Raw genomic sequence first — 56,880 nt, forward strand, 5'->3', positions numbered from 1 at the left:
ATCCCCAGCAGGCCGGTCAGTAACAACATCATGGCGCCAGGGCCACACCCCGTTGGCATCCCCCGCATAACCGAGCCACCAGACCCCGACCGCCAGCAGCGGCAACAGCCACCACATCCATTTGTTCGTCATAACATGCTCCCTGGTTCCATCGCGGCAGGGCCTCATCTCCCTGCTCATGGAGCCATTACACACCCGTCTGGTCACAAGACTTTGCCAGAGGGGGAAGCTTGTGTGGCAATGTGTGACAAACGGAAACAAAATAGGTGCCGAATGCCCCCTTATGATCACGTTTGTTGGCTCGCCCCTCTTCATAGGAGATGGCGCACAATCCACCTCCGCTGTGATTGACGACCTGCCAGAAAAAGGAATCAAATGGGGACGTTACATATCTGCGGCGGAAAACCTGCTGCCCACTCTTCTGCACAAGGAGTCCCCCCTTGCTTTCATCCACTGAACAACGCGTCAGCCCGAGTTGTCAGCGCGAGACCAACCATGTCGTGGTGCTGGTCGACAAATCCTTTGGCAAACAGCCGACACCGGAGCAAAAACGAACAGCATTTATCAAAGACTTCATTACCGGCTGGGCCGCAGGCCCCTTTCTGGCCAACATGGATCGCTTTGAACGACATGCCATCTGTGAAAATTGCGGAAATAAAGTTATTGATGAATGAAAAATTAGGGGCAAAACGACTGGTTTTGGGAGTGTCGGCGACATCGCTATGGCAAACCGGCCCGAAAAAAACGCTCCGGGTACCCCGCCCACTTCGCAGTGTTTGATCGGTGATAAAAAGTGAGGGGCCGACCGGCCCCTCATGATTACGGCGCTTTTGAGTCCGTTCATTTGCCCACCAAGCGGTGCAGCAGCCTGTTGTATTTTGCCCAGGAGTGGATCAGCAGGAAGATGCCGAACAGCAGGGCAAGAAACAGTTGTCCCACTTCGATGGCATCCAGCGAGCCGATAAAGCTCTCATCCTCCTCCGCCTCCAGATAGTTGAGCCAGGGTTGCAGGGCCAGAAAAATCCAGCCGACCCAGGTCACCAGCAGGATCAGCAGATCCCGCAGCCGATACTTCCAGCTGCGCCGGGTACCGTTGCTGATGATCATCTCCTTCGCCAGCTTATGTTTTGTCACGGAACGACTCCCCCCTGTCAGGACTCTCCCACACCGCCAGCTGGCCACGACGACGCAGGATCGCCTTGGGCACCGCCACCACCACGGTCACCAGATTGAGCAGCCAGTAGATGAGCGGATACCAGACGCACCAGATAAAGCTGCGGGCCATGCTCTTGTCGTAGTGGTTGTCGATAAAGATGCTGACCCCGAACTGCACCAGACAAATCGCGGTCATCATCACCCCGGTCCACTGGAACAGATGACCCACTGCCAGTCCGCTCACGTCAGGCTCAATCAGCCAGATCAGCGCCAGCAGCAACATGCTGTAGCACCAGGCCACGCTGGAGAGATACTCCAGCAGCAGCAGCCAGAAGCGGCGGTTGCGCCAGCGCATCGCCAGCAAGCCGTAGCGCAGAAACACCTCGGCGCCCCCCTGTGCCCAGCGCAACCGCTGCTTGTAGAGACCGCGTACCGTCTCCGGCATCAGCACCCAGCAGAGCGCCTGGGGCTGATAGTGGATGAGCCAGCCGGCCAGCTGCAGCTTCCAGCTGATGTCGATATCCTCAGTCACCATGTCATTGCTCCAGCCACCGACCGCCTCGACCGCCTGCTTGCGAAAGGCCACCACCACCCCGGAGACGGTAAAGACAGTGCCGTAGATCCGCTGGGCCCGCTTGATGAGGCCGATGATGGAGCTGAACTCGCCGGTCTGAATCTTGCCGATGATGGTGGAGCGGGTGCGTACCCGCGGATTGCCGGTGACCGCTCCGACCCTCGGGCTCTCGATGAAGTGCTTCACCATCCAGCGCACCGCGTCATAGTCGAGCACCGCATCGCCGTCGATGCCGACCAGGATCTCCCCGCTGGCCACAGCCAGCCCGTTGTTGAGCGCCATCGCCTTGCCCTGATTGTGCTGGTGGAGCACGGTCAGGCGCGGATCCTGCTGTGCCAGCCGATCCAGCCGCGCGCCTGTGTCGTCCTTGCTGCCGTCGTTGATGGCCAGCACCTCGAAATCGGGATAGCGCTGGCGCAGCAGGTGGCCGATGGTCTCCTCGACGTTGGCCCCCTCGTTGTAGCAGGGCACCATCAAGGTCACTCTGGGGTAATAGGGGAGCTCCAGCCCCCGCTTGGCCAGCGCGATATCCCTTCGCTCCCACTGGAAGTAGTAATAGAGACCACCACAAACCCACACCATGGCCATCAGACTGGGATAGGCCAACGTAAAGATGGCTATCCCTTCCAGAAGATCCTTCACCGCATCGCCTCCCCTTGGGTGGCTTTAGCGGCACTGACTGCGACCGGTGTCACCGGCAGCTGGGTCGGCTGAGGCTGGGTCTGCACCGAGAAGACTGGCTTGAGCACGGCCGGATCCGGCTGGTTGTTGTGAAAATCATCCGGGTAGTAGCCAAAGTTGGTCACCCCCTTGCGCTGGATGATCTGCATCCAGCGCACCAGCTCGGCATCGGGGATAGGCTGGTCGGTGCGCCAGTTGCGGCTCTGCAGTTCGAACACCAGCCGATTGGCCGGCACCTGTGCCAGTGAATCCTCCGCCAGCCTGGCCAGCCACTCATCGGGGTTTTCTGCCTGCTCCATATAGGGCATCGCCATCACGGCGGTGTAGTCATAGGCCTTGGCAAACGCCGCCATGCTCTGGGCAAACCACTGCTGGGATTGCGGCTCTGTCACCAACGCCGCATAGATGTTGCGGGCAGTCTTGAGACCGTCGGCGCCCCCTTGCCGGTAGCGGGCGGCGGCATCGCGCAGCGCCATGGTGAAGTCGATCAGCAAATCGGTCTTCTGCTCCCCCTGCGCCTGCAGCGCATTCGGGGTGCGAGCCAGCGACATCGGCCCCTCGTAGTCGCTGAGGAACGCATCGTCATGGAACAGCAGGCCATCGAACTTGGTGTAAAAACCGAGATCCTCATAGATATCCAGCAGCAGCTGACGGCTGGCAGGATCCCAGGGCGAAAGGCGTAGATACTGCCCCTTGGCGGGGGCGCCGGTACGACTGTCGGTGACATAGGCGTGGTTCGGCCCCATGTCGTAGGCCATCACCGGCATCCAGGCGAACACCTTGACCCCGGCACGGGTCTTGAGCTGCCAGGACACCCGGTTGAAGAGATCCGCCTTGACCGGCATATGACGGTTGGGGAAATAGAGCGCCTCCGCCACCCCGTCGCCGTTGTCATCGGCATAGGCCTGCAGATAGACGGTGGTGATGCCGTAACCCTTGATCCGATCCAGCAGCATGTCGATGTTCTTGTTCATCTGCTGCGGATCCTTGTCGTAGACATAGTCCAGATCCACGTGCACCAAGCGCTCCACCTGCCGCTCCCAGGTATTGCCCCCCATGATCTCGTCCAGAGTTTCGAGGCTGGTGTCCTCCTCCAGCAGATAGCGGCGCACCGTGCTGCCCGAGTCACTCAGCTTGTTGAGCCCTTCCGCTAGGGTGAAGGTGTAGGGCATCCCCGCCGCACTGGCCAGCTCCAGCGCCGTCTGGTTGAAGGCGCCGTAGGGCCAGACCAGGATCCGTGGTGCCCGACCGGTCTGCTCCCTGAGCTGGCTGGCCGATGCGTCGAAGTCCGCTTTTATACGGGCCCGATAGTCGGCCATGCTCTCGTAGCCATTCTGGCTCCAGCCTGCGGTGGTGACCGCCGGCTGCACGTTGCCCTGCGGATTGGCGAGCAGCCCGTAGTGGGAGGTGAAAGTGTGGGAAGCCAGCTCCACCAGTCCGGAGTCCTGCATCTCGCGGATCTGCGGCCAGCCGACGAAGTAGCTGCGCGGCAGTTTGTCATTGCCGTAGGGGACCATCTTGTCATTGGCCACATCCAGCCAGCTGCCCACCAGCGCAAAGACCGCCGGATAGTTGTAGAGCTTGAGCAGCGGATAGACCAGCCGGTAGAAGCTCTCGTAGCCGTCATCGAAGCTGAGCAGGATCGCCTTCTCCGGCAGCGGTGCCTTGCCCGCTTTGGCATCCAGGATCTGCTGGAAGCTGACCGGGTGATAGCCCTGCTGTTTGATCCAGTTGAAGTGGCGGATCAGGGTGTCGCGCCGGATGGTCTGGGGATAGAGCTTGAGGTTGGGGGTCAATTTCAGATCGACGATATCGTGGTAGCAGAGCACCACATAGTCATCGGGTTGCCGGGCCGCCTGCGTCAGCGAAGGCAGCAGTGCAAGCAGCAAAACGAAAGGAGCAAGCCAGCGTTTCATCACATGAAACTCCATTGCAGATTGGCGAAGATGAAATTTCCGAACTCGGGGTTACCGTCATAGATGGCCTGACGGCGGCCCAAGCCATAGCCCAGGCTGAGAGCGGGAGAGAGGATCCAGTCATGGCGATAGCTGAGCTGCCACCCCTGATCGCTGCCATAGCCCTGCTGCCAGTAGTTGTTACCACTCATGGTCAGGCTCTGCAGCAAAGAGCGACGCCCGTCCAGCGGCAGCCGGTAGCGCCCCGCCAGCTCCAGCTCCAGATTGCGATCCTGCAGGGGGTTGAAGTAGTCGACCTCCACCGCCTCGTTGCGGGAGGTGGCACCGCGCAAGGTGGTATCGAACCACCAGCGATCCCGGCGCCAGAGATCCTGACGCAGCCAACCGGAGGCCGTCAGCCGCCGGTTGCCATCGCTGATATCCATCTGCTCCAGTCGCAGTGACCCCTCGCGGGTCTCATCCTGACGCCAGCCCAGATCGAGCTGGTATTGATCGGCGTAGTTGCCGCGCGCCAATGCCCGCAGCGGGGTGTCGGCACTGTTGAGGTTGATGGCCGTGCCCAGCGTCCAGTGATCATCCAGCCGCCAATCGAGGCGACTCCAGAGATAGCCTTTGTGGTTGAGCTCGCTGCCGGTGCCCCCCTCCAGCGTCAGTTGCAGCGGGTAGAAAAAGATCTCGGCCCCCAGCCCGGTATAGGCCGCGCGCTCGGGCTGCTGGTCGAACTCGCCAAAGCTGCCCTGACGGCGGACAAACAGCCGATCGCCGCCATCGCTGCGAGCGCTGTAGAGGCGGCTGTCGTAGCTCCAGTCACGACTAGCCTGCACCGAGCCCCCTTCGTTGCGACCATGAGTCAGGTCAGTGACAAATTGCGGGGCCTGCTCCAGAGTCAGCCGCTGCTGCAGTTCCTGACGATCCCGGGTCAGGTTGCCAAGGGTGCGCACGGCCTGCGGCGTGCCCTGCCAGTCGCCCTTGTCGAGCCGGGCATTGAGGCGACCCGGCTCGGCCAGCACGGTGCGTCCTGCTGGCAGCCAGCGCACAGCCTGCTGATAGGCCTGCTCGGCTTCATCGGGATGACCCCGCCAGCGGCGGATATCCCCCAGTTGCAGCCAGAGCCAGGGATTGGCAGGCGCGGTTTTCAGCCATCCTTCCAGCTGCCGCTCTGCCGCGCCCGCCTCACCACGCCAGGCCTGCAGCAAGGTTTTAAGCTGCAACACCTTCTCGTAGTCGTCGTTGGCCATCCGCATGTTGCCGGTGAAATCCCAGCGAGTCGGCGGCTCCTGCCAACCGGCCAGCAGCCCCTGCGCCGCGCCATAGCGCTCTCCATCCGAATAGGCATAGAAGCGCTTCTCCAGCAGGCGTTTGTCTTTGGCCCGTGCAGGGGTCGCCAGTTGCTGGTAAATCACGGAGGCCTCATCCACCCGCCCCAGCCCGGCCAGTGCATCGGCGCGCGCCTCCAGCACATAGTCAGGCAATGGCCCCTCGGCCTGCAGCGTAGCGGACTCCCGTTCGGCTCGGGCAAACTCGCCAAGGGCCACCAGCGTCACCACGACATCTCGGCGGGCACTGATATAGAGCACATGATCGTGGGGGGCGCGGGCCAGGATCCGTTCTTGCAGCACAAGAGTGCGGGTCAGGGAGCGGCGGGCCAGCGCCGGATCTTCGGTCTGGGCCGAGATCCGCAGCAGATTGACCGCCTGGTAGTAGTCGAGCCAGAGCCGGTCGACCGGTTTGAACAGCTTGGGGTAACGGCCCATCAGGTCTGCTGCCGCAGGCCCCGCCCCCAGGCTCACGGCTACCCGATAGAGTGCCAGCACCTGTTCGTGGTTATCCGGCTCCAGCTCCAGCCACTGCTGGCGGGCCAGCAGCTCGCCCATGGGATCTTCACCCTGGCGGGCGGCATAGATGCGGGCTTCGAGGATCGCTTGGTCGCGGCCAAAGTTGACCTCATATTCACCCGCTGCGCGGCGGGCCAGCTCGCGGTTGCCCTGATCACTGGCAGTGAGAAACAGCCCGAGCCAGCCATTGCGGTTGGCCGGATCGCGTCCCTGCAGGATGCGGTAATAGCTGATCGCCTCGGAGTAGCGCTTCTCGTCGCGGGCGGCACGGGCCACCTCTTCCAGCGTACTGTTGCTGATGGGGTTGAGCTCGCACGGCTCACAGGCGGCCAGCGCCCCCTTGCGATCACCCCGCCACAGCTGCACGGCGATCAGATCATCGAGCACCTTGCCATCACCACTTTGTCGATAGAGAGCATCCAGCCCATGCGCTGCCGCATCCAGCTCTCCCGCCCGAGCCTTGATCACCCAGGCTTCACGCACTCTGTCCACCTCACTGGCACACACCAGCAGGGGCAACAGCGCCAACATCAAAAAGATGCGATTCATTCGCAACATACCACCCATAACAAACGCTGGTCATATCGTCCCTGCACGACCATACGGATATACACACCCGTCCGCTCCTGCCTGATGAGCAAGAGGGCTTCCTGACTTGTGTGCTGATTTCGAGGGTGAAAGGCGGGCAACGGCCACACCTTTCCTATGTGCGGCCCAGCCATCTCCGGGCGGAGATCTGAGGCTTTCCGAACCCGATTCACATCGGGAGTGGCAAGGTGGGCGATTTTGCAGCTGTGGACAATTTAGTCAATCCAGCAAGATGGGAATGGTTCTCAAAAAGATGAATAGATCAATCTTTATGCACAAAGGTGAGTGCAAAAAACACTATTAACAAAACAGACATAACAGCGTGAATCACCGAATCTATTACCTTGCCGCTCACTGTTCACGCTCATCTTCATATGAATACATATTTGATGGGAAAATCGCGGACACTATTGCCAAAGCGACACCTGGTGTCGTACCCATCCCTAGTGAGGTATCCCCCACTACAGCTGTAACAAGGGATAGCCATAAGGCGCCGTGCTCCCGGCATGCTCACCGGGAGCACTGTGGTTTACGCGGCTGACGCTCGTCGGTAATGATCAACGATCCACGCCTCGAAGTCGGCCAGCATGCGGGTTTCCGACTCGCTGTTGTCGGCGATAAGCTCGGCGCCATGTACCACCCGGATATGAGCATCGAGCGGGCTTCCCTCACCCGCCGCGGGGCGCTGCTGCGCGGCGGCCATGCAGGCTTGCGCCTGTTGCCAGGCTTCGGCGGCGCTCAGGTTGCATGCCTCGGCCAGCGGCACCGCGCTAAATCCCTCGCCGGTCAGGCTGCGCAGGGTCTCATCGTGACTCATGCCGTTGCCAGGCCCCCAGTAGTGGGCGGCCAGATCCGGCCCGATACGCGGATTGTCGGTGAGGTAGCCATCACGCTTGAGGAAATAGGCGCGGGTCTGCTCCACCGCCATCAGCGCCAGCAGGTAGCCGTGATAGGCGCAGGCCGACTCCTGATTAAGGAGGTGCGGAATGGCCAGCAGCGGGCGCGGGCTCTCGACCCCGACAATCTTGCGCTCCCACTGGCGGGCCAGCGCCAGCACGGCGGCCGGGGTGCGATCGCCGTCGGCCATGGCGTAAAGATCCCGCTCGAAGTAGGCCACCAGCGCGATCTGGCGTTCGTTGAAGGCACGAAACGGTTGACGGGCGGCGATCATCTCCTTGATGAGGGCGTCGGGAACAGCCTCTCCCGCCGCATTTCTGGCGTAGCGTTTGAGCCAGTCGGCATCGTCCAGCAGGCTGTCGCAGAACATCGACTGGGTCTCGGCATAAGCCATGGAGGTGGGCGGGAACTCCTGTGAGAAACAGGGGGCATTGCCGGTGACATTGGCAAAGTGCGCGGCGTGACCCCCCTCGTGGAACAGGGTGTTGAGGCCACTCCAGCCGCTGCCCACCTGCGCCGGATCGGCCAGGCTGGTGAAGTTGACCACAGCCGGCACCCACTCCCCCTGCTGGAAGAAGCTCGGTACCGGGCCATGGCAGAAGCCGTTCTCGTATTTCCCCTCCCGGGTCAGCAAATCCAGCGTCAGGGTCGCCCCGCGATACTGGATGCCGAGCCGGCGGAAGCTCTCGACCCAATCCCGCAGCGCCCGCGAGAAGGGCACGTAAGGATCGAGCTGGCGGGTCACATCGCCGCTCACGCTGTAACGCAGGTTGTGAGGCAGCAGTGCCGCCTCGCCCTTGGCGGCCTTCAGCTCGACCAGACTCTGCTGCAACCGGGCGTCGGTGCGGGCAATAAAGTCGTCGAGGATGGCGAAAAGCTGCTCCGGGCTCATCTGCTCGTTCTTGCGCACCTTGTAGTCGAAGTAGTCGCGATAGCCCATGGCGCGGGCAAAGCGGTTGCGGATCGCCACCACCTCGAGAAAACCGTTGCCGACCACCCACTGCTCCAGAGTGTGGAACATGGCGAGCGCGCTCTGGCGCACCGCCTCGTTCGGGCTGGCGGCGAGCGAGGTACTGGCGGCGGGCAGGCTGCCTGCGACCTGCTGGCCCTGCTCATCCAGCAGGGTCAGTTTCAGCCCCTTGCGGCGGGCGAACAGCTCCGCCTCGGCGGCTACCAGCTCATCCATCAGGGCGGCAGCGGCGGGATCTTCAATCACATTGCACTCGAAGAAGGCGATCCAGCCTTGCAGACCGCGCTTGAGGTCATCCTCGTCGGCCTGCACCAACATCTCCCGCAATTCGGGCAGACGGGCCGGATTGGCACAAAAGGCCTTGTAGGCCTGCTCGGCCGCGGTGAAACCGGCCTGATCATCGCTGGTGCCCATATAGGTGGACCAGAAGAGATCCTCCTTGCGCCTGTGCACCTGCAGGTAGTCGGCGTTGAGCTGGTTGAAGTAATTCCTGGCAATGGAACTCATAAATTCCCTCTTGTTATGGGGTCACCCGCAGCGGGGCCCACTCCTTTTTTTGAAGAAATGCCAAACCATTCACACTCTTTGGCAAAAATTGCGCAGGGATGCGCATCAACACGCTACCAAAAAGTGGGGGTTGCTGTCTGCTGACTATACTGATGTTAAAACGCTCATTTGAGAAAGCTCGGCAAGAGACTGAAAGTAAATGAGTTGTTAACTCTTACGAACTGGCTGCCGCGGTACAGAGCCACATAAAATCAACAGGGAAATGAGGGTTTAGTCATGTTCAAGCTCGGTGATATCACCGTGAGCCGCAAATTGATCTTGCTGCTCGCACTGGCGTTTGTCGGTTTTGTCTCGCTGCTGCTTATCTCGGCCAACGCGCTCCAGCGCAATCTGATGAGCGAGCGAGAGGCGCGGCTCAATGCGGTACTGGAGCAGGCCATGAGCCAGATCCAGTTTCTGGCCAGCACCCTGCCAGCAGAGCAGGCCCAGCAGGAAGCGCGCAAGCTGCTGACCAACACCCGCTTTGATGGCAACAACTACCTGTTCGTCATCGACGAGAACCGCACCATGGTGGTTCACCCCATCCGTCCCGAACTGGTCGGCCAGAAGATGGGTGAAGGGGGCGCCGCCACCGCCGGGCAGTTCTGGTATCAGATGGTGGATATCGCCAAAGGAGGCAAACAGGGCACTCTGCAATATGTGTGGGTCGGCCCGTCGGGTGAGACCGCCGACAAGCTATCCATGGTCTCCGGCTATCAGCCCTGGGGCTGGATCCTCGGTTCCGGCATGCTGCTGCAAGATATTCAGCAGACCATCTGGGCCCAGTACATGAAGATGGGTACCGCCACCGCCATCGTGATCCTGCTGATGGGGCTGCTGGGCTGGCGTATCACCCACTCCATCGTCTCCCCCCTCAGCCAGATCAACAGCGCCATGCAGCGGGTCGCCAAGGGGGATCTGGTGGTGAGCATCCCGGTACAGGGCAAGGATGAGCTGGGTGTGGTCGCCCGCTGTACCAACCAGAGTCTCGATGCCATCCGCCACGCCCTGCTGGAAGCCAGCCAGGGGGCCCGCAACGTGGCGGATGCCGCCCTGCGCATCGCCGCCTCTGCCGAGCAGACCAATCAGGCGGTGACCAGCCAACGAGATCAGCTGGCCCAGCTAGCTACCGCCATGAACGAGATGAGCACCACCATCTCCGATGTGGCCGGACACGCCGAAAATACCGCGCGGGATACCCAGGAAGCGACCGGAGAAGCCGGGCTCGGCAACCGCGACGTTCACGCCAGCGTGCACGGCATCAAGGCGCTGGCCACCGAGGTGGAGCAGGCCACCCAGCAGGTCAACCAGCTCAAGGAGGGGGTGATGCAGATCAGCGAAGTGACCGCTGTCATCAGCGCCATTTCGGAGCAGACCAACCTGCTGGCCCTCAACGCCGCCATCGAGGCAGCCCGTGCCGGTGAGCAGGGCCGTGGCTTTGCCGTGGTAGCCGACGAGGTGCGCCAGCTGGCCAGCCGGACTCGCCAATCCACCGAGGAGATCCAGAGCACCATTGCCCAGCTGCAGCAACGGGCCGTCACCGCCGCCAATGCCATGGACACCAGCCGCAAACTGGCAGAGAGCAGCGTCAATCAATCCCAGCAGGCGGGGCAGGATCTCACCCTGATCGTCAACCACATCCAGCATGTGAGCGACATGGCGACCCAGATCGCCACCGCTGCCGAGCAGCAGAGCATGGTGGCCGAGGATATGAACCGCAACGTCAGCGGCATCAATGACTCGGCGCTCGAGATGTCCCAGTCCGCCTCGCAACTGGCGCAGGAGAGCGAGTTGCTGGCCGGTCTCTCCCGCAGCCTGGATGAGCGGCTTGCGGTTTTCAAACTGGGCAAGGAGTCCTCCACTGCGCCAATGATGGCGCCCCTGTCTCCCCCCTCCGGCGAGCAGCACGCCCGCCATTGATGGCGTCAATCTGTGTCGCCTTGTCACCCGACCTGCCAGCTCAGCTGGCAGGTTTTTTTACGCCGCAAAACACGCGGCGAGCATGCATCTTATTGGTATGTTCAACGGTATTCGACGCTATTCACAAATAAGAGAACAATTTAAAAACAGCTAGTTAGAATGATTTGCGCGCCATTGGATGATGCGTTTAAACATTCAACTTCAAATAACGAATCAATGCAGTGCACAATGCTGATGGCCGAACATTTGGCCCATCACTAATCATCTAGTCATTTGGCAAACTGACCGAAAGGTCGGGACGCAAAGCCTCCGGTCTACAGACGTTTTGTCCAGGATAGCGGGGTTGCCACACGCAAGTGTGTATCGGGGAATCCCCAGGCCAACTGACTGCCCACATCTGTCGAACAGAGGAATGTATGGCAGCAAAAATCCAACTCAATCACATCGCAGCGGTGCTGGCTCTGCTGGCCAGCGGCAGCGCCCTGGCTCATGGCTACATCAGCCAGCCAGAGAGCCGCAACTATCTGTGCAAAACCGGCGGCAACAGCCAGTGTGGCGGCGTGCAGTGGGAACCCCAGAGCGTGGAGGGCCCTTCCGGCTTCCCGCAGAGCGGCCCGCAGGATGGTCAAATCGCCTCGGCGGGCAGCCCGCGCTGGAGCGAGCTGAACATCCAGACCAGCGACCGCTGGACCAAACGTGAAGTACAGCCCGGCCCCTTCGCCATCAGCTGGACATTCACCGCAAACCACGTCACCCGCAACTGGCGCTACTACCTCACCAAGCAGGACTGGAACCCCAACCAGCCGCTCACCCGCGCCTCGTTCGACCTGACCCCCTTCTGCGTCATCGACGGCAACATGGTGCAGCCGCCCAAGCAGGTGACCCACAACTGTGTCCTGCCGGAGCGCACCGGTTATCAGGTGATCCTCGGCGTGTGGGAAGTGGGCGATACCAGCAACAGCTTCTACAACATCATCGATGCCAAGTTCAAAGATGGCAGCCAGCCGCCGCTGGAGTGGAGCCAGGCAGGCACCATCTACCCCTCCATCGACCTCGCGGTGGGTGACAAGGCGATGACCCGGGTATTCGATGCCAACGGCGAGCGCCCCGATCTGCAGACCGTGCTGACCATCACCACCGCCGACCAGGGCCAGAAGAACAGCTGGGCTCATGCCCTCGCCAGCAAGATCAACGCCGAACAGAGCCTGATCCGCGCCGGTCAGCAAGGAGCCGATGGCCAGTTCAATCCGATCTACGGTATGAACCCCGTCTATCTGCATCGAGACAGCAAACTGGATCGAGTCGAGATTGACCTGCAGCAGCTGCAGCCGCCGGTAGTGGACAGCATCAGCGTCAGCGGTCTGGCCAGCGACTATGTGCTGGACAACGGCAAGGCAACCCTCGATTTCACCGTCACCGCACAGGGCGATCTGGCCGTCACCAACACCCTCTATGACCACGGCGGCGTCGCCAAGGGGGAAAGCAGTGCCGACATCAGGGACAGCAGCCACACCTTCACCATGGCGCTGGAAGGGCTCAAGGCGGGTCACCACCAGCTGGTGATCAAGGCCACTCCGAAAGCGGGCGGCGAGACCATCCAGCAGACCATGGATCTGATGTTCAAGGAGCAGAGCAGCGGCGAATACGACTTCGTCTTCCCGAACTCGCTCAAATCCTATGCCGCCGGCACCAAGGTGCAGCAGCCAAAAAATGGCAAGGTCTATCAGTGCAAGCCCTTCCCCTACAGCGGCTACTGCCAGCAGTGGACCACCACCGCCACCCAGTACGAGCCGGGCATCGGCTCCCACTGGCAGATGGCGTGGGATGAAGTGAAGTAACTCGCCACCGGATAGCAAAAGGGGAGCCATTGGCTCCCCTTCTGTCATCTCTTCCGATTCAAATCTGGAAGTCGAGGGCGGGCTCGCTGCCCATGGCGCGGGCCTGAATATCCGCCAGCGCCAGCTCGGGGTTGCAGAGCTGGATAAACTGCCAGGCAAAGTTGTGCTGGAACTGCCCCTGCTTGAGGCCAATCCAGGCGGTGTGAGGGGCAAACAGATGGCTGCCATCAAGCTGCACCAGCCCCTGATCGCGCTGGGTGTCGAACGCCATGTCGGCCAGTATGCCGACCCCCATCTCCAGCTCGACATAGGTCTTGATGACATCGGAGTCCTGCGCCGTCAGCAGGATCTGCGGCTCGATGCCAGCCGCAGCAAAGGCTTCATCCACCCGCACCCGCCCGGTCAACCCGGCTTGATAGGTGACGATGGGCCAGTTGGCCAGCGCCGCCAGCGTCAGATCCCGCTCGCCTGCCAGCGGATGTTGCTCGGGCACCACGATATTGTGGTGCCAGCGGTAGTAGGGAAATGCCACCACCCCTTCGCTCTTGTCGAGCTGCTCGCTGCTGATGCCGATATCCACCTCGCCGGTCTGCACCAGCCGCACTATCTCCTCCGGGCTGCCCTGACGCAGCTCCAGCTGCACCAGCGGAAACTGCTCGCGAAACGCCTTCACCACCCGCGGCAAGGCATAGCGGGCCTGGGTATGGGTGGTCGCCACCAGCAAGCGGCCCGAGTCGCGGTTGGCAAAGGTGCTGGCCAGTTTGCGGATGTTGTTGGCGTCATTGAGAATGCGCTCGGCAATCACCAGCAGCTCCTTGCCAGGCTCGGTCATACCGAGCAGCCGCTTGCCGTAGCGGATAAATAGTTCGATACCGAGCTCCTCTTCCAGCTCGCGGATATGGCGACTCACCCCGGATTGCGAGGTAAAAAGGGCGTTGGCCACCTCGGTCAGGTTGTAATCCCGCCGCGCTGCCTCCCGGATAATGCGTAACTGCTGAAAATTCACTTTGTCGCCTCCTGCGAAGAGTGGGCGACACAATCTGCTCGCCCCTCTCATTTTTGTTATTTGGCCGGATCATGCCCCGGCAGAGCGCCTGAACCGGGCGGCCACACCGCCTGCAACACAGCATCAAATCTGATAATCGGGATAGAACTGCGCCTGTCTGGCCACCAGCTTCACCCCCTGACCCGGGGCAAACAGCTTGGCCGCCTCCTTGCTCAGCTCCGCCTCATAGTGAGCCCCTTTGGTCTCACCGTCACCACGCAGCTCCACCCGAATGCGTGGCCCCATGGGCAGCAGACGGGTAATGGTGGCGCGGATCCCGCCCGGCGCATCGGCTGGCAAGATCTCCAGTTCATGGGGGCGGACATAGGCGATGGCGGCACTGCCGTGAGCCAGATGGGAAGCCGACGGCCCGCCGAGCAGCTGCTCGCCGACACCGAATCCCTGCTCCGCCACCCGACCGCGGAACTGGTTCACACTGCCGAGGAAGCTGTGGACGAAGGAGCTGGCGGGCTGGTCGTAGACCTCGGCCGGGGTGCCGATCTGCTCGACCCGTCCGGCATTCATCAGCACCACCCGATCCGCTACCTCCAGCGCCTCCTCCTGATCGTGAGTCACGAACAGACTGGTGACGTGCAGCTCGTCGTGCAGCTCGCGCAGCCAGCGACGCAGCTCCTTGCGCACCTGCGCATCGAGGGCACCGAAGGGCTCATCCAAGAGCAGTACCTTGGGCTGCACCGCCAGCGCGCGAGCCAGCGCGACCCGCTGACGCTGACCGCCGGAGAGCTGGGTCGGATAACGTTCGGCCACGTGGCTGAGCTGCACCAGATCCAGCAACTCCTTGACCCGGGCGCGAATGGCCGCCTCAGCCGGGCGTTCACTGCGCGGTTTGACCCTAAGGCCAAACGCCACGTTCTCGAAGACTGTCATATGGCGAAACAGGGCGTAGTGCTGGAACACGAAGCCGACATTGCGCTCGCGCACATGGAGATCCGAGGCATCCTCACCACGAATGATGACGTGGCCACTGTCGGCTTGCTCCAGCCCGGCGATGATCCGCAGCAGGGTGGTCTTGCCACAGCCGGAGGGGCCGAGCAGCGCCACCAGCTCACCGTCATGAAAGTCGAGGTTGATGTCTGCCAGCGCCGCGTACTGATTGAAATGCTTGTTGAGTTGTTGAACCTGAATGCTCATGGCTGCCTCTTTAAAACGGTAATTCAGTGAGATTTGGTGGGCTGGACACGCAGCCGGGCCAACAGGGTTTCCCCCAGCAGGGTGAAGATCCCGAACAGAGCCAAGAGGCTTGCCACTGCAAAGGCGGCGCCGGTCTGGTACTCGTTGTAGAGGATCTCGATATGCAGCGGCAGGGTATTGGTCTGGCCGCGAATATGGCCGGAAACTACCGACACAGCGCCAAACTCCCCCACCGCGCGGGCGGTACAGAGCAGCAGGCCGTACATCAGGCTCCAGCGAATGCCGGGAAGGGTGACGCGCCAGAACATCTGCAGGCCGCTCGCCCCCAGCATGATGGCCGCCTCTTCCTCTTCCGGGCCACGCGCCTCCATCTGGGGCAGCAGCTCGCGCACCACGAAGGGCACGGTAATGAAGGTGGTGGCCAGGATGATCCCCGGGGTGGCGAAGATGATCTTGATGTCGTGTTCGCTCAGCCAGTCACCGAACCAGCCGCGGCTGCCGAACATCAACACCAGCATCAGACCGGCGATCACCGGCGACACCGAGAAGGGCAGATCGATGATGGTGATGAGCAGCTGCCGACCGGGGAAGCGGAAACGGGCGATGGCCCAGGCCGCAGCAATCCCGAACAGCAGATTGAGGGGAACGGCGCAGAGGGTCACCAGTGCGGTCAGACCGAGGGCGCTCAGGGCATCCGGCTCGCTGATGGCGTGCCAGAAGAAGACCAGCCCAGGGCTCAGCGCCTGAATAAAGACGGTGGCCAACGGCAGCAGCAACAGGGCGGCAAACCAACCGAGACCCACCGTGATGAGCAGCCATTTGACCCACTGGGGCTCGCGGATCACGGCCGGAGCCTTGCGAGCGGGGGTCGCCTCCACAGAGGCCGCCTCAATGGCGATAGCAGATGAACTCATATCCGGCTCCCTCCGATGCGAGACCAGCTCCAGGCCTGCAACTTGTTGATTAGCAGTAACAAAATGAACGAAATCAGCAGCATCACCACGGCGATGGCAGAGGCACCGGCATAGTCATACTCCTCCAGGTGGCTCATGATCATCAGTGGCGCGATTTCCGAGACCATCGGCAGGTTGCCGGCGATAAAGATGACCGAACCGTACTCCCCTACCCCGCGGGCAAACGCCAGCGCAAAGCCGGTCAGCAGGGCCGGGATCAGGGTCGGCCAGAGCACCCGCATAAAGGTCTGCCAGCGATCGGCGCCGAGGCTGGCGGCCGCCTCCTCCTGTTCAGTTTCAGACTCCCGCAGCACCGGCTGCAGGGTACGCACCACAAACGGCAATCCGATAAAGGTGAGTGCGATGACCACCCCGATAGGGTTGTAGGCGAGCTGGATGCCGAGCGGCGCCAGCAACTGGCCGATCCAGCCGTTGGGGGCGAAGATGGCGCACAGGGCGATGCCGGAAACGGCGGTCGGCATGGCGAATGGCAGGTCGATCAGCGCATCCACCAGACGACGACCGGGGAAGGTGTAGCGCACCAGGATCCAGGCCAGGATCAGGCCAAATAGGCTGTTGAGCAGCGCCGCGACAAAGGCCGCACCGAAGCTCAGGCGAAAAGAGGCGAGCACCCGGGGTGAACCGATCACCTGCCAGAACTCGGCGGCGGTCAGGTTGTTGATCGCAAACAGTACCAGGGCCGAGAGCGGCAACAGCACCAGCAGGCCCAGATAGAGCAGGCTGAACCCCAAGGTGGGGCCAAAACCGGGCAGGACAGAATAAGAACCAAATCGCATAACACATCCATCTGTTATGAAGAATTTTCGATATGGTGATTCTGCGCACTCCCCTCATCGGCAACAAACATCAATTGCGACTTTGCTAATCACTTTTTTGTCTAACCGCAGAGTCACAAGGCTCTTGGCGCACTCCAAATAAAAAAAGGTCTTTTATATAAATAAAAGACCTAAGAAATGGAGCAATACGGAGCGGAGCATTCAAAGAACGGGGGCATGGAGTAGCCAGCGAACAGCGCGCCCGACAACCCTCCAACCACTTCACAGATACCTAGCGAAAGCCCAATACGACCGGCCGGGTCGATGCGGTCTTGACCGGTGCCACTACCAGCTCACCACGGCGGTAGAGTGCCCCCAGCAAATGCAGCCCCTGATGCCAGTCCCCATGACCTGACTGGGCATTGATATGGCCCGCCTCACCGGCATCGAACAGCGGCACCTGCCACTGACGGCTCCAGTATTCGGCCCGTTCAAAGCTCATCCAGGGATCATTGCGGCTGGCCACCAGCTGGGCGGAGACTTGCAACGGCCCTTCCAGCCGCTCATCGACAATCCCGAAACGGGCTGGGTCAGCCGGTGCCACCAGAAAGAGCGAGGCAACCTTCTCCGGCTGCAATCTGGCTGCCGCGATGGCGGTCAGGGCACCGAAAGAGTGGGCCACCAGATGGACCCGACTGCGGCGACTTCTCAACTTGCTCGCCAGCTTGGCACTCCAGACCGTGAGATCCGGTTTCTCCCATGGCAGACCCGTCATCCGTTGCCAGTAGGGAAAATGCTCGTGCCAGCGGCTCTGCCAGTGATCCGGCCCACTGTTGTGCAGACCGGGAACCAGGAGGATCTTGTTCATCTTGGTGCTCCTATCGGCTGGCACAGGGGCCAGTTCAGTGATGGATAACGAAGCTATCAACGACCCGGCTGATAGATCTGGTCAAACAGACCGCCCTGGGCGAAGTGTTTCTTCTGGGCTTTCTCCCAATCCCCTTCCAGATCCTTGACGGTAAAGAAGGTAAGCTGCGGGAACTGGGCTGCCGTCTCCTTCAGGATCGCCGGGTTGCTGGGGCGATAGTGATGTTTGGTGACGATATGCTGCCCCTCGTCGGAGTAGAGATAATCGAGATAGGCCTTGGCCACCGTTTCAGTGCCGTGCTTCTTGGCCACCTTGTCCACCACCGCGACCGGCGGCTCAGCCAATATGGAGACCGAAGGCACCACCAGCTCGAACTTGTCGCTGGCACCGGGCTGACCCAGTACCAGCAGGGCTTCGTTCTCCCATGCCAGCAGCACATCACCAAGGCCACGCTCGATAAAGCTGGTGGTGGCACCGCGGGCGCCTGAGTCCAGCACCTTCACGTTCTTGAAGAGATCGCCAACAAACTGCTTGGCCCCCTCTTCACTGCCGCTCTTCTTCAGGGCATAGCCCCAGGCGGCCAGATAGTTCCAGCGTGCCCCGCCGGAGGTCTTGGGGTTGGGAGTCACGATGGCCACATCCTTGCGCACCAGGTCGCCCCAATCCTTGATCTGCTTGGGATTACCCTTGCGTACCAGGAAGACGATGGTCGAGGTGTAGGGCGCTGCATTATTGGCCAGACGGTTCTGCCAATCCGCTGCGATAAGACCTTGCTTGGCAACGGCGTTGACGTCGTAGGCAAGCGCCAGCGAGACCACGTCAGCTTCCAGCCCGTCCACAACGGCGCGAGCCTGCTTGCCGGAGCCACCGTGAGACTGGCTCACCACCACGTCGTCGCCGGTTTTGGCCTTCCACTCCTTGGCAAAGGCGGCGTTGTACTCCTGAAACAGCTCGCGGGTCGGATCGTAAGAGACGTTGAGCAGGCGGATCTCGGCGGCATTGGCCTGACCAAATGCCAGCAGAGAGAGCAGGGTCAGGGCGGTCATTCGCAGTTTCATGGTGATTCTCCATATCTTGTTGGGTTGAGAACAGCATGCCGTGGAGTTGTTATGCCCAGAAGAAAGAAATAACTCTTTGCTTATCTCTTTTGCTCATATCAACTCAGCCACCCGCACCGGAAGCCGGACGCAGACTCTGTGAGCCATGCCCCTCTGGCCCCTTGCTCGCTGTGCCATCATGGGAACAAGGCAGGCAGATGACGAAAAGGAAGTCGTTATGTGGATCAATGCAGAACCGGTCAACGGAGCCCTGGTCTCGCTGGCCATCGGCCTGATCATCGGGCTGGAGCGGGGCTGGCAGGTGCGCCAGCTGGGGGATAACCAGCGCATCGCCGGGATGCGTACCTACGGCCTCATTGGCCTGCTCGGCGGGGTGTGCGGTTTGCTGCTGCCCACTCTGGGCCCCTGGCTGCCGCTGCTCGGCCTGCTGGCGGTGGTGATCGGCTGCGGCCTCTCGGTCTGGCTGGCCCAGCGCTGGCAGGGGGAGTTCGGCCTCACCAGCTCGGTGGCCATGCTGCTCACCTATCTGCTGGGGCTGATGTCGGTGCTGCTGAGCCCGAGCGAGGCGGTCGCCTGCGCCGTGCTGGCCGCCCTGTTGATGGGCTTGAAGGGACAGATCCAGCAGGGGATGCTGTTTCTGAGCGAAACCGAATTCCACGCCACCCTGCGCTTTCTGCTTATCTCGCTGGTGCTGCTGCCGGTACTGCCCAACGAGGAGATGGGCCCTCTCGATGCCTTCAACCCCTTCAAGATCTGGCTGATGGTGGTGGTGATCGCCGGCATCTCGTTTTGTGGCCACTTCGCGGTACGCCTGCTCGGCACCCGCGCCGGACTGGTGCTCACCAGCATACTGGCGGGATTGGCCTCCTCCACCGCCCTTACCCTGCAGTTCGCCCGTCTCAACAAGGAGCAGGGCGGGCTGGAGCGACTGCTGGCCACCGGCATCCTGCTGGCAGGGGCCACCATGTGGCTGCGGCTGCTGGTACTGGTGCTGCTGATTCACAGCGAGCTGGCGATGCGCCTCGCCGCCCCGCTCGTGTTGCTGGCGACCACGGTGTACGGCTTTGCCTTCTGGTTCTGGCGCCAGCGCGAGGAGCTGACAGACGGCCCGGTACAGCCGGAAACCAGCAACCCGCTCGATCTGGCCACCGCCATCAAGTTCGGCCTGCTGCTGGCGTTGATCGGCTTTATGGCAACGCTGCTGCAAGACAAGGTAGGCAACTCGGGGGTCTATCTGCTGTCGCTGGTCTCGGGGATCACCGACGTGGACGCCATCACCTTGTCGCTCTCCCAGCTTTCCCACAAGGAGCTGGCGCTGGAGGTGGCGGCCCGCGGCATCCTGCTGGCCGGGCTGGTCAACTCGCTGGTGAAGGGGCTGCTGGCCCTTGGCATCGGCGGTCGCAGTCTCGGGCTGCGGGTATTGCTCCCCTACTTCGTCTCGGCCCTGTTGATCCTGCCCCTCGTCTGGCCCGCAGGTTGACGAGGATCACCTGCAACAAGTGACAGACTGACGGCGCCCCTGACAGTCACGTATACTGCCTGCTCTTGCAGCATGAGGAGGTAGCAATGGCGAGCGACTGGGACAAGGTACTGGCAGGCGGGGCCCTGGATAGCCAGAGCGAGGAGATAGCGAACGACCGGATCCGCGGTCAGGCGCTGCTGGCCAAGCTCAACGGTTCATCGGCGGGCGATGCTCCTCTGCGCCAGCAGATCTGCCGCGAACTGTTTGGCCACTGCCCCGACTCCTGCTGGATCAGCACGCCGTTTACCTGCGAGTTTGGCCGCAACATTCATATCGGCGAGAAGACCTTCTTCAACTTCAACGTCACCATTCTCGACGTGGGCGAAGTGCGCATCGGCAGCCATGTGCTGCTGGCCCCCAACGTGCAGATCTACACCGCTACCCACACCATGAACTATCTGGAACGACGCAACTGGACCGCCTACAACAAGCCGGTGCGGATCGGCGATGACTGCTGGATCGGCGGCGGCGCCATCATCTGCCCCGGCGTCACCATAGGGCCGCGCTCCATCATTGGCGCCGGCGCCGTGGTCACCCGCGACATCCCGGCCGACTCGGTGGCGGTGGGAAATCCGGCCAGAGTGATCCGCACTCTCAAGCAGGACGAGGAGCGCTGCTGGGAGCTGGCCCAGTGATGGCGCTGGCACTGCTGCCACTGGGCGCCGCCCTCTGGCTCGGCCTCGGCGAGCAGCAGTGGTGGCCGCTGGCCGTGTTGCTCACCATGAGCCTGCTCACGGTGGCCGCCTACGCCTGGGACAAGCGGCAGGCGGTACGGGGTGAGTGGCGCATTCCCGAATCTCGCCTGCACCTGCTGGAGCTGTGCGGCGGCTGGCCGGGCGCACTGGTGGCCCGCCAGTGGCTGCGTCACAAGACCCAGAAGCGCAGCTACCGGCTGGTCTTCTGGTTTATCGTGCTGCTGCACCTCACCCTGTGGGCGCTCTGGGTCGGGCGGCCACTCTGGCAGCAATAGCCAACTGCATCACAAAGGCGAAACGGGACCCATTGCGGCCAATTGGCGGCTGTGAGAAAACAGAACAGATCCCATCAGCGTTTTCGCCGTTTATAGACGACAAGGAGTCGTGACATGACCATGTGGACAGGCATAGTCCTGATCGTATTTATCAGCCTATTGTTCGGATACCTCGGCAAGCGAGCTCGCTACCAGATGGGGGATGCACGCATCACCGACCGCCTCGGCAAGCAGGATATGATCATCAGAGAATTGCAGGAGCGGATCGCCAATCTGGAGGCGATCGTCATCGAAGAGGAGAAGCGGCGCCCGTTTCGGGAGCTGTGATTTTTCGCCATCAGGCGTCAGATAACCAAAATTCAAATCAAAGATAGAGGGCGGCATGATGCAGCCCTCTATCGTTTCAGCAAATTCAGATTGCCAACGGCAGCAACTCGGCATAGTCGCGGATCGCCGGAAAAGCGGTAATGCTCTGCTCCGGCTTGCAGCTATCCGGATTCTGGATCGCCAGCTGATAGACGATACCATAGTCGGCGGCAGCCCGCAGGATCCGCTCGCTATCATCCACAAACAGGGTGCGGGCCGGATCGAACGCCAGCCGCTCGGCCAGTGCCTGCCAGCAGTGCTGGCTCTCCTTCGACCAACCCAGTTCGTGGGTACTCACCATCAGATCCAGATGGTCGCTCAGCCCCAGCTGCGCATCCTTCACCGACAGGCTGGCGGGGTGGGCATTGGTGAAAAGCACCAGCTGTTTGCCCGCGGCACGCAGCTCGGCCAGAAAGGGGATGGCGTGGGGGCGCCACTGGATCTTCGCCAGCAGCTCCTGCTTGAGGGCACGAATATCGAGCCCCAGGGTCTCGCTCCAGTAATCCACGCAGTACCAGTTGAGGGTGCCGTTGACGGCGTGATAGTGGACGTCGATCTGCGCTTTGGCTTCATCCAGCGGCAGACCGAGCCGCTCGGCGTAACGCTCCGGCACCAGCTGCTGCCAGAGGTGGTTGTCAAAATGCAGATCGATCAGGGTGCCATCCATATCGAGCAAGACGGTGTCTATCTGGTGCCAGGGCAAGGTGGTAGCGCGGGAGTGTGGCATCGGGTCTCTTGATCTCGGTGTCGCGAAAGAAATGGAGCGGCAGTATAACGGATTTTTCCTCCCCCTTTCCCCTCCCTGCCCCGTGGTGTTCGGTGTGGGAGTCGTTTACTCTTGAAGCACGATTTTTTAACGAGCCGTCACCCCTGATGAGTGAGCACCACAAAAGCCCCCCCGAACAGATTTCGATCGACCAGCTGGAGCAGGAGAAGAGCAAGCCGGAGATCCTCAAGGCCGAGATCGTGGCCGAGAGCCGGCTGTTCAGAGTGGAATCCCTCCACCTCAAATTCTCCAACGGTGAGGAGCGAGTCTACGAGCGGATGCGCGGCGGCAATCGTGGCGCCGTCATGGTGGTGCCGCTGTTCGATGAGCAGACCCTGCTGCTGGTGCGCGAATATGCCGCCGGCACCCACTCCTACGAGCTGGGCTTTCCCAAGGGGCTGATCGACCCGGGCGAAGATGCCTTCGAGGCAGGCAACCGGGAGCTGATGGAAGAGGCAGGCTTTGGCGCCAACAGCCTGACCCTGCTCAAACAGGTGTCGCTGGCGCCCGGTTACTTCTCCAGCCGGATGGACATTTTGCTGGCCCGGGATCTCTTCCCCGAACAGCGGATCGGCGACGAACCCGAACCGCTGGAGGTGATCCCCTGGCCACTCAACCGGATCGATGAATTGCTGGCGCGGCCCGACTTCACCGAGTCGCGCAGCATCAGTGCCCTGCTCTTGGCCCAAAAGTGGCTGGCGGAGCAGACAAAGTAGCCCGCAGACGGGCAGTTAACAGACAGAGGATAACGAGATGCAGGAGTTGTTGGCCTGGGTGCCGGGGGTCAAGGAGATTGCCCGCGAAGCCGGAAGGATCCTTCACGACATCTATCACGGCGGTCAGTTCGAGCGTCAGCTGAAGGAGGATGCGACCCCGGTCACCAGTGCCGATCTTGCTGCCGATGCCTACCTCAAACAGGCGCTCTCGGCGCTCACCCCCCATGTGCCGGTGCTGACCGAAGAGGCGGCCGACATCCCCTTCAGCCAGCGATCCAACTGGCGGCAATACTGGCTGGTGGATCCCCTCGACGGCACTGGCGAATTTATCGCAGGCAGCGGCGATTTCGCCACCCTGATCGCCTTGGTGCGGGACAACGTGCCGGTGCTCGGGGTCATCTACGCCCCCGAGTCTGACGTGCTCTACTGGGCTGTGCGCGGCTACGGCGCCTTCAAGGAAGTGAACGGCGAGGTGTTGCCCATCAGCGCCATGCACCACGAGCATGACCAGCCCGACTCGCTGGTGGTAGCCATCAGCCGCCGCCAGAAGCTGGAGAAGCTCACCCGCCGCCTCAACCCGGCCATCAACTACGAGCTGATCCCGCTCGGCTCCAGCTCCCTCAAATCCTGTCTGGTGGCGGAAGGGGCGGCCGATTGCTACGTGCGGCTCGGCCCCACCGGCGAGTGGGACACCGCCGCCGCCCAGTGCATCGTCGAGGCGGCAGGTGGCCGCATCCTCAGCCTGGCGTTGCAGCCACTCAGTTACAACGAAACCGAGTCGCTGGAGAACCCTGACTTTATCGTGATGGGGGATCCGGATCTCGCCTGGGGCAACATTCTGGCCCACTAAACGGATAGCGATATCATCACACCAGACAAGCAGGCGGCCCGATGGCCGCCTGCTTTGTCAGGGAAGTTGCCCCGAGTAATGGCCGGAGTGATCCTCTGGTCAAGGCGCTCTTGAACAGCGTGATACGCTGGCAAAGAAGCGAAATGATAGTGAAACATCACAATCGGTCGGCGAGAAATGGTGCGATTTTCACGTAATTCTGAAAACACCTGATTAGCCAAAATAAAAAAACGAGCGCAGATCAAATTTTGGTTTTATATTTCACAAAAATCACCATTGTCAGTTTTGTTTCATTCTGTGACCCAGATTCCATTCCCAATCTCGCTGGCTAAACCCCGCAATGGCAGTGATATGTTTCAGTCTCGCTTTTTGAGAATTAAATCCCGATAAACCACAATGAACTCAGATTAAAACACTAACAAAAAGTGAATTAGTAATGAGTTTATCTGTAGAGGCTACCAAGGAGCTATCCGGTTCCTGCTCCACCACTGCCAGCATCACCCGCTGGCGCCGTCACGACACCCACTGGGTTATCAGCCTGTTTGGCACCGCCGTTGGCGCCGGCATCCTGTTCCTGCCCATCAATCTGGGTCTGGGCGGGATCTGGCCTCTCGTCATCGTCGCGGTACTGGCAGGCCCCATGACCTTCCTGGCCCACCGCGGGCTGGCGCGCTTCGTGCTCTCCTCGTCACGCCCCCACGCCGACTTCACCGAAGTGGCGGAGGAGCACTTCGGCAAAATGGCCGGTCGCCTCATCTCGGCGCTCTATTTCCTCTCCATCTTCCCGATCCTGCTCATCTACGGGGTCGGGCTGACCAACACGGTGGAGAGCTTTATGGTCAACCAGCTCGGCATGGCGACCCCGGATCGGGTGATGCTCTCCGGCCTGCTGGTGTTCGCCATGATCGCTGTGATGCTGGCGGGTGAGAAAGCGATGCTGCGCGCCTTCGCCTTTATGGTCTATCCGCTGGCGGCCATTCTGGCGGCGCTCTCCTGCTACCTGATCCCTCAGTGGCAATGGCCGGAAGTGACCGCGTTTGAGGGAGTCAGCTTCCTCAATACCGTCTGGCTGGCGCTGCCGGTCACCGTGTTCGCCTTCAGCCACGCCGCCGCCATCTCCGGCTTTGCCAACGTGCAGCGCCGTGAATATGGCGAGCAGGCGGAAGCCAAGAGCAGCCTGATCCTGCGCAACACCACAGTAATGCTGGTGGGCTTCGTGCTCTTCTTCGTCTTCTCCTGCGTGCTGAGCCTCTCGCCAGCCCAGCTGGCTGAAGCCAAGGCCCAGAACGTCTCTGTGCTCTCCTATCTCGCCAACATCACCGACAACCCGGTGATCGTGACTCTGGGGCCGCTCATCGCCTTTATCGCTATCAGCTCCTCCTTCCTCGGCCACTTCCTCGGTGCCCGCGAAAGCCTGAAAAGCCTGATCGCCAAGCCCACCGGTCTGCCGCTGGCCAAGGCGGACAAACTGGGTATCGCCCTGATGTTCTTCGCCATCTGGGGTGCCGCCGTCATCAACCCGGGCATTCTGGGACTGATAGAGACCCTCTCCGGCCCGGTCATCGCCATGATCCTGTTCATCATGCCGGTGATTGCGATCTACAAGGTGGAGGCGCTGGCCCGCTTCCGTCACGGCTGGACCAACGGCTTTATCCTGCTGACCGGGTCGCTGGCGGTATCGGCGCTGATCTTCAGCCTGTTGAAGTAACGACTCGCAGCAGAAAACAAAAAGAGAGGCGACCCCGGGGTCGCCTCTCTTGTCTCTGTTCGGGTGTGAACTCAGCCCAGCTTGGCGCCGTTCTCCACCGCCCGCTCAGGGATAGCCATCACCACGGCGCCATCTGGCCGGTAGAAACCAGTCAGCAGAAATTCAGACTGAAACGGCCCTATCTGTTTGGTCGGGAAGTTGACTACGGCGATGATCTGGCGGCCCACCAGCTGCTCTGGCTGGTATAGCGCGGTGATCTGGGCACTGCTCTTGCGTATCCCCAGTTCGGGGCCAAAATCCGCCCACACCTTGTAGGCCGGTTTGCGCGCCTCGGGGAACGGCTCAACCCGCACCAGGGTGCCCACCCGGAGCTCCACCATATCGAAATCCTGCCAGCTAATCGTCTCCATTTCGGCTCCTGTTTATCGTGCACCTTGCATGACCCGCAGCATGGCCCAAAGAGAGCATCCCGTCTTCGGCGATCAGCCGTTTCGTTGCGGCAGGTGGCCGTTTTGCTGGCGCCAGAGGGACGGTGTGAGCCCGGCCTCGGCCAGGAAGCGCTCGCCGAAGGCCCCCTGATTCTGGTAACCGCAGCGGCTGGCAATCTCGCCAACGGGCAGTTGCGTACCGGCAAGCAGGGTGCGCGCCAGCGCCATGCGTCGACTGCGAATGTAGTGGGAGACGCTCACCCCCAACTGCTGGCGAAAGGCGAGCTTGAACTGACTCTGGCCAAGGCAGGCGATGGCGGCGAGTTGCTGATTGGTCAGCGGGGCCGCGAGGTTGGCCTCGATATGGCGCTGCACCTTGAGGATGCGGGCGGCAAGGCGCGGTGTGGCAGCGCTCTGCATCCCCAGCCCTTCCGCCAGCAGGGAGAGCCACACCTGCTCCATGCCAGCCACCTGCCGCCCCTCGGCCACCATGCGGTGCAGAAAAGCGAGGTAGTGGCGCTGGGGCTCATCCAGCTCGATAAAGGGGCGGGCCGCCAAATCGCCGGGTAACCAGTCGCTCTCCTGCACCAGAAACGAAAGCGCCGGATCGGCGGCGTAGTCGTGTCGCTCGCCGGGGGCGATGACGCAGGCAGAACCGGGGGCAAGTCGACGCGCCCGGCCCTGCACCTCGATCTCGAGGGGGCCGTCGAGGGGGATCACCAGCTGGGCAAAGTCGTGACTATGGCTGCAGACGTGGTGGTGATAGTGGCGCAGGCTGAAGCGGGACATGGCTGATAGCAATGACGCGGCCAGGGCCGCGTCATCAGGGGTTATTCCTTGTCGAAATCTTCGATCTCTTTGCCCAGCGCTTCCATGATGGCGCGCGCTTCGGCCGGGACACTGTCCGGTTGATCCTTGCGCAAGTCTTCGTCGCAAGGGAGCGGCTGGCCGGTGAAAGCGTGCAGGAAGGCTTCACAGAGCAGCTCGCTGTTGGTCGCATGACGCAGGTTGTTCACCTGACGGCGGGTGCGCTCATCGGTCAACACTTTCAACACCTTGAGCGGGATCGAGACGGTAATCTTCTTGACCTGTTCGCTCTTCTTACCGTGTTCCGCGTAGGGGCTGACGTAGTCGCCGTTCCACTCTGTTCCCATGACTCACCTGTTCTCATTTAGCCGTGAGCGCGGATTTTAACCCTTAAGGAAATTAATGGCAATCCAACAGCAAAGCCATTTAGACGTCTGGAAGTGTTGACGGCTTTTTTAAGCTGGCGTAGTGTGGTTGACCATGAGCCCGCAATGGCGGGATGGCGCGTGGCAGCAAGATGCCGGCGTGTAAAGAGACATCAAGGAGAGTGATATGACCCACAAGGCCACCCTGGCGGTTCGCACCGGGATTGAGACAGACCAGCAACACGGTGCCGTGGTGCCCCCCATCTACCTCTCCAGCAACTACACCTTTGCCGACTTTGGCGAGCCCCGTCAATACGATTATGCCCGCTCCGGCAATCCGACCCGCACCAATCTGGCGGACGCGCTGGCGGCGCTGGAAGGGGGCGCTGGTGCCGTGGTCACCGGCACCGGCATGGGTGCCGTCCATCTGGTCACCACTGCCCTGCTCAAGGCGGGGGATCTGCTGATCGCCCCCCACGACTGCTACGGCGGCACCTGGCGCCTGTTCGAGTATCTGGCGGCCAAGGGCCACTACCGGGTGCAGTTTGTCGATCAGGGGGACGAGGCCGCACTGGCCGCCGCGCTGGCCCAGAAACCTGCGCTGGTATGGGTCGAGACTCCCTCCAACCCGCTGCTGCGGGTGGTGGATATCAGCGCCATCGCCAACGCCGCCCACGAGGTGGGTGCACAAGTGGTGGTGGACAACACCTTCCTCTCTCCCTTGCTGCAACAACCCCTGGCCCTCGGTGCCGATGTGGTGGTTCACTCCACCACCAAATACATCAACGGCCACTCCGACGTGGTGGGCGGAGTGGCGATTGCCAAGGAGGCCGCACTGGCCGAGTCGCTGGTGTGGTGGGCCAACTGTCTGGGGCTCACCTCCGGGGCGTTCGACTCCTACCTCACCCTGCGCGGTCTGCGCACTCTGGCCCCCAGATTGCGCAACCATCAGGAGAACACCGACCGCATCCTCGCCTTCCTGCAACAGCAGCCGCTGGTGAAACGCATCTATCACCCCAGCCTGCCGAGCCATCCGGGCCACGATATTGCGCGCCGTCAACAGTCCGGCTTCGGCGCCATGCTAAGTTTTGAACTCGATTGCAGCGAGGCGGGCATTCGCGCCTTCCTCGCGGCCCTCACCCTCTTCTCGGTGGCCGAGTCTCTCGGCGGGGTGGAGAGTCTGGTGGCCCATCCGGCCAGCATGACCCACAGGGCCATGACCCCGGCGGCGCAGCAGGCAGCAGGCATCAGCGCCCAGCTGCTGCGGTTGTCGGTCGGTATTGAACACGGTGAAGACCTGGTGGCCGATCTGGCTCAGGCTTTTGAACAGGCGCAGCAGGCAGAACAGGTAGCGAATTAATGGAACAGCAGCAACAAGGAGAGATCGCGGTGGCCACAGAAGCAGGATTGAAGCGACGTCACGTCCACAAATTTGGTGGCAGCAGTCTGGCGGATCCGGTCTGTTATCGCCGGGTCGCCAGCATCGTTGAACAACAGGTAGGCGGGGATGAACTGATCGTGGTCTCCGCCGCCGGCAAGACCACCAACCGGCTGATCCAGCTGGTGGAGCTGGCCGAAGCGGGGGACGAAGCCGCCGGTGAAGCCATCTCGGCCCTTCAGGCCTATCAGCAGAGCCTGATCGACGGCCTGCTGGAGGGCGAGCTACAGCTTGATCTGAGCAAGCAGCTGGCCGACGACATGCAGCTGATCGCCAAAACGCTGGAGGGACAGTTTGACCGCTTCGCCCGCAACGGACTGCTCGCCTTTGGCGAAGTGTGGTCGGCGCGCCTGCTGGCAGCCCTGCTCACCAGCCGCGGCGACAAGGCTATCTGGCTCGATGCCCGCAGTTTCCTGCGCGCCGAGGATGGCGCTCTGGTCAAGGTGGATACCGCCCTCTCCAGCGAACTGCTCAAGGCGCGACTGGCTGAGCATGCCGGTCGCATCGTGGTGACCGGCTTTATCGCCGCTGACATGGAAGGGCGCTCCCTGCTGCTCGGTCGCAACGGTTCCGACTACAGCGCCAGCCTGTTGGCGCTGCTGGCAGACGGCGAATCCACCACCATCTGGAGCGACGTGGCCGGTGTCTACAGCGCCGACCCGCGCCGGGTGAAAGAAGCGCGTCTGCTGGAACGCCTGAGCCTCGCCGAAGCCAACGAGCTGGCCCGTCTTGGCTCTTCGGTATTGCACTCGCGCACCCTGCAACCGGTGGCCGACAGCCGCCAGCGCCTAACCCTGCGCTGCAGCTACAACCCGGATGAGGGCTGTACCCATATCCTGCGCCGCGCCCCCCGCTCCGGCGGCGCCCGCATCGTCTCCTCGGTGGATCAGATCGCCCTCATCGAGTTGAAGGTACTGCCGCAAACCAACTATGAACAGACGGTCGCCACCATCGAGGCCCATCTGGCCCGTCACCGTCTCAACCCGCTCACCCTGCAGCGCCAGCCGGATCGCAGGGTATTGCGCCTCGCCTATACCCTCGAGGTAGCGCAGGGTGCTTTCGAGCTGTTGCGCGACTTTCAGCTGCAAGGGAGCTTCACCGGTCTCATCCAGAAGGAGGGGTACAGTCTGGTAGCGCTGGTAGGGGCAGGCGTCACCGACAATGCCGAGCAGTGCCACCGCTTCTATCAGCTACTGGCAGATCAACCGCTGGAGTTCGTACAGGTGGCCCGAGATGGCCTGAGTCTGGTGGCCGTGCTGCGCCAAGTGGTGCTGGAACCCCTGCTCATCGCCCTGCACAGCTCCCTCTTCAGCCGCCCGACCCGGGTTGGACTGGTGGTGTTCGGCAAGGGCAATATCGGCGGCCACTGGCTGAGCCTCTATGCCCGCGAAAAGGCGCGGCTGGAACATGAACTCAATCTGGCGCTCACCCTCTACGGGGTGTTCAGCTCGGAAGGGGGCCTGCTGGATGAAGAGGGACTCAACCCCCTAAAGGTACAGGACAACTTCAACCCCAAACCGCTGATCTGGCCGGAGTTGCTCTCCCAGCTTGAGCAGCACGGCTTCGATGCGCTGATTGCACTGGACATGACCGCCAGCGAAACGGTGAGCCGCTACTACCCGGACTTTGCCCAGCTCGGCATTCACATCATCGCCGCCAACAAGTTTGCCGGTGCCGCAGACAGCGAGTTCTACCAGCGCATCAAGCAGACCTGCCGCGACCATCAGGTGCAGTGGCGCTATAACGCCACCGTGGGCGCCGGGCTGCCGATCCAGTCCAGCATCCAGATGCTGCGCCAGAGCGGCGACCGCATTCAGGGGGTCTCCGGCATCTTCTCCGGCACCCTCTCCTGGCTGTTCCAGCAGTATGACGGCACCCGCCCCTTCTCCGAGCTGGTGGACGAGGCGTGGCAGCACGGTCTGACCGAGCCGGATCCCCGCGAAGACCTCTCAGGTCAGGATGTGCGGCGCAAGCTGCTTATTCTGGCGCGGGAAGCAGGCTTCGAGCTCGACTCCGCCGATATCGAGCTGGAGAATCTGGTGCCCGTCACGCTGCGCAAGGTGACCGCCGATCAGTTCATGGACAGACTGAAAGAGCTGGATGGCCCGATCCAGACCGCCTTCGAAGGGGCCAAGCGCCTCGGCAAGGTACTGCGCTACGTCGCCCGCTTTGAGCATGACGGCAAGGCGCGGGTCGGACTGGAGGCGCTGGAGCCCCACCACCCGTTTGCCAACCTCTTACCGTGCGACAACATCTTCGCCATCGAGAGCGACAGCTATCGTACCAACCCGTTGGTCATCCAGGGGCCGGGCGCAGGCCGGGAAGTGACCGCCGCCGCTATCCAGTACGATCTGTGGCAGATCTGCGCCAGCCTCTAAGGCTGGTATGCAAAGGGAGCAGCACCTCTCTCCCGCGCACAATAAAAAAGCCCGAGTCGATGACTCGGGCTTTTTGCTGAATGCCGCTTCGATTAGGAGAAGCAGGCCTGCAGCACGTAGAAGATGGCGATAGCCAGAATGGCACCAGCAGGCAGAGTGATGATCCAGGAGACAACGATGTTGCGCAGTACCCCCAGGTTCAGCGCCGCAATGCCGCGCGCCAGACCGACCCCCATCACAGCACCGACCAGGGTCTGGGTGGTGGAGATGGGCAGACCGGTACCGGAGGCAATCACCACGGTCGCGGCAGTCGCCAGCTGGGCAGCAAAACCACGGCTCGGGGTCAGGTGAGTGATGCCGGTACCGACCGTCGCCATCACCTTCTCGCCCATGGTCGCCAGACCGATCACGATACCGATACCGCCCAGCGGCAGGATCCACCAGGCAATGGCAGCCTGACTGGAAATCTCGCCACCGGAAGCCACGATAGAGGCCACCGCAGAGAGCGGGCCAATAGCGTTGGCCACGTCGTTGGAGCCGTGGGCAAAGGCCATGGCACAGGCAGTGATCACCATCAGGATGCCGAACACCTTCTCCACGTTGGCGAAGTGCATCTTGCTGTCATCCTGCGGGTTGTACTTCTGGCCGCGAATGTAGATCCAGCCGGCAAACGCCACTGCGATGGAGATGGCGATGGAGAGCAGAATGCCCTCACCATCGCTCAGGTGCAGACCGACGTGGGTCAGCCCCTTCTTGATGGTCACCAGACAGATCACCAGCGCAGTCAGGAACATGTAGAACGGCACATAGCGCTTGGCGTTGTTCAGGGGGTCATCGGTGTTGAAGATAAGCTTCTGCACGCTGATGAACATGAAGTAGGCGATGACACCTGAGATGGCCGGGGTGATGACCCAGGAGCCGACGATGCCGCCAAACTTGCTCCACTGCACCGCTTCCGGGCCAATGCTCACCACCGCAAAACCGACGATGGCGCCGATGATGGAGTGAGTGGTGGAAACAGGCCAGCCGAAGTAGGAGGCGAGGATCAACCAGGCGCCTGCCGCCAGCAGGGAGGCGATCATGCCGAGCACCAGCAGGTCCGGGCTATCGACAAACGCATTGCTGTCGATGATGCCGTTACGGATGGTGGCCGTCACTTCGCCACCGGCCAGATAGGCGCCGGCAAATTCGAAGATCATGGCAATGATGATCGCCTGACGGATGGTCAGGGATTTGGTGCCGACCGATGTTCCCATGGCGTTGGCCACGTCATTCGCGCCAATGCCCCAAGCCATCAAAAAGCCGAACAAGGCCGCCACGAGCACCAGAGTGGTGCCGTAATTCGCGATAATGTCCATTAATAGTGTTTACCCAGTCAGTCGATTACGAACGAGCCAGCATCAGTTCCAGACGGGCGCCTACGCGCTCGGCCTGATCTGCCAGGTCACCTACCCATTCGAGGATCTTGTAAAGGAACATCACATCGATCGGATTATAATTGTGCTCAACCGCTTGCAGCTGTTGGCGCAGTCCGATCTGCATGGTGTCTGTATCGTCCTCGATCAGATCCAGCTGGTGGATCATCTCGGCAACCATTTCCACTTCCCGTCCTTTGAAGCCGGTCTCGAGCAGCTCGTCGAGCTCCCCGATCGCTTTCTCGGCCTGAGCGGTCGCATCAATACAACGTTTGAGGTAAGCCATGAAATCCGTCCGCATTTCGGCGGGGAACTCCATGCGACGGCCAAGCATGCGGCCGGAGATATCCTTGGCACGGTTGGCAATCTTGTCTTGCTGGGTCAACAGCTCCAGCAGGTCGGTACGTGCAACCGGCAGGAACAGGCCGCGAGGCAGTTTCAGACGGATTTCACGCTTGAGGGTATCTGCCTCTTTTTCCAGTTGGGCGATCTGCTGCCGGATCTTCTCGGCATCTTCCCAACGGTCTTCGGCAACGGCGTCAAAGAAGGGAACCAACTGCTGGGAGCACTGGTGAACCTTGACGATATGCTTCTGCAGCGGCTTGATGGGGGACTTGGCAAAAAGCCCCAAAATAGTATTTACTGGCATGGCCAAACCTGTGTCGGTGAAAAAACACTCGATACGATTTTATGAGGCGCGCATGGTAACCGAACTGCGCCCTCAATTAAACCGCGAATTAATCTAGTCGTCTCGCGGGCATTATATCCCCGCGACCCGAATCCTGCCCCCCAAAGTTGCCTGCCAGCCCGGAATGACTATGCAAACTGAGATCGAGATAAAGTTTTTTGTCGCCCGCGACATTCAAGCCGAGTTATCCAACCTGCTGAATTATCTTGAGATTAAAGAATCATCACAACAGCAGCTCGGCAACGTCTATTTCGACACGCCGACCCTTGCCCTGCGTCGTCTGGACATGGGGCTGCGCATTCGCCGCTGCGATGCCTTCGCCGAGCAGACCATCAAATGCCGTGGCCAGGTGGTGGGCGGCCTGCATGCCAGACCCGAGTACAACGCTCCCGTGAGCGGCGATCTACCGACCCTCTCGGCCTTTCCCGATGAGATTTGGCCGACTCTGACCGAGCGCGACCACATTCAGCAACAGCTGGTCGCTCAGTTTCGCACCGACTTCCTGCGCCGCCATTGGCTGATCGCCTTCGAGGGGGCCGAGATTGAGCTGGCCTGGGATCAGGGAGAGATAGTCGGCAGTCAAGGCAGCACCACCATCAACGAGCTGGAGCTGGAGCTCAAATCCGGCACGACCGCGGCGCTATTTGCACTGGCCCAACGCCTCGCCAAGCTTTATGGACTACGTCTCGGCGCCCAATCCAAGGCCCAGCGCGGCTATCGACTGGCTGGTCTTGGCAAACCGCTGGCCCTGCAGGCGCTGGTCGAACATGAAGGTATGGATGGCACAACGGGGGTAAGCGAGGGGCTGCGCCACTGGCAGCATCACGAGCAGCTCTGGCTGGAGCATCCTCAGGATAAAGGCATTCAACAGCAGGCACTCGCAGCCCTGTGCCAAGGGATCGATCTGGTCGCCCGCACTGCGGCCACGCTGCCACAACCCGCACCTTGGCTGCCAGCACTGACCAGCCTGCACGCCCATCTGCAAGCCCAGTCGGGCGAGCAAAACGAGTGGCCTGCCGAGCTGACCGAGCTCTTCCTCTATCCGGCGTATGTCGAGTTGCAGCTGGACATCGCAGCCTGGCTGCATCACGCAGCCTGAGCGTGGCCATACCGGTACTAAAGGTCGGAAATAAAGACCGGAAACAAAAGCCGAAAACAAAACGGGTGAGCCTTGGCTCACCCGTTTTGCACTACAGCAGGTTGAGCTGCTGCATGGCGCTGCGAATGCGCTCGCGGGTTGCTTCCGACAGCGGCATCACCGGCAGACGACACTCCTCGCTGCAGAAACCGAGCAGGGAAGCGGCATATTTGGCACCGGCCGGGCTCGGCTCGGCAAACATCGCCTGATGGAGCGGAATCAGCTGATCTTGCAGTTCACGCGCTTCTTGCCACTTGCCGGCCAGCGTGAGGTTCTGCACCTCGGCCACCAGCTTGGGCGCCACGTTGGCGGTCACAGAGATACAGCCCTGACCGCCGCCGATGTTGTAAGCAACCGCAGTGGCATCCTCACCGGAGAGCCAGGCGAAGGGCTTTTTGATCAGCTGGCGCTCGGTCCAGGGGCGGGCCAGATCGCCGGTGGCATCTTTTACCCCGGCAATGCGCGGCAGTTCAGCCAGACGGGCCAGGGTCGCTGGTTGCACGTCAACGATGGCGCGCGGTGGAATGTTGTAGACGATGATCGGCTTGGCGGTGGCATCGTGTACCGCCTTGAAGTGGTAGTAGAGCCCCTCCTGATTGGGACGGTTGTAGTAACCGGCTACATGCAGAGTGGCATCAGCCCCCACCCGCTCTGCATGGAGGGTATATTCGATTGCTTCGACCGGATTGTTGGAGCCCGCTCCGGCAATCACCGGAATACGGCCAGCGACCTGTTTGACCACCAGCTCCACCACCCGGCAGTGCTCGTCATGGGTCAGGGTCGGACTTTCCCCCGTGGTGCCCACCGGCACAATGCCGTGAGTGCCCTGCTCGATATGCCACTCCACCAGACGCAGCAGCGCCTCTTCATCCAGCTTTCCCTGTCGAAACGGGGTGATCAACGCAACGATTGAACCTTGAAACATGGGATCTCCTTCTCCTAAATGACGCGCATATGGCAATAAAAAACCCCGGTACGATGTGCGCAACCGGGGTTTGAAGCTTCTCAGGGATGAGAGGTTACGCGCGAACGTCGGCAGGCCCGAATTTCAGGCTTTTTTTGTGCTTTCGTTTCAACCCGTTGAACCGCATTTCGTCATCTCTGGTCAAAAAATGGTGTCTGGGCATATTTCGGGAACACGGCATAAATGTCAAGGCGAAAGGGGCTATGTATAATGGCCGCCCAAAATTGCGTGGAGAGACCCGATGAGCAGCCCAATCAGTGCCGTCAGCCAGATGCTGGAACGAAACCAAGCCCTCTTTGTCGGCAAGCGGCTACTTGTCTGTGGCGCGCTGGAGGATGACTACCCCCGCCAGCTGGCGAGCCTGGCCCGGACCCTGACCGTCTTTACCACCGATTACTGCTACTACCGCAGCCAGCAGGCCGCCCTCGGCGAGGCTATCCTGTTCGACCACCAGCTCGGTGGAGCCCCGCGATTCGATGCCCTGTTGCTGCTGATGCCCAAGGCCAAGGCCGAGGCACAATATCTGCTGGCCATGATGACCCCCTTGCTGGAAGCGGGTGCCGATCTGTTCCTCGCCGGTGAAAACCGCGGCGGCATCAATGGCGCCGACAAGCTGCTGGCCCCCTATGGCGAAAAGCCGATCAAACGTGACTCGGCCCGCCGCTGCTCGCTCTATCATGGTGAGCTGAGCAAACCGGTCGCCCCGTTCGATCTGGATAGCTGGTTTGGCCGCTATCAGTGCAAGGCCGGTGATACCGAGCTGACCGTGCTGGCACTGCCCGGCGTCTTCAGCGCCGCCGAGCTGGATCTCGGCACCCAGATGCTGCTGGCTGCTGTGCCACCGATGAAGGGCGAGCTGCTCGATTTTGGCTGCGGCGCCGGGGTAATTGGGTCTGTACTGGCCAAGCGCAATCCGGATCTGCGGGTCAACATGGTGGATATCAGCGCGCTGGCGCTCGAATCGAGCCGGCGTACCCTGGCGATCAACGGTCTGCAGGGCAAGGTCACCGCTTCCGATGTCTATTCGGATGTCTCCACCCGTTTCCAGCACATCGTCTCCAACCCGCCATTCCATGCGGGTCTCAAAACCTTCTATGCGGCAACCGAGCAGTTCCTGGCCAAGGCACCTGAATTTTTGCTGCCAAATGGTTCGCTGACCATTGTTGCCAACGCCTTCTTGCGCTACCAGCCTATACTGGAGACACACTTCAAACGGACTGAAGTGATCAGCAGTGATGCCAAATTCAAGGTCTATCTGAGCAAAATGTAAATAAGTGTAAGCAGCACAATAAAACAGCTAGAGAGCGCCATCCGGCATCTGATAAGGTATTAAGCACACGATAAAAACCACCCCTTTAGGGGTGTTTTTATACCGAACATTGAAAACCTTTTCATGTTGCTAATTCAGGGAGAGAAATACGATGGCAGGCATTTTGACCATGATCCTGGCTGGTGGCGAAGGTACTCGCCTGCAGCCTCTGACCACCACCCGCAGCAAGCCTTCCGTCCCCTTCGGTGGCAGCTACCGGCTAATCGACTTTGTCCTCAACAACTTCGTCAACGCCGACTTTCTGCGCATCTATGTACTGACCCAATTCAAATCTCAGTCCCTCTACCTGCACATGAAGAAGGGGTGGAATATCGTCGGCATCACCGACCGCTTTATCGATCCCATCCCGGCCCAGATGCGGATGGGCAAACGCTGGTATGACGGCACCGCCGACGCCATTTACCAGAACCTCGGCTTTATCGAGCGGGCCGAACCGGATCATGTCTGCATCTTCGGCTCCGACCACATCTACAAGATGGATGTAAGCCAGATGGTCACCTTCCACAAGCAGAAGAACGCCGCCATGACGGTCGCGGCACTTCGCATGCCCATCGAAGAGGCGAGCGCCTTCGGGGTGATAGAGGTAGATACCGAAGGGCGGATGATCGGCTTTCAGGAAAAGCCTAAACAGCCCAAGCACATTCCCGGCGATCCGACCCAGGCGCTGGTCTCCATGGGCAACTACATATTCGAGACCGATGCCCTCTGCCGCGAGTTGAAGCGGGATGCCGCCGAGGAGAACTCCAGCCACGACTTTGGCAAGGATGTGATCCCGAGCCTCTACCCGCGCGCCCCCGTCTATGTCTACGACTACAGCACCAACGTCATCCCCGGCGAGAAACCGCACGTCTACTGGCGGGATGTGGGCACCCTCGACTCTTATTGGCAAGCGCACATGGACCTGGTGGCCGACAATCCCCCCTTCTCCCTCTATAACCGCAAGTGGCCCCTGCACACCCACTATCCGGCGCTGCCGCCTGCTACCTTCATCGACAGCGACGAGTGCAAGGTGAAGATCGCCAACTCGCTGATCTCCGCCGGTTGCTTCATTCAGGGCAGCCAGATCCAGCGATCCATCCTCGGTTTCCGCTGCAATATCGGCGCGTGCAGCCATATCAGTGAATCCGTGCTGCTGGGGGACGTGAAGATTGGTGAAGGGTGCTCCATCCGGCGCGCGATTATAGATAAAAATGTTGAAATTGCGCCCGGCACCGTTATCGGTGAAAATCTGGACCACGATAGAGAGCGATTTACCGTATCCGAAGGCGGTATCGTGGTGGTACCTAAGGGAGCAAGAGTTGGCTATTAACCCACTGAAAATCCTGTTTGTTGCCTCGGAAGTTGAGGGGCTGGTCAAGACCGGGGGCTTGGCCGATGTCGCCAGAGCCCTGCCGATGTACCTGGCCCAGAAGGGGCATGATGTCAGGATCATGCTCCCCTTCTACAAGACGATAAAGCGACGGGATGAGGCCAGACTGGTGGCGTCACGCTGGTTGCCAACCCACCCCGGGCTGCCTGATATCGGTTATCGCATCTACCAGATGGAGCTGGATGACGTCTGCGTCTATCTGCTCGACTGCCCGCAATATTTCGATCGTCCCCAGCTCTACGCCGAGAACAATCAGGCCTATCCGGATAATGGAGAGCGCTTTGCCTTCTTCTCGGCCGCAGCCCTCCATGCCTGCGAGCAGCTTGGCTTTGCTCCGGATATCGCCCACTGCAATGACTGGCACACCGGCCTGCTGCCACTGCTGCTGAAAACCCGTCACGCCCACAACCCCTTCTTCCAGCAGACCCGCAGCGTGATCAGCATTCACAACGCGGCGTTTCAGGGGGTGTTTGGCCGCGAGCAGTTCTGGGCCATGCCCGAGATCGCCGACTACGAACGCCGCATCAACTACGACTACGGCCACGTCAATCTGCTCAAATGCGGGGTGCTCTACGCCGACAAGATCAATGCGGTCAGCCCCAACTATGCCCAGGAGCTGCTGACTCACCTCGGCGCCCACGGCATGGCACATATCTTCCAGCAACGGGCGGCGGATCTCTGCGGCATCCTCAACGGCTGCGACTACAAGGACTGGGATCCGGAGTTCGACGAATTCCTGCCTGCGACCTACAGCATTGACAACATGGCTGGCAAACAGATCTGCAAGCAGAGCCTGCAACAGGAGGCGGGGCTGGCCGTGGCGGACTTGCCCATCTACGGCATGGTTTGCCGCCTGACCGAGCAAAAGGGCGTTCCCCTGCTGCTCCCTGCGCTGGAGAAATTCCTCCACCATCAGGTACAAGTGGTGATCGTCGGCTCTGGCGATCCTGCGCTCGCCACGCAACTGCAAACCATGGCCCGGGATTATCCGGGCAAGCTCGCCTTCATCAACACCTATGACGATCGACTGGCTCATCTGGTCGAAGCCGGTGCCGACTTCTTCCTGATGCCCTCTCTATTCGAGCCCTGCGGCCTCAACCAGATGTACAGTCTCGCCTATGGCACCCTGCCACTGGTGCGCGCCGTGGGGGGTCTGAAAGATACCGTGGTGGATTGGGATGCCGATCCCGAGCATGCCACCGGCTTCTGTTTTAACGATCCGACTGCTGCCATCCTGCTCGATACCATGCGCCGCAGCCTGCTCTATTTCCTGCAGGACAAAGAGCGTTTTGCCAAGGTGCAGCGCAATGCCATGAGCACCCGCTTCAACTGGCCTGACTCGGTCACCCAGTATGAACGGATGTATCAGAGCGCATTGGGCCGTTACTGAATGCCAAACGTCAGCTAATTGCTGAAGTTTTGTACCCTTGGCTTCACTTTGAGCGTCAACAGCGAAAAAAGTCCCCTTTGGCTGTTGACGCTCCCCCAAAACTCTATAGAATCCCCCTCCGCAGTGATGCGAAGGTGGCGGAATTGGTAGACGCGCTAGCTTCAGGTGTTAGTGTCCCACGGATGTGAGGGTTCGAGTCCCTCTCTTCGCACCAATACTGCCATGCTGATTCAGCAGCATGTAAATCCAACTAGAAAACCCGAATGTGCGAAGGTGGCGGAATTGGTAGACGCGCTAGCTTCAGGTGTTAGTGCCCCCCGGGTGTGAGGGTTCGAGTCCCTCTCTTCGCACCATGCTTCTCCAGACAGCATGTAAATCAAAACTGGTATCACAATGTGCGAAGGTGGCGGAATTGGTAGACGCGCTAGCTTCAGGTGTTAGTGTCCCACGGATGTGAGGGTTCGAGTCCCTCTCTTCGCACCATGCTTTATCCAGACAGCATGTAAATCCAGACTGGAAACCCGAATGTGCGAAGGTGGCGGAATTGGTAGACGCGCTAGCTTCAGGTGTTAGTGCCCCCCGGGTGTGAGGGTTCGAGTCCCTCTCTTCGCACCATGTTTCTGACATGTAAAAACAGAGCAATGCGTTCCAACCGCATTTAAAAACCAGCTGGAGAAAATCAGTGTGCGAAGGTGGCGGAATTGGTAGACGCGCTAGCTTCAGGTGTTAGTGTCCCACGGATGTGAGGGTTCGAGTCCCTCTCTTCGCACCATTAATTACGCAAAAGGCCCATCACGAAAGTGATGGGCCTTTTGTTTTTACTCCTTGTTATGGCTATGCTTTTGACGACTCACCGCTCATCGTCATGCCAAGGAACGCATATGATACTGGATACCGACATTCACAACTTTTACGAACATCTGGTGCTCAAGGAGATTGAGAAACAGGGGCTGCAGCAAAAGCTCAACAGCGATCAGATGGCCGACCTCTGCTGCCTCACCCTCAACCAGCTTCCGGCCCACTATATTCGCCACAATGTCGACATGATCTACTTCCTGACCGACGCCAAGCGCACCGAAATGGAAAAGCTGGTGGTCGAATCGCTCAAGGTGGCACAGCAGAAGATCAAGCAGGCTCCCGTCAAAAGCTCATAACCAGGGCTGCTGCCAGAGCAGGGTAACGATACCGGTCAACCCGGCCACTGGCAGCAAGATCAAGGCGGGCCGCAATCCGGGCTCCAGCATCACCCAGGCAGCCAGCAGAAAACCGGCACTCCAGGTGCCGTACTCTTTATCCTGACCCCATGCGAGTACGGCCACCGCCACCAGCAACATCATACCCCGCAATATCCAGCGCATTGTTTTCTCCCCAACCAACAATTGATAATAATTATCATCTTCATCTACTGGGGATGCAAGTGGCGTCACGGGCAAGCTTCGTATGTGGCCCTTTGTGTCAACAGGCCGCTCAAAAACGGGTTATGAGATCAACTAATTTGTGATTTTTTCAATCAAATGTGCATTTTTGCCAATTTGATGGGGCTTTAACCCGCCGGGTTTGTGGTAGATTGCGGCCTCTTTTTGGGTTGCCTCCTCGGGATCGATGTATCCACAGGACGAGAGGGAGTGACCTTGGCGAGCAAGAGTTTAGGAAGTATCTATGCAAAACCAACAAAACCACATCCGACTACCGGGCATGGCACAGGTGTTTGCCTGTCTGGCCATTTTCCTGGCCCTGGCATTCTCGTTCACCAGCGTGCTCGATCTGCCGATCCAGCTGGCGCTGTTCATCGCCTGGTTCGTCATCATGGGACTTGGCATCAAACTCGGCCACGATTACAAATCCCTGGAGCAGGCTGCCGTTGACGGCGTTGCCAAGGGGATGGGGGCCATCCTGATCCTGGTCTCCGTCGGTGCTCTGGTCGGCACCTGGATTGCCGGCGGCATTGTTCCCAGCATCATCTACTTCGGCCTCAAGGTGATCCATCCGTCCATCTTCCTGCTGGCAACCCTGATCATCTGCTCCCTGACCTCGCTGGCCACCGGCACCTCCTGGGGCTCTGCCGCCACCGCCGGTATCGCCATGATGGGGATCGGCCACAGTCTCGGCGTGCCTGCGCCGCTGGTCGCCGGTGCCGTGCTCTCCGGCGTCTACTTCGGTGACAAGCTATCTCCGCTCTCCGACTCAGTAGTGCTGGCGTCCACCATGTCCAACGTCGATGTGGTGGAGCATATCAAGGGGATGCTGCCCATCAGCCTGCTCTCCTATGTCATCACCGCCGTGCTGTTCACCGTGGTGGGCATGCAGTATTCAGGCAACGTCAGCCTAGAGCAGGTCAATCTGGTGATGGAGGCCCTCGACAACCAGTTCAACATCACCCCGCTGGCCATAGTGCCGGTGGTGCTGGTGCTGGGCCTGTTGGCCAATCGCAAGCCCGCCTTCCCAGTGATCAGCTTCGGCGCCCTGCTGGGCCTGATCTGGGCCATCGCCTTCCAGGGCATGGATCCGGTCAAGGCGATGCACTCGGCTTATAGTCCGTTTGCCATCACCTCCGGCATCGATTTTATCGACAACATTCTCGGTCGCGGCGGCATGGAGTCCATGCTGGGCTCGGTCGCGGTCATCATCTTCGGTCTCGGGTTTGGCGGTCTGCTGGAGAAGGTCGGCATTCTGGAAGTGATCGCCAGCGCCTTCGAGAAGCGCATCAATAGCGTCGGCAGCCTGACCAGCCACACCATCGGCACTGCGTTTCTGGCCAACGTGTTTGGCTCGGCCATGTATGTGTCGCTGATCCTGACCCCCAAGATCATGGCCAAAAACTACGACCGACTGGGACTGGCGCGCAAGAACCTCTCTCGCAACGCCGAGTTTGGCGGCACCCTCACCTGCGGCATGGTGCCCTGGAGCGACAACGGCATCTTCATGGCCGGGGTTCTGGGGGTGGCAACCCTCGACTACCTGCCTTACATGTGGCTGAGCTTCACCTGCATCATTGTGACCATCACCCTCGCCTACATGGGCAAGGCAGTGAACCGGGTCCCGCTGGTCGCGGCGGCAAGCTCCCGCTAAGCCATCCTGCAAACAACAAAGGCGCCATCGAGGCGCCTTTGTTGTTTGAGAGAAATGCTGTTTGATGGAGGCACTGAGCACCACAAACAAAAACAGCCCTCGTTGCCGAGAGCCGTTTCATCAGACCGATATGTCGATCAGATGGAGAAGCTGGAGCCACAGCCACAGGTCGTGGTGGCATTGGGGTTGGTCACGGTAAAGCGTGAACCCTCCAGGCCCTCGGTGTAATCCACGCTGCCGCCTACCAGATATTGCAGGCTCATGGGATCGATCACCATGGTGACGCCATTCTTCTCGACTACGGTGTCCCCGTCGTTGATCTTCTCATCAAAGGTAAAGCCATACTGGAAACCGGAGCAGCCCCCACCCGTGATGTATACCCGCAGCTTCAGCTCGGGATTCTCTTCCTCGGTGATCAGGTTCTTCACCTTGTTGGCCGCCGCATCCGTCATCTGGATGGGCAGCGGGGCTTCTGCTACTGCACTCATTACTGACCTCACAACCATTAGATCCACAAACATGGAAACCGCGAAATTATCCAATACCCGACCATTCAGTTCAAGTATTCACCACGTTTAACCGGCCGCGGGAACCGGAGCAGGCGGCGCGGCGACCAGCGGCTTGATCACCTCGCCCCACTCAACCAGCAGCTCTTGCGCCGGTTGCCTGCCATCCTTGTTGATGGTGACACGGATTCGATCCGGCACAAAGCCTTCCGGCAACTGCCAATTCCCTTCCAGCAGCTGGAAATAACGCAGGGCATAACGCCACTCGCTCACCTTCATTCCGAGATCGCGACCGGTCAGCGTCTTCGGCTTGTCGGCCAGGCTCCCCTCGACCCGGATCTGCACCTGACCACGGAACAGCTCCCGCTTTTTGGCGGGCTGGGTCAGGGCGAGACGATAGTGGTAGCGACCGGGAATGCTGGTCTCCTGCAGAGTCAGGTTGTCGATCACTACCCCCACCTGTTCGCCGGTGGGGCGCATGATCCGCTCGAAAAAGGCCAGCTGGCGTTTGAGCTCCTGCACCTGCGCCTCCTGACTCTTCAGGGTGGTCTGCAACTGCTCAAAGGCCGCTTTCTGGGTCGCCAGCTGGGTATCTTTCACCCCCAATTCGGTCTTGAGCTGGCCGATGGCCTTGCCCTGACGATCCAGCGTCTCCTGCTGTACCACCAACAGACTGCTCTGGGCCAGCTCCTGACGGTTACCGACAAAGTAACCGATGAGCCCGCCAACGGCTAACACGACCAATAACTTCAATAGATTGGACATAGCCCCTCATCCCGTTATCACGCCATTTACGGCAGCGCCTCTCCCTTCACTATACCGCCCTGACCGGGGTCACAGGCGATAAAGGGAAAAATTAACTGGCCGTGGCGCTGCCATCACCCCGCTTTTGACGCGCGGCGAGCCGTAAAGTTCGCTCCAGGATCTGGGAATAGATGGGTCGGCCACCCAGCCACTGGGCAACCAGAGTCGCACCGACCGTGGTGATCATCATCGGCAGGATCAGCTGATAGTTGTCGGTCATCTCGGTGACCAGCACGATGCCCGTGATGGGAGCACGCACTGTGGCAGCAAACAGCGCCCCCATCCCTGCAATGGCAAAAGCGCCGGGCTCGATGCCAAGCTCCGGAAACGCCGCATGAAACAGATGGCCAAACACCACGCCAAACAGGGTGCCCAACGCCAGGGTCGGTGCAAATACCCCGCCCGGGGCACCGGAGCAGAAGCAGATGAGGGTCGCAACCAGCCGCACCGAAAAGATGAGGAACAGGGTCGCCATCGCATACTCATCCCCCATCAGATGGGGAATAAGCTCTGTGCCGCCCCCCGTCACCGCGGGAGCAAACAGCGACAGTACACCGAACGTTCCGGCGATCAGCATGCCGATGGCCACGAAACGGTGGCGCTTGTTCTGGTGCAACGCCAGATAGCCATCCTGACAGGCCAGCACCAGCTTGTTGAAGACAAAACCGAGCACCCCGAAGGTGGCCCCCATAAAGAGGAACAGCCAGAGCGCCTTGAGGGCGGGCGCATCGTAGTGGGGCAAGGTGATCACCGCCCCCTGCCCTTTCATGTTCTGCAACATCAAGGTCGCCATGATGGCGGAGATCCCCACCGCCTTGATGGCCAGAAAGGAGTAGCGAAACTGCGGTCGCATCTCCTCCATCACGAACAGGATACCTGCCAACGGCGCATTGAAGGCTGCCGCCAGACCGCCCGCCGCACCGGCGGCCAGCAGGGCATGGCCATGCTCCTTGGGCAGCCGGAAGATATCCGCCACCATCTTGCCGAGGTTGCCGCCGATCTGTACCGAAGGCCCCTCCCGCCCCAACACCATACCGGAGCTCAGGGTACAGATGCCGCCGAAGAACTTGACCGGCAACACTCGCCACCACCGCACCGGGCGCAGATCGTCCATCGCCCCCTCGATCTCGGGAATGCCGGAACCACCCGCTTCCGGGGCAAAGGTATGAGTGAGGAAGTAACCGACAAATCCCAACAAGGCGCTGAAGCCAAAGCCGAGCAGACCGAGCTGCCACCAGGGACGGTCTGCCAGCAAGGCGATACGTTGTTCTGCCAGCCAGTGGACTCCTGATTCGAACAGGCCGCACACCAGTCCGGCCAGGGTGCCGACCAGCGCCGCCAGCAGCAGCACCAGCAAGGGCATCTTGTCTTGCCGGATAATGCGGGAAAGCGGCCCCCGTGCAGAGGTATCGGCTTCAGAGGAGAGAGCTTGTTGCGCCATCTTGTTACACCAACTTGGAAAAACCATATCGTCAGCTAGCTGAGATCAGGATCACCCGGCGCGTTGCTCGGCTGCCCAGGGCTGGGGCTTTCTGCTATAGTCGGCCCGTTAAATTTTTGTCACGGGAGCAGACCGAGAGTCCGGGTGGCGAGAGCGCAAAGCATACTCCTGATGCTCCGACCTGCCGAGTCTCAATCGGCTGCAATCCCTTGTGTGACGACCAAAATCCCATTAAGGATGATCCATGTCAAAATCAGATCAGCTGTTTGAACAGGCCCGCCAGACCATTCCGGGTGGCGTCAACTCACCGGTCCGCGCCTTCAATGGGGTCGGCGGCACGCCCCGCTTCATCGATCACGCCGATGGCGCCTATCTCTATGATGTGGATGGTCAGGCCTACGTGGATTACATCGGCTCCTGGGGCCCCATGCTGCTGGGTCACAACCACCCGGCCATCAAGGCCGCCGTCATCAAGGCCGTTGAGAAGGGGCTGAGCTACGGTGCGCCGACCGAGATCGAAGTGCTGATGGCCGAGAAAGTCCGCCAGATCGTCCCCTCCATGGAGCAGGTGCGGATGGTCAACTCCGGCACCGAAGCCACCATGAGCGCCATCCGTCTGGCCCGTGGCTACACCGGCCGCGACAAGATCGTCAAATTCGAGGGCTGCTACCACGGCCACGCCGACTCCCTGCTGGTCAAGGCAGGTTCCGGCGCCCTGACCCTGGGTCAACCCAACAGCCCGGGCGTTCCAGCCGATTTCGCCAAACACACCTTGACCTGCGTCTTCAACGATCTGGATTCGGTGCGTGAAGCCTTCACCCAGTACGGCAGCGAGATCGCCTGTATCATCGTCGAGCCGGTCGCAGGCAACATGAACTGCATCCCGCCAGTGCCGGGCTTCCTGGAAGGTCTGCGCGCCATCTGTGACGAGTTCGGCGCCCTGCTGATCCTGGACGAGGTGATGACCGGCTTCCGCGTCTCCCTGCGCGGCGCTCAGGGCCACTACAACATCGACCCGGATCTCACCACCCTTGGCAAGATCATCGGTGCCGGCATGCCGGTGGGCGCCTTCGGCGGCAAGAAGAAGGTGATGCAACACATCGCACCGACCGGCCCTGTCTATCAGGCGGGTACTCTCTCCGGTAACCCGGTGGCCATGGCAGCCGGTCTGACCATGCTGGATCTGCTGCTGGAGCCGGGTCTCTATGAGCAGCTGAGCGCCAAAACAGCTCGTGTTGCCGAGGGACTGAAGGCGGCCGCCGCCAAACACGGTATCCCGCTCGCCATCAACTATGTGGGCGGCATGTTCGGCTTCTTCTTCACCGAAGAGAACGAAATCACCCGCTACGAGCAGGTCACTCGCTGCGATATGGAACGTTTCAAGCGCTTCTACCATCTCATGCTGGAAGAGGGCGTCTATCTGGCGCCGAGCGCCTACGAGGCAGGCTTCCTGTCGCTGGCTCACGGCGACAAGGAGATCGAACATACCCTGGCTGCCGCCGAGCGCAGCTTCGCCAAGCTGGCTGGCTAAATCGCTACTGCTTGTCGCAAAGGGCCCGTCATGGGCCCTTTTCTATTACAGAGACTCCATCACCACACAGGGCGGCAATACGCCCATTTCTGGTGCATTACCCCCTCGTCATCCACCGATTTGTCATTCTCTGGTGCAACTTACCCCGCCATCCCTGTCATAAAGCAGGCCCACTATTTGCACATTCACCACAAGAGCCCACGTCACCGAGGTCCATATGGCAGAGATGAGCCCCATCGATGTGCTGCGGCGCTATCAGGAGTATCAGGAGGAGTTGACCCCGCTACTGCAGGGGCTACTCAGCGCCCCCCTTGTCTCGCTCAAGGGGTATCCCTTTGTCGTCAGCATTGACCACTATCAGGGGCCGATGTGCATCCAGCCTGCGGCACCGGCCGCCCATAACCGGTTGCACCTTATCGTGCAGGGACAAGGACGGGAGATCACCGTCTGTCTGAATCAGCTGATTGGCTGGTTGATGGGAGACAGGGAGCGCCGCCGCGCCATGCCCTGGTTCAAGGCGGTCTATGTGGTGCTCAGCATGGCGCTGTTTCTCATCGTCGTGACGCTCATCTGGCACGGGCTGGAGCAGCTCTACCAGCTATTGTGCGGCGAGCAGCAGAACCAGCTCGGCGCCTTTAGCGCCATCATCTTCCTGACGCTGGCACTGGCGGTGTTCGATCTGGGCAAGACCATTCTGGAAGAGGAGGTACTGCTGCATAAGGATATCTTCCGCCACAGCGCCATTCGCCGCACCATCACCCGCTTTATCGCCGCCATTCTGATCGCGGTCTCCATCGAGGGGTTGTTGCTGCTGTTCAAGGGTTCGCTCGGCCAGAGCGAGCTGCTCTGGCCAGCGGTCGGAGTGATGGGGTGTGCGGTGGGTTTACTGCTGGCGCTGGGTCTCTATGTTTTTCTTGGGGCCAAGGCCGAAGCGGCACTGGTACAGGCTAGCCTGCGCTCTCCAACGTTAGCTGCACAGGGGAGCGACGCGCCGCCCGCCAAGAAGCGTACATGGTCCAGGAGGTATAGATGACGATAAAGGCAACCAGCCACTTCAGCATCTTCATATCCATGGATTTGACCAGCATGGCGGCCAGCACCACACCGATGGGGCCAAAGATGGCTACCGCCAGCACCGCCTTGGCATCGAATGCCCCTTTACGGATAAAGGTGCCTGCGGAGAAAACGCTAAGCACGGCGGTGGAGCCCATCATGATCGGAAACGCCGCCAGCGGATTCATCCCCAGCAGATAAACCAGCGTCATGCAGGGAGCAAACAGGCCGATACCGACATTCATCAGCACCCCGAAGATGAAATTGCCAAGCAGGGCGATCGCCAGCTTGTAGCCGCTGAGCCCCATCGCATCGCCGCCTACAGGGAAAAGCCCCAGCAGACCGGCAAAGATAAGCCCTGCAACGACCAGCAAGGAGATAGCCATCACCAACCGGATGGTTTGCCGATCAAACGAGGCCACATGACGAGCGCCCCAGGCCGCGCCAGCTGCGGCGGCCATCATCATGCTGATCAGCGTCAGCGGCTCCACTGCTACTGCGCCGACGAAGATCAGCGACTGAGTCACGGTTGGCAGCACGCACTGCCCATTTAGGGTACCCGGCAGCACCCGATCATCGATCAGCTTGAACTGCTTGTAGCAGGCGGTCTTTACCGCAAAGCTGCCCACCCCCAGGGTATCGAGGAAGTTGGCAACCCCACCGATCAACGCCACCGGCCAGAAGGGGGTCGCCTCAAAGGATCCACTCTGCTTCTTCCGCCAGCAAGCTTGCACCAGCATAAAGATGAATACGAGGCCTCCGGCTATAAAAACAAGCCGTAAAATATCAACTAACATAGGGATTTCTCCTGCAACGGGCGGCGATTCTAAGGCAAGCAGCAGAAAAAATCTTGACCGGAATTAAGCAATGCTCACGACACGCCTCTGCAAGGTGAAATATTTATCAATAGACTCCGAACGACTCTGCTAATACTTGTTACTGAGGCCAACAGGCCGGGTCCTGAGCACGTTGTTATGGTCCTTTCGCGACGACCACTTGTGCCAAAGGACATAATAAAAAAGAGGGCCGGTAGTGATACCGACCCTCTTTCTGTATCTGGCCGGGGCGCTGGGCCCTCGACCATGACAACCGCTTATTGAATGCTCTTGCCGGCGCGCACGTCCTTGATAAACCCCTTCAGGCTGGCCAAATCACGGGGGGCACCGCGCAGGATCTGATCACCGATGATGAAGGCCGGGGTACCGGAGATACCGAGCGCTTCAGCCAGCGCACGGTTGGTACCGAGGTTCTGGTCAATGCTGCCATCCTTGATCTTGGCCTCCACCTTGCTCCAGTCCACACCGGCCGCCACAGCCAACTGCTTGACCTGTGCTTCATCAGCGAGCGGGCCCTGATGGGTATAGAGCTTCTCGTGGAACGCTTGGTACTTGTCAGGCTGCCCCAGCTGGACCGCCAGCGCAGCACGAGCTGCGAAGTAGGAGGACTCGCTCAGAATGGGGAACTGCTTGTAGATGTACCGGATGTCTTTGTCTTCCGCCATCAGCTGCTTGACCAGCGGATGGGCCCGCTTGCAGTAACCGCAGTTGTAATCGAAAAACTCCACAATGGTCAGAGATGCCTTCGGATTCCCCATCTCGGGATCCTGATTGGCATAAAGCTGCTTGGAGTGAGCCTTGATCAGCGCCTTGTCACTCTCGGCCTGCTGGCTCTCCTGCTTGGCACGCAGGGCATTGGACATCTCGACCAGGATCTCGGGATTCTTGACCAGATAGTCGCGAACGATTTGCTCGACATCGCTTTTGGTCAGCTCACTTGCATGTACCGGCGTCGCCAGCAGGGTCACGCCAGCCAGCGCGCAAAACAGGGCATTTTTAATAGTCATAACGTTATCTTGCAGAGGATATGATAGAGGCCACTATAGTGGTTGAGTCTGTTTTCAAGTCAAGTTATCTGGCCAAAAAAGCGCTTGATGCACCCTGATTGCCACTTTTTCATGTCGTTTCGTGCAATTAACCAGCAATCGAACCGGACGGGGATTTACAAGCCGGATCAGCATGGTAATATTCGCCGCACTGCTGCGGAGGGGTGGCAGAGCGGCTGAATGCACCGGTCTTGAAAACCGGCGATGGGCGACCATCCGTGGGTTCAAATCCCACCTCCTCCGCCATCTATATGGCCCAACTGATTGATTCGGTTGGGCTTTTTTGTATCTGTGATTTTTGGTATGCCAGTGAGTATGCCATTAGGTGTTGGCTGTCCTACCCCTTGATAGCACTCCCTTGGACAGGTCATTGCCACGACTTCCTCAAGTTACCCAAAGCAAGAGAGGGCCTTCGGCCCTATCTGTCTTACTATCTACTCTGTATCTCTGCTATCAACACTGCTCGGTAGGTTATTTGCTACATCACGAAACGCTGACAGCGCAGCAAGCTTCTCGATAATTTCATGCTGCAGCCCATCATGTCATTTTGGCTAACTGGGGTGGCTAGATAACACTACATTCCGCTGAACCGTCATCTTGACTCCGGTACGGGGGTTTCCTTCCAAATGAATCATGTTCAAAAGGTGCCTGTCCGTGATGCTCGAAAATTTTTGAGCCATGTGTCGGGCCAGCGAATCACTGGCAGAGTGGATGGAGCTGTTCCATGGCGTGGCTACGCACTACCTGAAGAACTACCTAGGTTGGCGCATGATGCTGGAACGTTACGAAAGGGGCGTAAATATCAAAGCGTGTTTGCATGAGGCACTGGGGCAACACGTAATCGGAACATAGCCAACGGCAAATCTTGAACCTAAAAAGCCCGCCGCGCAAGCGGGCTCAGATACTCCCCCCTGACTACACTTTGGCGTACTTCTCTGCGAACTTCTCATCAGACATACAGATGTATATCACGAACTCAATGAAGGCGATGACTGCCGGAATAAACGTCCAGCAAAAGATTAGATATAGAAACCCTTGCAGGGCCTTGCCAAGGTAAAACTTGTGAATACCAATCCCACCAAGGAAAAAAGCAAGTAGAGCAGCAGTAATCCGGCTCTTGCTTGCACCATATACTGCTCCACAATGGGGACATGATGTTGCTGTTTTGTGAATTTCCTTACCACACCCTCGACAAAAAACCATCTCTGACATATAAGCTCCATTTTTATATGAACATTATTTATAAAAGTTAAATCTCATACGATGATGTATGCTTATAAATATCGAAACACCATCTATCTATCCCACTCATCAGGAGTGCACCTTTCCAATCCATTCAATTTTAACACCGAATTTTTCATGCCCCAACATAATTGATCTATGAACTATTCATGAAGCTTTTTCAATGGCAGTTGTCAGTCCTTACGTAGCATAAGGCTGTTGATATCCCATACCCAACGCTCACTAGGATTGCCGGGCAGTTCGAGAGTAAAACTGTTGCTATGGGAACTGAGCTTGCCTTGATCACTACAAGTGCCAAATACCTCAGACATCATCGTCAGAGAGTCTTTCCTGGTAATGACTAATTGATAGAGAACAGGACACGCCACCCCACCACTAAAAAGCTCAAGAAGTGCGGCTTTACCATCGGGTATTGCAAACTGGTGGGCCACATCAACCCCAGTATAACTGTCGTGATGAGTCAGTAGCTCACCATTGAGCAGCACATCAAAGTTCAATTCATCATTTTTGCGTACAGTAAATCCAGCCGATGCGTTTGCCAGCTTAGGCTGAAAATAGACACTCCCATTGGTGTAAGTCACCATAGAGCCATCAAATGCTACTTGAGTTCCCACAAGTTCCATTAGAGCAGTGTAATCCTCATCGTTGAACCATAGCTCCACAGCATCTTTCCCTGATACTTCGACCCAAAATTTCATGCTGGCATAGCTCAGTTTTCCGCTCAGAGTTGCAGGCACCTTGGTCTCAATCTCAAAAGTACCATCAGCAGCGAAGGTGGCCACCGAACCGGTTACCAAAACACTAAATAAAACTACGCGTAATACTTGGTTAAAAAAGTGGATCATGATTTTCTCCATTGGTTTTGGGTAATCCCCGTTCACCTTTAGGGGCGTGATGACCCCTTCGCATAGGGACTCATAGATATTGGAATTCAGAACATGACCTCACTAATGGTCAAAGAGGCTAAGCATTTTTAAATTCAATTAAGTCATTGCAACTTCTTACAGTTTTCCAACCACATGACAGCATCAATTTTTCCATTTTGTAGATAACGCTGCTGGTTTGCCCAATGAGTTGCAAGAAATGGTCTAAGTCCATTCAGCTTTTTGTTAATTGTCAGCATTTGATTAAAAACTGATACTTGCTCTTTAATTGGGCCTTCACCATATATGGATGCAGACTCAACCAAACCACTGGCGTAATAGCCCGTAAGCTGGCTCAGTCGTTCTTTTTGCTCATCCAGCTTGGTCTTGCGAGCTGCGCAGTTTTGATCTGCTTTATCACTGCAGAGCAGCTCATAGTTGGAGCTAAGAAAATCCAAGAACTTGCCATCATCTTGTAACTTGGTGCAAAGAAAGGCACCGAGGTTAAGGCTGGCGCGAATCGACTGTGCACGCTCTTCCTGCTGCTTTTGGTTGCTAGCCCTGAGCTGGCCTTCCAGGTTTTTCAGTTTCTGCTTGAGCGCCTCATCGTCAACCCCGGAGGCCAGTGTATTCAGCTCGCTGACCGTATCCTTCTTATCACTGGCCTCCCCTGCCGGTTTGTTTGCTCCCAGTTGCCGCCAGCTGCTCTCGATGCTCTTGACTCGCTTGGTCGAGGTCATGGTGGGAGAAACTAGCACCAGTCGTAGTCCGGTACTCTTGCTGGTAAAGTGACGATCGTCATCGTAGTAACTCACCTCTTTGCGGGCCGCACTGCGCAAGGCGGCCTGCTCGGTAAGGTAATTTCCACCTCGTACCACATAACCACCTGCCTGACCATGCTGACGATCGAGCTTGTTGAGGTAGAAAGGTTCAAACATCATCTCGTCCACGTTGCCCAACATGTCGTGCAAGCCCAACGGGTTAGGAGCAAGCAGCCCCACCAGTTGCAAACGACCATTGGCTGACTGAGCCCCGGCAAACCATTCATGCTCTTTAAGGTCATTCATTGGATAACGAATATCACGAAACTCAGCGCTGTTGACCTTGAGCCCGCCACGAGCGGCAAATTCCCACTCGATTTCGGTCGGCAAGCGTACAAACCCCGCTTTACCATCTTCTTTGGGGATCTGGTCAGCGGCATGCTGTCGCAACCAAAGATTGTATTTATCGGTTGCCGCGACCCCATCAAACCAGCTTATGCCGCTCGCCGGCAGGCTAAGCTTCTTCGATGGTGTAGGGCAGGTATCTGCGGTAAGTGCCTGATATTGCAGCTGGCTCAGCTCATATTTAGCCATCAGGTAATAGCGGCCCTGCTCCTTAGCTGACTGAGTGAAACTACCGGCAATGAAAGCAGGATGAGTGTGCTCGACAAAGCCCCAGTCGCCGCCGTCTTGACCTACCTGAATGGGTAAGTCTTCCAGCGGGCCGCTGACTGGCACCTGCACTCGCCGAAAGGCCATGGATCCCTCGCATGGCATCGGCAGGATCACATCTTCTGCATCGGGTTTGGGATTGTAATTTTTCTCTGGCCATGGCTCAGCAAATGTACTACCGCTGGACAGGGCACATCCCATGATGATGAGCCGGGATAAGGTCTTCTTAGAGTTCACGCAGACTCTCCGCAGGTTGAATGGCAATGGCTCGTCGCGCGCCAATAATGGCCACCAGAATGGCTACCGTCAGGGCCAGAATTAGGGCCAATAAGCTATGAAATGGGGTGATCCGGCAGATCATCTGCTCGGTACTCTGGCTGCTAGCCAGCGTCCTATTAAACAGTGCACTGCCGCTCAGATAGAGCAAAATGCCGCCCCCATAGGCAAGCAGCGTCAGGATCACCCCCTGAAAGATGATGTAGAGGCCCACCGCCGGGCTGGTGAAACCGAGTAAGCGCAATACTGCAATGTGCTTGCGCTTGCGATCCACGTTCGCGAGGAAAGCGCCGATCAAGGAGGCAATACAGCCGATCAGCGCGGTGCCAGCGATGACGTTGAAGATGAGGCTAAGTACCCTGTTGATACTCTTTATGTTCTCGATATCTGCTAGCCGGCTCACTGTCTCGATGCGCTGCTGCTTGAGCCACAGATCAAGCGCCGCCACCTGGTCAATACTGTCGGCATAAATGCGGGTGCGAGCGAACATCGGCGGTTTGTCCGTTAACGGCAGACCTGTGCTGATCCCCAGCATAGGAATACGATAGCCATCACGAAAAGACTCCAGCGCCAGCAGCAAGGACTGCTGCACGAACAAGGCTGGACGGTTGAAATAAGTGGGCACTAATATCGCGCCCACTGTCAGGGTGCGCTCTCCCCATTCGCGTCGAGTGTCTAGCTGGCGCATGACGCGCAAGCGGATAGTGTCACCCTCACGGACAGCCAAGCGGCGCGCGGCCTCGGAGCTGAGGATCACCTCATCCTCTCCCCCCAGCTGCAATGCACCGAGCAGCGGGTCCCCAAGAGCGGTCGGGATCACCTCCGCATTTTCAATGAAATGGCTCATATCTTTAAGCAAATCGGCTTGGGTATTGAGGGATCGGGTTTGGCCGATGGCAAAACCTACCTCCGATTTTTGCTGCAGGGCAGCGATCCATTCTGCTGAATAGTGGCCACTGCTCACCATGCGGATCTCCAGATTACGTGGATCTCTCGCAAGCTCCTGCTGCAACTGGCTTACCACCCCATAACGCAACCCAAACATCAGGAGTAAAGGGGCGATAACGGCCACCAGCGAGGAGATAATACAAAACGATACCGAGCTATCATGCCAAAGATCCTGCATGGCCAAGCGCAGCAGTAGTCCGCGTTTAGGAGAGCGCAAAATGAGTTTCTCCCCGCGTCAAATTAGCTTTGAGACAGGGCAAGCCAAACGTCTTGACCAGCCCCCAATCATGGGAGGCCACCAGCGCCGCGATGCCCCACTCTTGAACTAACTCGATAAAGAGCGCAAAGAGCAATCTCGCAGTGTGGGGATCAAGCGACGCGGTAGGCTCATCGGCCAGTAACAGCTTAGGTCGATGCGCTACCGCCCGCACAAAAGCAACTCGCTGGCGCTCCCCGATAGAAAGCTGGGCCGGTTTCTTGTGCAGCAATCCCGCCAACTTGAGGGTCTGGATGGCCCGCGTGAGTAACCGCTCATCTTCTGCGATACCCAGCAGTTGGCAGGGCAAGCGGATATTGTCTCTCACAGTCAAAAAGGGCAGCAAACCACCGCTTTGCAACATAAAGCCTATTCTGGCTGCGCGGATAGCGGCTAACGCCGCTTGATCGTTGGCCGCCAGCAAACGTGCAATATTGACCACTGCTGGAGTTGCATCAGTAAATTCCATCTCAAACCGCCCCACGCGGCTGGGAGTCAGTAACAGTCCTATCACCTCAAGCAGGGTGCTCTTGCCGCAGCCACTTTCCCCTGTCACGGCGACCACCTGCCCCAGAGGCAAGTTCAGTGAGGGCAAACAGACCCTGTGGGCCTGTTCCCCGCTGCCCCGCACTATGCTCATAGCTTCGATACACAGCATCAGGGCATCATTTCCAGAGGAACCGGATAGACATGATCACGGGGATCGCTATCCTTGGCCAGCGCCACCCAGCGACTGACATCAGCATTGTAACGCTGGTAATGGCGCAACTTGGTCGCTAGGGTGCGGATAAACTTCTCCTGTGCCAACCCATCCCAACTCTTCCAGGTCTCCTCATCCAGATTGAGTACATCACTGCGATAAGGCAGGTCGGCAAGGTATTCCCCCATCACCCCCAGACTCGTGATGCTGGTATTATCCAACTGCTTGAGCTGATTGGGATCAGCCCCCATGGTCGCAGCCACCGAGCGCAAGCGCTCGAACATCTTGGCCGGTGAGATCATGCCTTCATTAGCCGCATCCAAAATCTGTTTCACCACATCGCTAAGATCACTAAGCTGGCCCTTGGTGAGCAGCACCCTGACCTCGGTGGTCGGGATATTCTGCTTGATCAGATCCCGGTCGCTGATCCAGGCCTCGAACACCAGGGGAGCCTGTGTTCCACTCTTCTTGCCGAGGTAGGAAAGCTGCATGGCATGACCGATTAGCGCAGTATCTTGCAGCAATTTTTGCTCCGGGGTGAGCGAATCATCCTCCGTGGCGTTACTGGCGCTGCCGATGGCAGGTTCGCCAAAGTAGGATGCTTTTACCTGCTCGGTGATGGCGGTAGCCAACGCATCAACCTTGTCACCAAACTCGTTTACATCGCCAGCATTGACCGGATAGTAAAGCGAGGTATTGGTACCACTGTAAGTCGATAGCTCCTGATATTGGCTCGCAGCCTTGGCGTGATCTTTCTTACCCGCCGCCGTTTTCAGGTGCAGGGTATATATCGCCACACCTGGGTTGGCAGCTTCCAAGCGGATTTGCTTGGCATCCAATCCTGTCGTAGAGAGCTTGTTATCCCCCTCTATCGCACCTGCATCGGTGATCAGCACCACATAACGGGCTCCAAAGTGGCTCCAGTCGACCTGGTCTATCGCCTGCATCACACCTGCATACGCATCCTCATTGAACAGCTTGCTCGAAACGGTCGCCTGCTTGAGATCGGCCACTTTTTTCAAAAAATCGGCACCATCTTTGATTTCATTAGGATCGGCATACATGCGGGTGGTGTATTCCAGACCAGGCACCGCCTGGGCGTTGGAGCGAAAGGAGATCATGCCAAATTTCACCTGCTGACCCAGATTTTCCTTGTTGATCCGCTCATAGACCTTGCGCACGGCCTCTCGAGTTCGCTCGATATAAGGCCCCATCGAGATGGTGGAATCCACCACGAACACCACAGCAGCATTGAACTCCTTGAGCTGGCTCACCTTGGCACTGGGTTCAACAGTGGCCGCCTCGGCCTTGCTGACCGAGGCCACATTGAGCAAACGGGTGTAGAAACCATCCTCGGTCATGACCTCCTCACCACTGAGGATGGGTAACAGATAGAACTGTTGCTGCAGATCGACAAAGTACTCGGGTTCTTGCGCCAGCACCCCGCCAGCATTGCCCTGCTTCTTCAACGCAGCGCGCAGCGGTGCAACCTTGGC

General features: G+C 59.4%; 50 protein-coding genes, 6 tRNA genes, 2 pseudogenes and 1 riboswitch (2 of these 59 cut by a window edge). Of the genes and pseudogenes, 27 read left to right on the plus strand and 31 right to left on the minus strand.

Annotated elements, in window-relative coordinates; genetic code table 11:
• Window positions 1-132: pseudogene (locus ACTG19_RS10230) on the minus strand (ferredoxin reductase family protein); it reaches 1,165 nt to the left of the window's first position.
• A gap of 308 nt (window positions 133-440) precedes the next feature.
• On the opposite strand from ACTG19_RS10230, the gene ACTG19_RS10235 reads away from it, so the two are divergent.
• Window positions 441-674, plus strand: a complete 234-nt coding sequence (locus tag ACTG19_RS10235; protein WP_113740067.1) for a hypothetical protein — start codon at window positions 441-443, stop codon at window positions 672-674.
• A 166-nt stretch (window positions 675-840) separates the two neighbouring features.
• On the opposite strand, the gene ACTG19_RS10240 is transcribed toward ACTG19_RS10235, so the two are convergent.
• From ACTG19_RS10240 to ACTG19_RS10260, 5 genes are all read right to left on the minus strand, one after another.
• Window positions 841-1,134, minus strand: coding sequence for a hypothetical protein (locus ACTG19_RS10240; RefSeq protein ID WP_113740066.1), 294 nt, complete (start codon window positions 1,132-1,134; stop codon window positions 841-843).
• Entirely contained in the window at window positions 1,121-2,371 is a 1,251-nt protein-coding gene (gene pgaC, locus ACTG19_RS10245; protein WP_113740065.1) for a poly-beta-1,6-N-acetyl-D-glucosamine synthase, read from the minus strand. Before pgaC ends, ACTG19_RS10240 begins: the two co-directional genes overlap by 14 nt.
• Window positions 2,368-4,326, minus strand: a complete 1,959-nt coding sequence (gene pgaB / locus ACTG19_RS10250; protein ID WP_113740064.1) for a poly-beta-1,6-N-acetyl-D-glucosamine N-deacetylase PgaB — start codon at window positions 4,324-4,326, stop codon at window positions 2,368-2,370. The genes pgaC and pgaB overlap by 4 nt, the downstream gene beginning before the upstream one ends.
• Window positions 4,326-6,710, minus strand: coding sequence for a poly-beta-1,6 N-acetyl-D-glucosamine export porin PgaA (gene pgaA, locus ACTG19_RS10255; RefSeq protein ID WP_234923190.1), 2,385 nt, complete (start codon window positions 6,708-6,710; stop codon window positions 4,326-4,328). Before pgaA ends, pgaB begins: the two co-directional genes overlap by 1 nt.
• Before the next feature lie 568 nt (window positions 6,711-7,278).
• Window positions 7,279-9,123, minus strand: a complete 1,845-nt coding sequence (locus ACTG19_RS10260) for a M3 family metallopeptidase (RefSeq protein WP_113740063.1) — start codon at window positions 9,121-9,123, stop codon at window positions 7,279-7,281.
• 276 nt (window positions 9,124-9,399) lie between these two features.
• On the opposite strand from ACTG19_RS10260, the gene ACTG19_RS10265 reads away from it, so the two are divergent.
• Window positions 9,400-11,082: a methyl-accepting chemotaxis protein gene (locus ACTG19_RS10265; RefSeq protein ID WP_439989048.1), complete on the plus strand. Its 1,683-nt coding sequence runs from the start codon at window positions 9,400-9,402 to the stop codon at window positions 11,080-11,082.
• A gap of 265 nt (window positions 11,083-11,347) precedes the next feature.
• Window positions 11,348-11,433: riboswitch (cyclic di-GMP riboswitch) on the plus strand.
• Window positions 11,434-11,498: 65 nt separating this feature from the next.
• A complete protein-coding gene (gene gbpA, locus ACTG19_RS10270; RefSeq protein WP_201990737.1) occupies window positions 11,499-12,920 on the plus strand; it encodes an N-acetylglucosamine-binding protein GbpA in 1,422 nt (473 codons plus the stop codon).
• Between the two features lie 58 nt (window positions 12,921-12,978).
• On the opposite strand, the gene cbl is transcribed toward gbpA, so the two are convergent.
• From cbl to ACTG19_RS10300, 6 genes are all read right to left on the minus strand, one after another.
• The gene (cbl, locus tag ACTG19_RS10275; RefSeq protein WP_040096707.1) at window positions 12,979-13,926 is read right to left on the minus strand and encodes an HTH-type transcriptional regulator Cbl; all 948 of its coding nucleotides are present in this window, start codon (window positions 13,924-13,926) and stop codon (window positions 12,979-12,981) included.
• A gap of 123 nt (window positions 13,927-14,049) precedes the next feature.
• Window positions 14,050-15,117, minus strand: coding sequence for a sulfate/molybdate ABC transporter ATP-binding protein (locus ACTG19_RS10280; RefSeq protein ID WP_113740060.1), 1,068 nt, complete (start codon window positions 15,115-15,117; stop codon window positions 14,050-14,052).
• A gap of 23 nt (window positions 15,118-15,140) precedes the next feature.
• A complete protein-coding gene (gene cysW, locus ACTG19_RS10285) occupies window positions 15,141-16,031 on the minus strand; it encodes a sulfate ABC transporter permease subunit CysW (RefSeq protein ID WP_439989049.1) in 891 nt (296 codons plus the stop codon).
• Window positions 16,028-16,867, minus strand: coding sequence for a sulfate ABC transporter permease subunit CysT (gene cysT, locus ACTG19_RS10290; protein WP_439989050.1), 840 nt, complete (start codon window positions 16,865-16,867; stop codon window positions 16,028-16,030). Before cysT ends, cysW begins: the two co-directional genes overlap by 4 nt.
• A 271-nt stretch (window positions 16,868-17,138) precedes the next feature.
• Window positions 17,139-17,714, minus strand: coding sequence for an RBBP9/YdeN family alpha/beta hydrolase (locus tag ACTG19_RS10295; protein WP_439989051.1), 576 nt, complete (start codon window positions 17,712-17,714; stop codon window positions 17,139-17,141).
• Between the two features lie 56 nt (window positions 17,715-17,770).
• A complete protein-coding gene (locus ACTG19_RS10300; RefSeq protein WP_439989053.1) occupies window positions 17,771-18,772 on the minus strand; it encodes a sulfate ABC transporter substrate-binding protein in 1,002 nt (333 codons plus the stop codon).
• Window positions 18,773-18,989: 217 nt separating this feature from the next.
• Here ACTG19_RS10300 and ACTG19_RS10305 point away from each other — a divergent pair, with 217 nt between their 5' ends.
• The 4 genes from ACTG19_RS10305 to ACTG19_RS10320 all read left to right on the plus strand — a co-directional run bounded on the left by ACTG19_RS10305 (window position 18,990) and on the right by ACTG19_RS10320 (window position 21,591).
• A complete protein-coding gene (locus ACTG19_RS10305; protein WP_113740057.1) occupies window positions 18,990-20,252 on the plus strand; it encodes an MgtC/SapB family protein in 1,263 nt (420 codons plus the stop codon).
• Window positions 20,253-20,338: 86 nt separating this feature from the next.
• Window positions 20,339-20,929, plus strand: coding sequence for a sugar O-acetyltransferase (locus ACTG19_RS10310; RefSeq protein ID WP_113740056.1), 591 nt, complete (start codon window positions 20,339-20,341; stop codon window positions 20,927-20,929).
• Window positions 20,926-21,264 (plus strand): DUF1294 domain-containing protein, encoded by a 339-nt coding sequence (locus ACTG19_RS10315; protein WP_076494508.1) that lies wholly within the window; start codon window positions 20,926-20,928, stop codon window positions 21,262-21,264. The genes ACTG19_RS10310 and ACTG19_RS10315 overlap by 4 nt, the downstream gene beginning before the upstream one ends.
• Before the next feature lie 114 nt (window positions 21,265-21,378).
• Entirely contained in the window at window positions 21,379-21,591 is a 213-nt protein-coding gene (locus tag ACTG19_RS10320) for a hypothetical protein (protein ID WP_040067337.1), read from the plus strand.
• 85 nt (window positions 21,592-21,676) lie between these two features.
• Here the strand turns inward: ACTG19_RS10320 and yrfG are convergent, their stop codons facing one another.
• A complete protein-coding gene (gene yrfG, locus ACTG19_RS10325) occupies window positions 21,677-22,357 on the minus strand; it encodes a GMP/IMP nucleotidase (protein WP_439989054.1) in 681 nt (226 codons plus the stop codon).
• 146 nt (window positions 22,358-22,503) lie between these two features.
• Between yrfG and nudE the strand changes: the two genes are divergently transcribed.
• The 3 genes from nudE (at window position 22,504) to ACTG19_RS10340 (ending at window position 25,670) form a co-directional block, all read left to right on the plus strand.
• The gene (gene nudE / locus ACTG19_RS10330) at window positions 22,504-23,112 is read left to right on the plus strand and encodes an ADP compounds hydrolase NudE (RefSeq protein ID WP_162628427.1); all 609 of its coding nucleotides are present in this window, start codon (window positions 22,504-22,506) and stop codon (window positions 23,110-23,112) included.
• Window positions 23,113-23,149: 37 nt separating this feature from the next.
• Window positions 23,150-23,962 carry a 3'(2'),5'-bisphosphate nucleotidase CysQ gene (gene cysQ, locus ACTG19_RS10335; RefSeq protein WP_042030322.1) on the plus strand — a complete coding sequence of 271 codons (813 nt, stop codon included), beginning with the start codon at window positions 23,150-23,152 and terminating at the stop codon, window positions 23,960-23,962.
• A gap of 436 nt (window positions 23,963-24,398) precedes the next feature.
• Window positions 24,399-25,670 (plus strand): aromatic amino acid transport family protein, encoded by a 1,272-nt coding sequence (locus ACTG19_RS10340; RefSeq protein ID WP_201990722.1) that lies wholly within the window; start codon window positions 24,399-24,401, stop codon window positions 25,668-25,670.
• 71 nt (window positions 25,671-25,741) lie between these two features.
• Here ACTG19_RS10340 and ACTG19_RS10345 read toward each other — a convergent pair whose 3' ends face one another.
• From ACTG19_RS10345 to metJ, 3 genes are all read right to left on the minus strand, one after another.
• Window positions 25,742-26,080, minus strand: coding sequence for a tRNA-binding protein (locus ACTG19_RS10345; RefSeq protein WP_201990720.1), 339 nt, complete (start codon window positions 26,078-26,080; stop codon window positions 25,742-25,744).
• 72 nt (window positions 26,081-26,152) lie between these two features.
• Entirely contained in the window at window positions 26,153-26,887 is a 735-nt protein-coding gene (locus ACTG19_RS10350) for a helix-turn-helix domain-containing protein (RefSeq protein WP_439989055.1), read from the minus strand.
• 41 nt (window positions 26,888-26,928) lie between these two features.
• Entirely contained in the window at window positions 26,929-27,252 is a 324-nt protein-coding gene (metJ, locus tag ACTG19_RS10355) for a met regulon transcriptional regulator MetJ (RefSeq protein ID WP_005340251.1), read from the minus strand.
• A gap of 205 nt (window positions 27,253-27,457) precedes the next feature.
• On the opposite strand from metJ, the gene metB reads away from it, so the two are divergent.
• Both metB and ACTG19_RS10365 read left to right on the plus strand, forming a co-directional pair.
• Window positions 27,458-28,630, plus strand: coding sequence for a cystathionine gamma-synthase (gene metB / locus ACTG19_RS10360; RefSeq protein WP_439989056.1), 1,173 nt, complete (start codon window positions 27,458-27,460; stop codon window positions 28,628-28,630).
• Window positions 28,630-31,086, plus strand: a complete 2,457-nt coding sequence (locus tag ACTG19_RS10365; RefSeq protein WP_439989057.1) for a bifunctional aspartate kinase/homoserine dehydrogenase II — start codon at window positions 28,630-28,632, stop codon at window positions 31,084-31,086. The genes metB and ACTG19_RS10365 overlap by 1 nt, the downstream gene beginning before the upstream one ends.
• A 92-nt stretch (window positions 31,087-31,178) precedes the next feature.
• On the opposite strand, the gene ACTG19_RS10370 is transcribed toward ACTG19_RS10365, so the two are convergent.
• Together ACTG19_RS10370 and ACTG19_RS10375 are read right to left on the minus strand one after the other, a co-directional pair.
• On the minus strand, window positions 31,179-32,444 hold the full coding sequence (locus tag ACTG19_RS10370; protein WP_005343043.1) for an inorganic phosphate transporter: 1,266 nt from the start codon (window positions 32,442-32,444) through the stop codon (window positions 31,179-31,181).
• Between the two features lie 25 nt (window positions 32,445-32,469).
• Window positions 32,470-33,150, minus strand: coding sequence for a TIGR00153 family protein (locus ACTG19_RS10375; protein WP_005340244.1), 681 nt, complete (start codon window positions 33,148-33,150; stop codon window positions 32,470-32,472).
• A gap of 169 nt (window positions 33,151-33,319) precedes the next feature.
• Between ACTG19_RS10375 and ACTG19_RS10380 the strand changes: the two genes are divergently transcribed.
• Entirely contained in the window at window positions 33,320-34,288 is a 969-nt protein-coding gene (locus tag ACTG19_RS10380; protein WP_113740051.1) for a CYTH domain-containing protein, read from the plus strand.
• Between the two features lie 91 nt (window positions 34,289-34,379).
• On the opposite strand, the gene dapA is transcribed toward ACTG19_RS10380, so the two are convergent.
• Window positions 34,380-35,252 carry a 4-hydroxy-tetrahydrodipicolinate synthase gene (gene dapA, locus ACTG19_RS10385; RefSeq protein ID WP_113740050.1) on the minus strand — a complete coding sequence of 291 codons (873 nt, stop codon included), beginning with the start codon at window positions 35,250-35,252 and terminating at the stop codon, window positions 34,380-34,382.
• 280 nt (window positions 35,253-35,532) lie between these two features.
• On the opposite strand from dapA, the gene rsmC reads away from it, so the two are divergent.
• The 9 genes from rsmC (at window position 35,533) to ACTG19_RS10430 (ending at window position 40,534) form a co-directional block, all read left to right on the plus strand.
• A complete protein-coding gene (gene rsmC, locus ACTG19_RS10390; protein ID WP_429035608.1) occupies window positions 35,533-36,561 on the plus strand; it encodes a 16S rRNA (guanine(1207)-N(2))-methyltransferase RsmC in 1,029 nt (342 codons plus the stop codon).
• Window positions 36,562-36,712: 151 nt separating this feature from the next.
• On the plus strand, window positions 36,713-37,930 hold the full coding sequence (gene glgC, locus ACTG19_RS10395) for a glucose-1-phosphate adenylyltransferase (RefSeq protein ID WP_005340236.1): 1,218 nt from the start codon (window positions 36,713-36,715) through the stop codon (window positions 37,928-37,930).
• On the plus strand, window positions 37,920-39,380 hold the full coding sequence (gene glgA / locus ACTG19_RS10400; RefSeq protein ID WP_043820623.1) for a glycogen synthase GlgA: 1,461 nt from the start codon (window positions 37,920-37,922) through the stop codon (window positions 39,378-39,380). Before glgC ends, glgA begins: the two co-directional genes overlap by 11 nt.
• A gap of 128 nt (window positions 39,381-39,508) precedes the next feature.
• Window positions 39,509-39,594, plus strand: a tRNA-Leu gene (locus tag ACTG19_RS10405).
• A 53-nt stretch (window positions 39,595-39,647) separates the two neighbouring features.
• A tRNA-Leu gene (locus ACTG19_RS10410) sits at window positions 39,648-39,733 on the plus strand.
• Between the two features lie 44 nt (window positions 39,734-39,777).
• Window positions 39,778-39,863, plus strand: a tRNA-Leu gene (locus ACTG19_RS10415).
• 46 nt (window positions 39,864-39,909) lie between these two features.
• Window positions 39,910-39,995 (plus strand) — tRNA-Leu (locus ACTG19_RS10420).
• A gap of 71 nt (window positions 39,996-40,066) precedes the next feature.
• Window positions 40,067-40,152, plus strand: a tRNA-Leu gene (locus ACTG19_RS10425).
• A 109-nt stretch (window positions 40,153-40,261) separates the two neighbouring features.
• Entirely contained in the window at window positions 40,262-40,534 is a 273-nt protein-coding gene (locus ACTG19_RS10430) for a late competence development ComFB family protein (protein ID WP_005343036.1), read from the plus strand.
• On the opposite strand, the gene ACTG19_RS10435 is transcribed toward ACTG19_RS10430, so the two are convergent.
• Window positions 40,529-40,738: a hypothetical protein gene (locus tag ACTG19_RS10435; protein WP_005357820.1), complete on the minus strand. Its 210-nt coding sequence runs from the start codon at window positions 40,736-40,738 to the stop codon at window positions 40,529-40,531. The two genes, ACTG19_RS10430 and ACTG19_RS10435, sit on opposite strands and share 6 nt — an antisense overlap.
• Window positions 40,739-41,039: 301 nt before the next feature.
• Here ACTG19_RS10435 and nhaC point away from each other — a divergent pair, with 301 nt between their 5' ends.
• Complete coding sequence (gene nhaC / locus ACTG19_RS10440; RefSeq protein ID WP_047438574.1) at window positions 41,040-42,449, plus strand: Na+/H+ antiporter NhaC; 1,410 nt, start codon at window positions 41,040-41,042, stop codon at window positions 42,447-42,449.
• A gap of 137 nt (window positions 42,450-42,586) precedes the next feature.
• Here the strand turns inward: nhaC and erpA are convergent, their stop codons facing one another.
• The 3 genes from erpA to clcA all read right to left on the minus strand — a co-directional run bounded on the left by erpA (window position 42,587) and on the right by clcA (window position 45,200).
• Window positions 42,587-42,937 (minus strand): iron-sulfur cluster insertion protein ErpA, encoded by a 351-nt coding sequence (gene erpA / locus ACTG19_RS10445; RefSeq protein ID WP_005340225.1) that lies wholly within the window; start codon window positions 42,935-42,937, stop codon window positions 42,587-42,589.
• An 87-nt stretch (window positions 42,938-43,024) separates the two neighbouring features.
• Window positions 43,025-43,720 (minus strand): DUF6776 family protein, encoded by a 696-nt coding sequence (locus tag ACTG19_RS10450; protein ID WP_005343032.1) that lies wholly within the window; start codon window positions 43,718-43,720, stop codon window positions 43,025-43,027.
• 91 nt (window positions 43,721-43,811) lie between these two features.
• Window positions 43,812-45,200 (minus strand): H(+)/Cl(-) exchange transporter ClcA, encoded by a 1,389-nt coding sequence (clcA, locus tag ACTG19_RS10455; RefSeq protein WP_139433848.1) that lies wholly within the window; start codon window positions 45,198-45,200, stop codon window positions 43,812-43,814.
• 244 nt (window positions 45,201-45,444) lie between these two features.
• Here clcA and hemL point away from each other — a divergent pair, with 244 nt between their 5' ends.
• Entirely contained in the window at window positions 45,445-46,731 is a 1,287-nt protein-coding gene (gene hemL / locus ACTG19_RS10460; RefSeq protein WP_076495780.1) for a glutamate-1-semialdehyde 2,1-aminomutase, read from the plus strand.
• Window positions 46,732-46,948: 217 nt separating this feature from the next.
• Window positions 46,949-47,764: a hypothetical protein gene (locus tag ACTG19_RS10465; RefSeq protein WP_201990710.1), complete on the plus strand. Its 816-nt coding sequence runs from the start codon at window positions 46,949-46,951 to the stop codon at window positions 47,762-47,764.
• Here ACTG19_RS10465 and ACTG19_RS10470 read toward each other — a convergent pair.
• On the minus strand, window positions 47,679-48,581 hold the full coding sequence (locus tag ACTG19_RS10470) for a sulfite exporter TauE/SafE family protein (protein WP_201990708.1): 903 nt from the start codon (window positions 48,579-48,581) through the stop codon (window positions 47,679-47,681). The genes ACTG19_RS10465 and ACTG19_RS10470 overlap by 86 nt on opposite strands.
• A gap of 296 nt (window positions 48,582-48,877) precedes the next feature.
• A complete protein-coding gene (locus ACTG19_RS10475) occupies window positions 48,878-49,627 on the minus strand; it encodes a DsbA family protein (protein WP_042084194.1) in 750 nt (249 codons plus the stop codon).
• A 197-nt stretch (window positions 49,628-49,824) separates the two neighbouring features.
• Between ACTG19_RS10475 and ACTG19_RS10480 the strand changes: the two genes are divergently transcribed.
• Both ACTG19_RS10480 and ACTG19_RS10485 read left to right on the plus strand, forming a co-directional pair.
• Window positions 49,825-49,912 (plus strand) — tRNA-Ser (locus tag ACTG19_RS10480).
• Between the two features lie 453 nt (window positions 49,913-50,365).
• Window positions 50,366-50,518 (plus strand): annotated as a pseudogene (locus tag ACTG19_RS10485) (IS1595 family transposase); the annotation flags it as partial.
• A gap of 63 nt (window positions 50,519-50,581) precedes the next feature.
• Here ACTG19_RS10485 and ACTG19_RS10490 read toward each other — a convergent pair.
• From ACTG19_RS10490 to ACTG19_RS10515, 6 genes are all read right to left on the minus strand, one after another.
• Window positions 50,582-50,878 carry a TM2 domain-containing protein gene (locus tag ACTG19_RS10490; protein ID WP_139442931.1) on the minus strand — a complete coding sequence of 99 codons (297 nt, stop codon included), beginning with the start codon at window positions 50,876-50,878 and terminating at the stop codon, window positions 50,582-50,584.
• Between the two features lie 203 nt (window positions 50,879-51,081).
• A complete protein-coding gene (locus ACTG19_RS10495; protein ID WP_232091567.1) occupies window positions 51,082-51,753 on the minus strand; it encodes a hypothetical protein in 672 nt (223 codons plus the stop codon).
• Window positions 51,754-51,896: 143 nt separating this feature from the next.
• Window positions 51,897-53,441, minus strand: a complete 1,545-nt coding sequence (locus ACTG19_RS10500; protein WP_197971236.1) for a formylglycine-generating enzyme family protein — start codon at window positions 53,439-53,441, stop codon at window positions 51,897-51,899.
• Window positions 53,431-54,645, minus strand: coding sequence for an ABC transporter permease (locus tag ACTG19_RS10505; protein WP_232091568.1), 1,215 nt, complete (start codon window positions 54,643-54,645; stop codon window positions 53,431-53,433). Before ACTG19_RS10505 ends, ACTG19_RS10500 begins: the two co-directional genes overlap by 11 nt.
• Window positions 54,632-55,342 carry an ABC transporter ATP-binding protein gene (locus tag ACTG19_RS10510; RefSeq protein ID WP_182935915.1) on the minus strand — a complete coding sequence of 237 codons (711 nt, stop codon included), beginning with the start codon at window positions 55,340-55,342 and terminating at the stop codon, window positions 54,632-54,634. Before ACTG19_RS10510 ends, ACTG19_RS10505 begins: the two co-directional genes overlap by 14 nt.
• Window positions 55,342-56,880, minus strand: partial view of a vWA domain-containing protein gene (locus ACTG19_RS10515; protein ID WP_232091569.1) — the 3' portion only. 435 nt of this gene lie beyond the right edge of the window; 1,539 of the gene's 1,974 nt are visible here — the last part of the coding sequence; its start codon lies off the right edge, out of view; the stop codon is at window positions 55,342-55,344. The genes ACTG19_RS10510 and ACTG19_RS10515 overlap by 1 nt, the downstream gene beginning before the upstream one ends.

The organism is Aeromonas sp. 3P (genome assembly GCF_051919745.1).
GTDB lineage: Bacteria > Pseudomonadota > Gammaproteobacteria > Enterobacterales > Aeromonadaceae > Aeromonas > Aeromonas veronii.

What these genes read in the sequence shown, in the direction of transcription:
- pgaB (WP_113740064.1), bottom strand. Translation starts at nt 4,326, where the DNA reads ATGAAACGCTGGCTTGCTCCTTTCGTTTTGCTGCTTGCACTGCTGCCT.
- pgaA (WP_234923190.1), bottom strand. Translation starts at nt 6,710, where the DNA reads ATGAATCGCATCTTTTTGATGTTGGCGCTGTTGCCCCTGCTGGTGTGT.
- ACTG19_RS10260 (WP_113740063.1), bottom strand. Translation starts at nt 9,123, where the DNA reads ATGAGTTCCATTGCCAGGAATTACTTCAACCAGCTCAACGCCGACTAC.
- ACTG19_RS10265 (WP_439989048.1), top strand. Translation starts at nt 9,400, where the DNA reads ATGTTCAAGCTCGGTGATATCACCGTGAGCCGCAAATTGATCTTGCTG.
- gbpA (WP_201990737.1), top strand. Translation starts at nt 11,499, where the DNA reads ATGGCAGCAAAAATCCAACTCAATCACATCGCAGCGGTGCTGGCTCTG.
- ACTG19_RS10280 (WP_113740060.1), bottom strand. Translation starts at nt 15,117, where the DNA reads ATGAGCATTCAGGTTCAACAACTCAACAAGCATTTCAATCAGTACGCG.
- cysW (WP_439989049.1), bottom strand. Translation starts at nt 16,031, where the DNA reads ATGAGTTCATCTGCTATCGCCATTGAGGCGGCCTCTGTGGAGGCGACC.
- cysT (WP_439989050.1), bottom strand. Translation starts at nt 16,867, where the DNA reads ATGCGATTTGGTTCTTATTCTGTCCTGCCCGGTTTTGGCCCCACCTTG.
- ACTG19_RS10295 (WP_439989051.1), bottom strand. Translation starts at nt 17,714, where the DNA reads ATGAACAAGATCCTCCTGGTTCCCGGTCTGCACAACAGTGGGCCGGAT.
- ACTG19_RS10300 (WP_439989053.1), bottom strand. Translation starts at nt 18,772, where the DNA reads ATGAAACTGCGAATGACCGCCCTGACCCTGCTCTCTCTGCTGGCATTT.
- ACTG19_RS10305 (WP_113740057.1), top strand. Translation starts at nt 18,990, where the DNA reads ATGTGGATCAATGCAGAACCGGTCAACGGAGCCCTGGTCTCGCTGGCC.
- ACTG19_RS10310 (WP_113740056.1), top strand. Translation starts at nt 20,339, where the DNA reads ATGGCGAGCGACTGGGACAAGGTACTGGCAGGCGGGGCCCTGGATAGC.
- ACTG19_RS10320 (WP_040067337.1), top strand. Translation starts at nt 21,379, where the DNA reads ATGACCATGTGGACAGGCATAGTCCTGATCGTATTTATCAGCCTATTG.
- yrfG (WP_439989054.1), bottom strand. Translation starts at nt 22,357, where the DNA reads ATGCCACACTCCCGCGCTACCACCTTGCCCTGGCACCAGATAGACACC.
- nudE (WP_162628427.1), top strand. Translation starts at nt 22,504, where the DNA reads ATGAGTGAGCACCACAAAAGCCCCCCCGAACAGATTTCGATCGACCAG.
- cysQ (WP_042030322.1), top strand. Translation starts at nt 23,150, where the DNA reads ATGCAGGAGTTGTTGGCCTGGGTGCCGGGGGTCAAGGAGATTGCCCGC.
- ACTG19_RS10340 (WP_201990722.1), top strand. Translation starts at nt 24,399, where the DNA reads ATGAGTTTATCTGTAGAGGCTACCAAGGAGCTATCCGGTTCCTGCTCC.
- ACTG19_RS10345 (WP_201990720.1), bottom strand. Translation starts at nt 26,080, where the DNA reads ATGGAGACGATTAGCTGGCAGGATTTCGATATGGTGGAGCTCCGGGTG.
- ACTG19_RS10350 (WP_439989055.1), bottom strand. Translation starts at nt 26,887, where the DNA reads ATGTCCCGCTTCAGCCTGCGCCACTATCACCACCACGTCTGCAGCCAT.
- metJ (WP_005340251.1), bottom strand. Translation starts at nt 27,252, where the DNA reads ATGGGAACAGAGTGGAACGGCGACTACGTCAGCCCCTACGCGGAACAC.
- metB (WP_439989056.1), top strand. Translation starts at nt 27,458, where the DNA reads ATGACCCACAAGGCCACCCTGGCGGTTCGCACCGGGATTGAGACAGAC.
- ACTG19_RS10365 (WP_439989057.1), top strand. Translation starts at nt 28,630, where the DNA reads ATGGAACAGCAGCAACAAGGAGAGATCGCGGTGGCCACAGAAGCAGGA.
- ACTG19_RS10370 (WP_005343043.1), bottom strand. Translation starts at nt 32,444, where the DNA reads ATGGACATTATCGCGAATTACGGCACCACTCTGGTGCTCGTGGCGGCC.
- ACTG19_RS10375 (WP_005340244.1), bottom strand. Translation starts at nt 33,150, where the DNA reads ATGCCAGTAAATACTATTTTGGGGCTTTTTGCCAAGTCCCCCATCAAG.
- ACTG19_RS10380 (WP_113740051.1), top strand. Translation starts at nt 33,320, where the DNA reads ATGCAAACTGAGATCGAGATAAAGTTTTTTGTCGCCCGCGACATTCAA.
- dapA (WP_113740050.1), bottom strand. Translation starts at nt 35,252, where the DNA reads ATGTTTCAAGGTTCAATCGTTGCGTTGATCACCCCGTTTCGACAGGGA.
- rsmC (WP_429035608.1), top strand. Translation starts at nt 35,533, where the DNA reads ATGAGCAGCCCAATCAGTGCCGTCAGCCAGATGCTGGAACGAAACCAA.
- glgC (WP_005340236.1), top strand. Translation starts at nt 36,713, where the DNA reads ATGGCAGGCATTTTGACCATGATCCTGGCTGGTGGCGAAGGTACTCGC.
- ACTG19_RS10430 (WP_005343036.1), top strand. Translation starts at nt 40,262, where the DNA reads ATGATACTGGATACCGACATTCACAACTTTTACGAACATCTGGTGCTC.
- ACTG19_RS10435 (WP_005357820.1), bottom strand. Translation starts at nt 40,738, where the DNA reads ATGCGCTGGATATTGCGGGGTATGATGTTGCTGGTGGCGGTGGCCGTA.
- nhaC (WP_047438574.1), top strand. Translation starts at nt 41,040, where the DNA reads ATGCAAAACCAACAAAACCACATCCGACTACCGGGCATGGCACAGGTG.
- erpA (WP_005340225.1), bottom strand. Translation starts at nt 42,937, where the DNA reads ATGAGTGCAGTAGCAGAAGCCCCGCTGCCCATCCAGATGACGGATGCG.
- ACTG19_RS10450 (WP_005343032.1), bottom strand. Translation starts at nt 43,720, where the DNA reads ATGTCCAATCTATTGAAGTTATTGGTCGTGTTAGCCGTTGGCGGGCTC.
- clcA (WP_139433848.1), bottom strand. Translation starts at nt 45,200, where the DNA reads ATGGCGCAACAAGCTCTCTCCTCTGAAGCCGATACCTCTGCACGGGGG.
- hemL (WP_076495780.1), top strand. Translation starts at nt 45,445, where the DNA reads ATGTCAAAATCAGATCAGCTGTTTGAACAGGCCCGCCAGACCATTCCG.
- ACTG19_RS10465 (WP_201990710.1), top strand. Translation starts at nt 46,949, where the DNA reads ATGGCAGAGATGAGCCCCATCGATGTGCTGCGGCGCTATCAGGAGTAT.
- ACTG19_RS10470 (WP_201990708.1), bottom strand. Translation starts at nt 48,581, where the DNA reads ATGTTAGTTGATATTTTACGGCTTGTTTTTATAGCCGGAGGCCTCGTA.
- ACTG19_RS10475 (WP_042084194.1), bottom strand. Translation starts at nt 49,627, where the DNA reads ATGACTATTAAAAATGCCCTGTTTTGCGCGCTGGCTGGCGTGACCCTG.
- ACTG19_RS10490 (WP_139442931.1), bottom strand. Translation starts at nt 50,878, where the DNA reads ATGTCAGAGATGGTTTTTTGTCGAGGGTGTGGTAAGGAAATTCACAAA.
- ACTG19_RS10495 (WP_232091567.1), bottom strand. Translation starts at nt 51,753, where the DNA reads ATGATCCACTTTTTTAACCAAGTATTACGCGTAGTTTTATTTAGTGTT.
- ACTG19_RS10510 (WP_182935915.1), bottom strand. Translation starts at nt 55,342, where the DNA reads ATGCTGTGTATCGAAGCTATGAGCATAGTGCGGGGCAGCGGGGAACAG.